A 57,250-nucleotide genomic window follows, 5' to 3' on the forward strand; every position below is an offset into this window, starting at 1 on the left:
ACGTCGACGGCCATCTGCATCACCTGCTCCTGGAACAGCGGCACGCCGAGGGTGCGGTCCAGGCTGCCGGCGAGGAGGGGATGGGCGTGCCCCCAGGGTTCGTCTCCGCGGCGGCGGCGAATGTAGGGGTGCACCGAGCCGCCTTGGATGGGGCCGGGGCGGATTAGGGCGACTTCGACGACGAGGTCGTAAAACTTCCGGGGCCGCAGCCGCGGCAGCGTGGCGAGCTGGGCGGGGGCTCGACCTGGAACACACCGACGGCATCGGCTTCGCAGAGCATGTCGTACACCGCCGGGTCAGCGAGGTCCACGTCACTCAAGTCGATGATCACCATGGACGGACCACCGGCCAAGACCTGGGTCACGGCCTCCTGGAGGTTGGGAGCGGTCGCCAGGTCCACGGCACCAGTCGCAGCGACGACGACGGCGCCCACGACCTGCCGAACCGACACCGACGGGACCGGGTCTTCCGTGAGTCCAGTCTGGTGAGGATCTGAAGGAGCCACCTGAACATGATGCACCCGGCCATGAGCTGCACAGAGCGGCGACCGGAGCCGTCCGGGTTCGCTGGGGCCGCGGTCGTGGGCCGCGGCCACGTCGGCGGCTGCTTGCGATCAGAGCCGTTCGACCCTGGTCGATATCTCGTGTCATCGCCATTCTCAGTGGACGCCGTTCGGCCATGTGGGTAACCCCCCGACCCGCCGCCGGTCGGCCAGGCCTGCCGGGTAGCACGGCGCGCCCGGCAGGCCGCCTTGCCGGTTTCACGCTTCGGATGCCGAGCGTTCGGCCGGCGTAGTCGGTCCGGTGTGGGGGCGACGCCTGGCGGCGTGTGCTGATTCTGCTGAGTGGATGAGTGGGGCGGGTGGCTGGATCACCCGAGATGACCGATTCGGAGGGCGTCGGACGTGAAGGGGTGGCGTGGCTCGTATGCGCGATGGTTCTTCACCGGACGATGTCGTGGCAAACCTGCGGTGGCGACCAGCCAGGAGTAGAGCGTCCACATCGGACACAACGTCGTCGACGTCGAGTTCTTCTTCGGATTTCCTGGCACCGCAGCCGCAGGCGGGCGGTGCTGGGGCAGGCCGACCGGATCCTGATCGACGTGGCGACCGAACTCACCGGAAGACGGTAAGCGGCGCGTCTGTCGGCGGCACATCGCCGGCCGGCCGCGACCCCGCCGACCCAGGTTTTAGAGCCGGCGGGGTCTAGGTCCGCGCGGATCTCGTACGAGTCGATCAGACCTAGCCCACCGTTACCCCCGTCGGGGCGCGTGGAAACCTGCCGCTCTCGTCGAGCAGCGGTGCCGGCGGCTAAGTTGTTTTCGGCGATGGTTGAGCAGGCAGCCGTCCTCCGCGCAACACCAGGGAGAACGGCATGACCGATGAGCAGGATTGGCAGCTCGAGAGACGAGCGTTCACCTCGGATGCCGACCGGACCCAGCCTGGCCCGGGACCGCTGGCCGAGCAGTTCGGCCAGCTGACGGTCACGTTGCTGGCCGCTCCCTCGGTCGAGGACGTGCTTCGGCGCGTGCTCGATGCCGCCACCGTGATGGTCCCGGCTGCAGACCTGGCCAGCTTCACCTTGCTCGACGACGCCGGCGGGTTCCACACCCCCGCGGCAACCGGCGACATCGCCACCGATCTGGACCTACTGCAGTACCGGTTCCGCGAAGGCCCGTGCGTCGAAGCCGCCGTCCCCAGTGGCCCCGCTGTCGCCCTGTGCCCCGACCTGGCCGACGAGCCACGCTGGCCGCGTTGGGCGCCGGCCGCGGTGGACCTTGGTGTCCGGTCCGTTGTCGCGACCGCCCTTATTCCAGGACCGCCTGCCGGACGCTCCATCGGAGCGCTCAACGTTTTCTCCCGGTCCGCCAACGGGCTGGACCGGGCTGATCGTGACGTCCTGCTGCTGCTGGCGACTCAAGCGTCGCTGGCCCTGGCCACGACCCACGCCGTCACGCGTGCCGAACTTCAGGCTGCGCATCTGCGCAAGGCGATCGAGAGCCGGGATGTGATCGGCCAGGCCAAGGGCATCATCATGGCCCGCCGCGGCGTCTCGGCCGAGGAAGCTTTCGACGTGCTACGGCGCACCTCCCAGGACCTGAACGTCAAGCTCGCCGAAGTCGCGTCGACGCTCGCCACCCGGCACACCGAAGTCGACTTGCCGGCCCACTGACGCGGCGTCGCCCGCCGAGGAAGAACATCGCAGCCACGGTCATGACCGCCGTGACCGCCGTGGCCGACCGGCGTAGTCGTACCCTGCCCAGTCGTTCCCGCGAGCGCGGCCACCGGCTGCTGCCTCGGTCGCGTCGGCTGATCAGGATGTGGCGATGGCGACCAGGCCACCGATGCCCGCTGCGTAGAGCACCAGGACGATCAGCGAGTCGACGCCGACGCCTGCGACCCGGCGTCGGGGGCGGAACAGCAGCCCGGCGGCGTAGACGAGGGTCAAGAGCGCGGCCAGGGCGGTGAGGTAAATGTCGGTGCGCTCGGCGTGCGGCAGGATCGCCTGGCCGGAAACCAGGGTCCCGACCAGGAACAGCACGGGCAGGAAGGCGTTGCCGCCGAAGATGTCGCTCACCGCGAGCTGGTAGTCCCGGTTGCGGACCGAGGTGATCCCGGTGGAGACCTCCGGCAATGACGTGGCGGCGGCGAGGACAGTGGCGCCGAACAGGACTCCGGACAGGCCGATGTGGTCGGCGATGGCATCGCCGCTGCGCTCGAGGAACACCCCGGCGACCAGTGTGACCACCGCCGCCACGCCGAAGATCACCGCTGATTTGGCCGTGCTGGTGCCTTTGTGGGTCGCCTGTTGTTCGACGTGGTGACGGCGGTGCCCGCGCGGCCGGTCCTGCCCGTCGGGTGCGTCGCCGTCCTCGTGCCACGGCAGCGACTTCCCGGCCCGCTGCAGGAGCAGCAGACCGACCACCCAGAGCACGGTGATCAGCACCGGCGCCGGTGTCAGCCGCCAGACGATCAGGGAGGCGGGCAGCTGGGTGCCGGCGATGACAACGGCGAGCACCGCCACGACCAGCGCCCCTTCGAGCACCAGCACGAGCGAGGCGGCCCGATAGGTCAGCGGTTTCCCGCCGCGGACCCCGAATCCGTCCAGCACGACCAGCACGACGGTCTGGATGGCGATGCCGCCGAGGATGTTGCCGACGGCGACGCCGACGTTGCCGGCTGCCGACGCGGAGACGACGATCGCGATCTCCGGCAGGTTCGTCGCCACGGCCAGCAGGACCAGGCCACCGAACGCCGAGCCTAGGTGCAGGCGGGTGGCCAGCACGTCGGTCTGGTTGGACAGCGAGATTCCGGCGACCCAAATCGCCGCGGCCGCCGCCACGAAGATCAAAAACAGCACCGCCAGCGGCAAGGACGACACGCACGGACCTCCACCACGTCACCGAGGCGACCCACCCGCTGGCTCGCCCACCCAGCCTCATCGTGCAGCGGGTTACCCGCCGGTCGATGAGGCCAACCGAGAAGTGATCTCGAACCTGCCGCAGCTTGGTGGCCGCCCGCCGTTCGGCGCTGCTCACGAGGCAAGTGGTGCAGCGTTGACTACCGGGCACCATCAAGCCGATGCAGTGCGCTCGGAGTTACACCCATCCGGGCGGTAACGCACGACGAATGCCCCGAGATACCCGAGGAGACAGCTGCGCAGTTCACGACCCGGTGCTCCTCGCCAGGAGACGCATCGAGGATGCTCGGCGGAACAGGACGGGCCCATGAGCACTGTCGCCGATCCCCACGAGCCCGCCCCCGGCGGGTCTCGGCCGGTGCCGGCCACCGGCGTGCTGATCCTGCGCGGCGCCGGGGACCTCACCGACACGCACGCCGCGGAGAAAATCGTGGCGCCGGCCTACACGGCCGATCCCGCCACCGCCCTCGTCGTGAATTTGGCCGCGGTGACCTACCTGACCATGGAAGCCGTTGTCCCGTTCGTCGAGCTGGCCCGCCGCTGCGCCGCAGGCGGAACCTCTTTGCGGGTGGTGGCTTCGGAGCCGGTCCGGCGCAAGCTGACGAGCCTGGGCCTGCACGCGACCTTGGAGCTGGAAACACCCCCCGCGGGTCCTGACCCGAGCTGAGCAACGCACCCATTAGGGCGTCGTCCACGCCCGCGTTTGGACCGATCCATCACCCGCATCGGTCACGCACCGTCACAGCAAGTCAACGCTGACGTGGTCGCGTCGAAAACGATGCGCATCGCGCGGATCCGGCGGGGTCAAGGCGGCGTGACCGCTGTAGAGACCTTGGGTCTTCGCGGTGCCGGGTGATACCAAGTGCTGGAATGAGCGCATGACGTCGTGGAGATCCCCGGACAATCCGGCCGACGAGCTAGCCCAGCTGCGGGACGCCTTGGATACGCAGCCGGTCATCGAGCAAGCCAAAGGGATGCTGATGCTGGTGCGCGGCTGGACCGCCGCGACCGCCTTCGCCGCGTTGCGCGCCATCTCCCAGCGCACCAATATCAAATTGCACGACGTCGCCGCGGTCGTGGTCACGGCCGGCAGCCGCGCCGAAACCGGCACCGTGGATGCGGAGACCTCCGCCGTGGTCCTCGACCAGCTGCGGCAGCACGTGCTCGGGTCGGCTTTCGACACCCCCATCCAGGAAGGTGAGCCCGAGGCCGGTTGAGCGCGTGGCCGGCTGGGCAGTATGGGTCTGGCCCGGTCAGTGCCTTGCGCGCCGTCCGGGTCGTGGCGCTTGGCCGCCGCATCCCGCCTCTGGCCGGGTGTGCGCGGTGCGGCGTCGCGGTTGAGACCACCAGCCGCCACCGAACCGGAGCAAGGTCTGCCCACCGGCAGCCCGGCACGGCGGGGAGGCAAATGTATCCGGCTCCCCGCGTCGACGAGGAGGCCACCACATGCCCGCTACCGCCACACCCCGCAGCCGCCGCGACATCGACGCCGTCCCTCTTGTGCGTACCCGCTTCACCGTGACCACGACGGCCGACGCGGCCACGGTCGCGGTCACCGGCGACCTGGACCTGTCGAGCATGGCTCGGCTGCAGGAACGGCTCGACGAGGAACTGGCCCTGCGGCCTGCCGCGCTGATCATCGACCTCACCGCGGTCGGGTTCTGCTCCTCCGGTGGACTGTCGGTCCTGGTCAACGCCGTGACCAGCGCGCACGCGCGCGGGATCGCCTGCGCGGTCATCGCCAATCAGCGCGCCGTGGTCCGCCCCATCAAACTGCTGTCCCTCGATCGCATCCTGCCGATCCACGCCGACCGGGCCGACGCCCAGGAGTGGTTGTCGCTGGTAGCACGCCTGCGCTGAGCGAAGCACCCCCAACGCAGGCAGCGGTGCGACAGCCTACCCGCTGCGGCGGTTCGATAGCGGCAGAACTCGTGGTTTAACCCGTCCGTAATCCGGGTACACGCGGCAGCGGAGTGGTTGCCGTGCTGGTTGGTGCCCGGAGAAGGGGACGAGCTGATGTCCAGGAGAGCGGGAACGAGCCGGTGAACGACGACGTCGCCGACCCCACCCAGATCGACGACGCCCTGCAGCTGACCGTGCGCGAGGAGACATCCTCGGAGGCGTTGGTGCTGGCCGTGGCAGGCGACGTCGATCTGCTCACCGCCGATCAGCTGCGCGATGCGGTCACCGCCGCCTTCGCTCAGCGACCCGCTGTGCTGGTGATCGACCTGACCGCGGTGACCTTCCTCGACTCCTCCGGCTTGTCGGTGCTGGCCCAAGCCCACGCCACCGGCGGGCAGGACACCACGGTGCGGGTCGTCACGGTTCCCGACAGCCTGGCCCATCGTGCGATCACCGTGACCGGGATGGCCCAGTTGCTCCCGGTCTTCACCAGCAGCGCGGACGCACTCGCCGCAGATCCACCGCGATGACCTGCTCCCCGGACAGCCCCGCCGACGACACCGCCACCGCGCCGGACCTGCTGCACGAGGACGTGCCTGCCGAACCGGCCCAGATCAGCCCGCTGCGCGACCTGCTCGCCGCCTGGGCCACCGGCACCGGACTGATCCCGGAACGAGTGCAAGATCTGCTGCTGGCGGTGTACGAGGCGATGGCCAACGTCGTCCTCCACGCCTATCCCGGTCGGATCGGCACCTTCACCCTGCACGCCCGCCACGTCGGCGACACCGTGACCGTCACCATCCGCGACTCCGGCCAGTGGCAACCGGTTCCCCGCTCCACCCTGCTGGGCGGCCGCGGGTTGCCGCTGATCCACACTCTGGCCGACCAAGCCCTGGTCGAAACGAGCGTCGCCGGCACCACCGTCACCATGACCTGGACGCGCGACGGCCGCTCTGCGGTGCCTGCCGCCGATTCTGTAGGTGGGTGAGCGGGTCGGCCTAGTCGGCGACGATGTGGGCGCGGAGCTGTTCGAGGGTCTTGGCCAGCAACCTGGAGACGTGCATCTGGGACACCCCGATCCGCTCCGCGATCTCGCGCTGGGGGAGTTCGTCGACGAACCGCATCGTGATGATCGCGCGTTCCCGGGCCGGCAACGTCGCCATCGCCGCCTGCAACGCGACGCGGTTGTCGAACCTGCTGAACCCGGATTCTTCGACCGCGAGCTGCTCGGCGACTGTGACCGTGTCTTCCATGCCGCGGACCGGTGCGTCGATCGAATGCGGGCGGTAAGCCTCCGCGGCCAGCAGCCCCTCCCGCACGAAGTCGACGCCCATCCCCAGGTACGCCGCCAGCTCGCTCGGCGTCGGCGCCCGACCCAGGTCGCGCGCGAGCGTGTCGGTCGCTTTGCTGAGCTTCTGCTGCAGATCCTTCAACCCGCGAGGAACGCGCATCGACCAGCCGGTGTCGCGGAAATGGCGCCGAACTTCACCCATGATGGTCGGCACCGCGAAGGACAGAAAATCCGCGGTCCGCTCGGGGTCGTAGCGGTCAACGGCCCGGATCAGACCGGTCCGGGCGACTTGCAGCAAGTCGTCGAACGGTTCGCCGCGGCCGCTGAAACGCCGGGCGATGTGTTCGGCCACCGGAAGGTGCTCGGTGATCAACCGCGCCCGCAGCTCGCTGCGGCGGGCGTCCTCGTCGCCGAGCCGGCTGCGTTCGGCGAACAGCGGAGCACAGTGGGCGTACTCGTCGAAACGGCGCTGGGGCGGCACGGTGGGTGTCGCGGCGGACGCGTTTCGTTCGGGCGCTTGGACAACCATGCGCACTTGGTACCCAATCGCTGACGAAACCACACGATCGGCTACTCCTTCGCGCAGGATTATGGCTCCACAAGGAAAGTTGAGTACGTTTGCCGCCGAGACCAGCTTCTGCATCGGCTGACCGGGAGGCCAGGCCGGGGCGCGATGCCGGCTACTTCAGCGGACCACCGCGGCATTGAGCGGTTTGGGGCGATTCCGGCGTACGAGATCAGACCGTGAGAATGCTGCATCGCGGGCTTGACGGTTGTACGGTCGGGTGCAGCGGTTCAGCCCGGTAGCCGCATTGCATCTCACCGGCCCGGCGACCCGGGTGAGGTGACACCTGAGCTGGCGCAGGCAGTGGGGTCTCACCATCGGTTCGAGGAGGCCATGCTCATGTCGTCGTCCGTGCCCCGGCCGCGAGATCCGCGACGCCTGCCACCGGCGTCGTTCGCGGTAACCCGGACACCACAGGCGAGCGTGGTCACCGCGTCGGGCGAGCTCGACTTGACCGTCACCGGGCAGTTCGCCGCCCTGCTGGCCGAGGAAGTGCACCGGCGGCCACTGGCGCTGATCTGCGACACCTCGGCGATCGAGTTCTGTGCTGCACGGGTGCTGACCATCTTGATCGACACCGTCGCTGATGCGGCCGTCGCGCGGGTGCCGTTCGCCGTGGCCGGCCGTTCACGAGCGCTGCTGCGGCCGATCACCGCGCTCGACTTGGAGCACGTGCTGCCCGTGCACTGCAGCGTCGCCGACGCTCTGAGCTGGGCGGCTCTCTCGGCCGGTCCATCGAGCCTGGATACCCCGCGGTAACACCCGGCCCTGACCCCCGGTCACGGTCCCGAAGTCTCGCAGTCGAGACGCCCCCACACGAGCTTGCCATCATCGTGGCGGCTCACGCCCCACGCGGCGCACACTGCATCAACCAGCAGCAAGCCACGGCCACCTCCGCGATGTGGGACTCGCAGAAGAGGCTCGCCGGTCCCGCGGTCGGCGACAGCCACGGTCACCTCGCACGGGCTGACCTGGTACCCGATTCGCAGCTGGTGCGGTCCACCGGCATGTCGGTAGGCGTTCTCCAGCAACTCGCCCACGACCAGCACCGTGTCGCATCGGGCAGCCTCGCTCAACGTCGGCAGCTGGGCATCAGCCCACCGGCGCGCGGCGGCTAGGCGCGAGACGTCCGCACCCGCCAGCTCTAGCACCCGCCAATGCTCCGGATCGCTGTCGGTCCAGCTCACACGCACGAGGCGACTCCTCCAACCGTGACACTTCGAGCCCACTTCAATTCCAGCCACTTGGTCAGGGCTACCCCGAGCACCCTCACTTACCCGTTCGACTGGTTGCGCAGAAACGGTAGCCGGGAGGAGTCATCGGTCAGGGCCGCCGACTGCCTCCGCGGGACCGTTTGAGCCGACTGCTCAAAGTGGGGGCGTGTCGGTCCGTCGGTCACCTCTCCGATACCGGTCTACTTGAGCGTGCCGGCCCCCGTGGTGCCTCGTGCTGCAGCCGAGGGAACACTCCGAACCTCGGCTCCATCCGAGCATCCGCTCGGTGGTACTTCGGAAGTGGGGAAGGTGAACTGATCTTGGGGTCACACCAGGATCAGGGACGTGATGCACAGAGGAACTGGATTACCGTCACGATCTCCGGAACAGTGACCGTGACGGCAACCCGGCTGGTGACCTTCGTGGTGCTGGTACTTCTAGGCATAGGAAACCTGTACCCGCACTGACCGGTCATCTCGCTGTGCGTTTGGCGGCGGGGTTCGTTCGCTGAAGCGAGCCCCGCCGTGCTCCACACTGACACTTTGCTGTTTTGACTCTTAAGTGTCAAAGGCACTGTAGCCCCGCTCATGATCGACTTCCGGCAAGCCGGCTCCGTCGGCGAGGCGTGCCGCTGCGGCCATGCCGCTGATCCAGTCCGGGCCGATCGTGACGGTTGAGAACCCCGCCCCAGTGGGTAGGTTATGGGCACTCGGGACGGGGTCTCGGGAATCGGGCGGCGGCCTGCCGGGATGACCCGCCTCACCGTCGGGGCGGTGCAGCGCAGTGAGGTCATCCCAGCAGGCCGCCGTCATCACTTCCGCGTTTCCTCACTCGCGCTGCAGCCGAGCGCCGCCACCGCACTGCATGGCGGCCCGAGAAAAGGCGGGTATCGCTGGTCCCTGCCGATGCGCGGGTACGGAGCAGAAGCGGCGCAGCCGATGAAGGCCGCGCCGCAGGCTCAGCCGCGTCGACGACCGAGCAGGCGCGCGGTGAGGCTCTGACTCAGCCCGACACCAACGCCGGTGAGAAGGGCGTAGCCGGCCGCACGCACGGTGTCCGGGCATCGCCGCCGTCGCGGAGGCGGGGCCGGAACGGGCTGGGTGAACACGCCGGTGGCGCTGTCGGGGCGGGCGAGCCGGTGGGTGGCGTGCGCGACGTCGGTCAAGCGGTCGGAGACGGGCTGGCCTTCCCAGGCCAGCACTTCCATCCGGCCGAGTTCGGCCAGTGCCGCAAGGCGGTGGTCGGCGGAGGCGACCAGCCAGCAGCATCGGCCCAGCGAGTCGTGAACGCGGCGCGCGTGCGCGAGCAGCGCGTCCTCGGCCGCGTCCGGGCTGGGCGTGACGGTCAGGGACGCCACGCGGTGCTCGGCGAGGATCGATGCGAGCGGATCGCCGGTCTCGCTGGTGGTGGCGAAGGCAGCAACAGCGTGATGGACCGGCCCGGCCGCGGTCAGCAGGGCCGCCAGGCCAAGAGCAGGGCGACCTCGCTGTCATCGGCGGGATGGGCCTCCAAGATCACTTGGATCCGGGCGAGGCGCTGCGGGCGCCGTGGCGTCGACAGCGCGCGCCGGCAGACCCACGGTCCGGCCCAGCCAAGGACCCGCCGCGGCTGGGAATCATCGACACTGACCGTGGTGGGCGGGTAGGTGAGTTCGCCACGGTCGGTGCAGCGGACGACGTCGCCGACCGGATCGAGCACCCGCACCGGTGTCGGCTCGGGTGGCACCAACGTGGGTGACGGGGCCGGCAGCCGGCCGGGCCACGGCTGGTCTGCGGTCGCCGGGGCGCGGGGTTCGCCCCACGGGACGAGCCGGACCCGCACACCGGGGTCACGACCACCGTCAAGCACTGGTGCGAGGACCGCGTCCGGGCCAAGGAGCCCCTGGATGCGGACCAGGGCACGGCCGGCGCGCTCGGCAGCGTCGGCGTCACGCCCCACCGACCCGAGCTGAAGCTGCAGCGCCTGGCCACCGACGACCTCCTCGGGCACCAGCTGCAGCCGGATGATCCCGGCGGTGGGCCGGGCCTCGCGGCGGGTGGTGAGCCAGCCCTCGCATTGCCACCGCACCCGGTCTGCCGTCGCGCGGGCAGTCAGCGGTTCGGCGCACCGCCACACCCGCACCCGCTCATCTCCGGCCTCGGTCGTTGCGACGATCGCCAGGCGGGTACAGGCCAGGCTGTGGCGGGCGAGGGCGGCGAAGAACCGCTCGCCGAGGTTCTTGGCGACGAACGCGGCCTCGTCGACCCGCTCCAGCGGATGCTCGAACTCCTCGAGGATCGACAACTCCGGCGGCAGAGCACGCCGCAGCGGCGGCCGCTGCGAGAGCCCACGGGCAAGCCGGTGAGCAGCGATCGCATCCTGCGGAAACCGGCCGGCGATGTCACGTTCGGCCAGCGCAGCAAAGGCACCGAGGGTCTTCAAGCCCAGGCGGCGCAGCAGCCCGACCAGCTCACTGCGGTCCTCGCCGGGCTGGTCCAGCTCAGTGATCGACAGCGGCGCCAGGAACGCCGCCGAGCCGCCCGGCGGGACGAGGACGGAGCGGCGGGTGGCGAGCGTCGCGGCGAACAACCCGTCGGCGATACCGACCTGACACTCCACCCCCGCACCCGCAGACACCTCGTCCAGCAGCAGCTCGGCGAGCGCTTCTTCCCCGCCGAAGTAGCCGGCCGCGCCGGTGACCGGGACTGCGACGATGCCGGGCCGGACCACTTCAATCCCGACGGCCTGAGCCTCGACCGCCGCGGCGACCGGCTCGAACAACCGCGCATCCCGCTCCGGATCGTGCTGGTGCACCACCAGCTCCGCACAACGGGACTGAGCGTCGCGGCGGCGCATCCCGCGCCCCACCCCATGCCGGCGGGCGGCAGCCGAGCACGCAACGACCCGGTTGGCCGAGAACACCGCTGCCGGCGTCAGCGGTGGCGTGCCGGCTGCGGCTCCGGCGGCGACGACCGGCCAGTCCGGGCACCACAGCACCAGCAGCCGCGGCGCGTCAGCGCTCATCCCGCGATCCCAGGCGACCATCGCGCGAGCCCCGCTGCCGCCCGTGCCTCCGGCTGGCCATCAGCCTGAGTGGAAGCTGGCCGCGGCGAGTGGTCACGAGGGCCTCGCCCCCGGGCGCCGTCAACTCGACTCAACTCCAGACCACATCGTGCGCGCTCCTGCCGGGGAGCGCGCCACCGAATGCTATCGAACGCTTGTTCGTATGCTGCGTCGGCAAGTCCGCGTTGTCAAGCCGAGGCGGCAACCGTCACCCGGTAGCGCCGGAGTCGTGCGGAGGGCGTTCGAGGTGGCACCGGGTGTCACCGGTTAGGGCGTTGACCAGCGCAGATCCGGCGAAGCTCGGCCGAACGGGTTACCGTCGAGTCAGCGCGATGGTGAATCGGGACGGAGGCTCCGCATGGCTCTGCGCGACTCCCTGTCCCGGATCCCGGAGTGGGTGGAATTGATGCTCGCCAAGGCCGACGGCGGCCGGCTACGGGCGGGCTCGGAGTGGGCGTACGAGTACAAGCTGGACGGCTACCGAGCCTGCATGCAGATCGCCGCGGACGGCACCACAGTCCTCACCAGCCGCAACGGTATCGACTTCACCCACGAGTTCGCCGACCTCGCCGGCGTCCTCGCTCCTGCACTCGAGGGCCGTCCGGCAGTGCTCGACGGGGAGATCGTCACCTACAACCAGAACGGCCAGATCGACTTCGGGCTGCTGCAGGAACGCCGCGGCCGCTACCAAACGCACCGCAGCTCACCCCGCCGCAACGAGCCGTTCGACGACGCCCCGGTCCGCTTCCTCGCCTTCGACCTGCTCCACCTCGGCGAGACCTCCCTGCTGCGCCAGCCCTACGAGCAACGCCGCGCCCAGCTGACGGCGCTACCGAAGCCGGACCCGTACCGAGTGTCGGTAGTGCGCGCATTCCACTTCACCGAGCTGGCCGCAGACCGCCGGACCCCGCAAGACCTGCTCGACCACGTCGCTGCCACCGGCCACGAGGGCCTGGTCGCGAAGCTGCTCAGCGCGCCGTACCTGCCGGGCAAACGCCCCGCTTATTGGCTCAAGCACGCCCTAATCCAGACCACCGAGGTCATCCTCTGCGGATGGCGACCTGGACAGAACCGGCTCTCCGGTTCGCTCGGCGGCCTGCTGTTGGGCGGCCACGACCCGGACACCGGCGAGCTGGTCTACATCGGCGACGTTGGCACTGGTTTCACCGAGGCCGCGCGCGCCCATCTGCTCACCCGGCTGGAAGCTCTCGAGCAGCGCCGGCACCCGTTCGCCGTGACCCCACCACGCGAAGACACCGCCCGCGCCCACTGGGTACAGCCCGAATTGGTCGGAGAGGTCGTCTACCGGCAGTTCACCCGCGGCGCCGGCCGGCTGCGCCACACCGCGTGGCGCGGCTTGCGCGAAGACCGCAAACCTGCCGACGTTCTCGCCCCACGCGCCCGCGAACGCGTTGATGCCGAAGCCGCCCCCGCACCCGGCCAGCGGCCGGCAGCGCGCGCACAAGAGCCAAGATCGGCTGCGGCTGCCTCGACGCCGTTGGGACCGAAAGTCACGGTGCAGGCCGGAAACCGGCGCCTGATCCTGTCCAACCTCAATAAACAGCTGTATCCATCGGGGTTCACCAAGGGCGAGGTGACTGTTGACCGGACTACGGCGCGACACACCGAGACAGCCTGTTCGCTTGGATGAGGCGAGTCGGTAGACCTCACTCACTTTGATCACGAAGGTGGGTGGGCGGTGCACGAGGATGTGCGAGACGTCGACGCGATCCGAGTTCTGGCTTCGGGCAGCGTCGTCGCTGACCGAGGACAGGTTCCGTGGCTGGTGGTTGACGACGACGGCTCGCCGGTTGAGCCGGTTCGCCGGTACCTGAACGACTTCGTAGCTCGTGGCGCGAGCAGTGCATCGGTGCGCAGCTACGCCTACGCGCTGCTGCGCTGGTGGCGCTGGCTACGCGCCGTAGACGTCGCCTGGCACCAGGCAACCCCGGCGGACGTCCGTGACCTGGTGCTTTGGCTCCAGCGAGCGCCCAAACCACGCTCAGCCGAGCGCACCGTGTCGGTGACGACGGCCGGCACGGTCAACCCAGTCACCCGCAAGAAGCACCTCGGCGACGGGTATGAGCCGCGCACGATCCGGCACTCGAACGCGGTTGTGCGGGCGTTCTACACCTACTGGACCGAAGACGTGCGCGACGGCCCGCTGATCAACCCGGTCCAGCTCGACCGCCGGCATCAGGAGCGCCGCCCGCACGCCCACCACGACCCGCTAGAGCCGTTCCGGCCTGAGGGCAAGCTCCGCTACAACCCGAAGGTGCCGAAGCGCCGACCACGGGAAATGCCCGACAGAGCCTGGAGTGACGTGTTTGCCAGGCTGACGTCAAATCGGGACCGCGCGCTGTTGTCGATGGACATCAGCTGCGCGGCCCGCGCCTCGGAGCTACTAGGCCTCTGCATGGACGACCTTGACTGGGGTGACCAGCTGGTGAGAGTGATCCGCAAGGGCACCCGGGCCGAGCAGTGGCTCCCGGCCAGCTCGGAGTCGTTCGTGTGGCTCCGCCTCTATCTGGCCGATCTGGGGCGACCGCTGGCACCGAACGCTCCGCTCTGGTGGACGCTGCGCCGCCGCGATCATGGCGACGGGCTGCGACGCCAGCCGATGAACTATGAGGCCTTGCGTGCGGTGCTGCGCCGGGTCAACGCCGCGCTCGGAACCAACTGGACGATGCACGATCTGCGGCACACCGCCTCGCTGCGGATGTCTCAGGACGAGAACCTGTCACTGAAGGACGTGCAGGTCATCCTCGGCCACGCCCACCTCTCGACCACCGCCGACATCTACACAGTCGAAGACGACCTCCACGTGGTCCGCCGAGTCCACCAACATCTCGCCGAACGCGAGAAGCGGAACCGGCAAACGCCTGCACCGGTCGCCGACGGCTACGACGGAGCCGATCTCGCCGTGCTCTTCGGAGAAGTTTGATGCCGACTTCCACCACCGAACTGGGCCAGCTTCCTCCTACGCGATCCACCCTCTACGGAGCCGCCAAGTACCGCCGGCACGACGACTTGCTCGATGTCCCCGTCGCGGGCGGAGAGCGCGACAGCTGGTCCGTCGATGCGGTCCTGGATCTCCTGCCCACGCTGCCGACCTGGCCTCGGCAAGCGCACCGCTGGTACCGCGATCGGCTACACGACGGGGCACGAGCCATCCTGGAATGGCTGAGTCACCAGCCCTGCGCAGGATGGCAAGATCGATGGCTGCGCTCCGGTGCCGATGAGGGACTGGCCTGGCTCGACCAGCTGGTAGCCACGACCGACGCCAGCGATCCACAGGCCCGGGTGGCAAGTCTGCGCATCGGGCTGAAGAGCCTGATGCTGTGCCGGATCGTCATGCCCAGCCACGAATTCCTCGACGCCTACCATTCCCAGTCGCTGCTGAGACACGCTCGGGAAGTGTTCCGCCCGGACCTGTTCGCCGGGCTCGAGGAACACGCGCACGAGCTGGACGTGGGCGAACGCCGACTCGCCCTGGCACTCAAGGCGATCACCCGGATCGTCTTGCACACTGGCCGTGACCTCGACCAGTTGACCGCCGAGGACGTGCTGGCGCTTCGCGCCTGCACCATCCGGCTGCGAGGCAAAACCGACCCCGGTGTGTCCCTGGCCTGGACGCTGCTGCGCCACGTCACCGACCTGGGGCCCCACCTGACGCTGCGCGAGGCAGTGCGGGTGGGACAGCGGCCCACGGCGGAACTGGTGGACAGCTACCGGATCCAAAGCCGCTCGGTGCGCGAGGTCCTCATCCGGTATCTGGACGAACGACGGGCCACCCTGGACTACAGCAGCCTCCGGGTCCTGATCGGCAAGCTGGTCGGCCGATTCTGGGCCGACGTCGAACACCACCATCCCGGAATCGACAGCCTCGAGCTGTCCGATGAGGTAGCCGAAGCTTGGAAGCAACGGCTCCGGACCGTCGCTGCCGCCGATGGCAGCACCCGTCCCCGTGCCGACTACTACGAGATCCTGACCATCGTCCGCGGATTCTACAAGGACCTCCACGAGTGGTCGCACGAAGATCCGTACTGGGCGACATGGGCCGTGCGCACCCCGATCCACCGGCGGGACACCGCCGGGTCGGTCAAGGCGAGGAAGAAGACCATAGCGACGATGCATCAGCGCACCCGGGAACGCCTACCGCATCTGGACGCCCTGGTCGCGACCGCCGAACGGCACAAGAACGAGCAGGCGGCGCTGCTGGCTGCCACCGACGCCGCGCAGATCGGCGAGACGTTCACCCACGCCGACCGCCGCTACCGCCGCATCGTGCCGCACGTCTACACCGATTCGTCAAACCGCAACCGGACACCACCGTCGCGGGTCCTCGACCTCGACACCGGCGCGACCACCGACGTCGGCAGGAACGAGCACAACGCCTTCATGGCGTGGGCCGTCATCGAAGTTCTGCGCCACACCGGCGTGCGGGTCGAGGAGCTGCTTGAGATCACTCACCTCGGACTGGTGTCCTACACCTTGCCCGACACCGGCGAAACCGTGCCGATGCTGCAGATCGTTCCCTCGAAGGTCAACGAGGAACGGCTGCTGCTGGTCAGCCCGGAACTGGCCAGCGTCCTGGCGCTAATCATCACCCGGCTACGCAGCCAGAACCGTGGCGCCATCCCGCTCACCGCCCGCTACGACCACCACGAACGCACCACGGGGCCGCCACTGCCGCACCTGCTCCAGCACCGCGTCGGCTGGAGCTGGGAGGTCCCCGGCGTCAACATGATCCAGAAGTGGCTCAGCTCCATCCTGACACTCACCGGCATCACCGACGCGGCAGGTGAGCCGCTGCGCTGCACGCCGCACGACTTTCGGCGGATGTTCGCCTCCGAAGCTGTCGGCATCGGTCTGCCGGTGCACATCATCGCGCGGCTGCTCGGCCACACCAACATCAACACCACCCAGGCGTACATGGCGATCTTCGACGAACAGCTCGTGCGCGCCTACCGAGCCTTCCTCGACCAGCGCCGCGCCCAACGCCCGGAGCCCGAATACCGCGAGCCCACCGACGAGGAGTGGCGCGAGTTCCAGCAGCACTTCCAACGCCGCAAACTGGCCCTCGGTGAATGCGGACGCCCCTACGGCACGCCGTGCAAGCACGAACACGCCTGCATCCGCTGCCCCAGCCTGCGTCTGACCCCCTCAGTCCGACCACGGTTGGTCGAGATCATCGCCAACCTCCGCGACCGGGTCCAGGAAGCCCAGCTCAACGGCTGGCTCGGCGAGGTCGCCGGCCTGCAGGCCAGCCTTAACGAAGCTGCCCGGAAGCTGACCAGCCTCGACCGAGCTCAAACACGCGGTCCTGCTGGCCCCGTCGACCTGGGTGTACCGACCATCGCCGACTCGCCGGCGTGAAAGCTGAGCAAGAGAGCCGAGTTCGGCCTCGGCGAGCCGGCACCTCCCCGGACGACAGTCACCCATGAGACCAAAGGTCGGAGCCAAGTCTGTCATGCTGATGAGCTGACGCAACTCGTGTCAAGAGTTGATCAAATGTTGCGTCTCAGTTGCGGGAAACGACTATGGATGGTGAAGGCGGAGTCCACGAAGGGAGCTGAAGTCGGTGGGTATCGAGGTTGTACTTGTCGCGTTGGTTGCGTGGGCAGTCGGCAAGGCCCGCAGAGCGGGGAAGCAACTAGACGGTGTTGTCGACGAGGTGATCGATGCGGGCGCGGCACGAGCGCGCGACAAGGTTCGGGACGTTGTGCTAGGCAAGCTCGAGTCTGACTCGGCAGTGCAAAAATTGAAATCGGAGGTAGTCGAAACAGGACAAGTGTCGGAGCGAACTCGTCGGCGGGTTGTCGACGCAGTAGAGAATGCCGCCGAGGAAGACGAAAGGTTCGCTGCGCAACTCCGTGCAGTGATCGACGAAGCGCAGAAACACCCCACGTTGATGGTCCTCCACAACGAAACTGCCGTCTCCGGGACGGCCACTGCCAGCGGTCAAGGCACTATCGCGATCGGCGCTGTGGGCCGAGACGCAAACGTCCAGCAGCCGCCGGACCCTCAGAGGCCGGGCCGGGTGTAGAGCAGCCCGCCACCGGTTCTACCACCGCTCAGCCCACTGGAGACCGCGAAAGTACCAGATCGAGCGCGACAAGTTCTTCGACTCCTTCTATGATTCGAGGACTCGCCGGTGCAATCGCCGTCGAAAGTGTCGCCGGGGATCTCAACATCAACAATTTTGCTAACCACAACACCACTGCGTCCGAGTTAGAGTCGGCGGCTGTTGTGGAGCGAGTGGATCCTGGGTGGGCCAGCCGATTGTTTGTCGGCCGAGTCGTAGAGGTGGATCGGCTCATAGATTTTCTCGCACCTCCCCGCGGGAGGCAGCAAGGTGCTGACGCCTTGGTCGTGTCAGCAGTTTCAGGAATGGGTGGAATTGGCAAGACCGCCTTGGTTCTCCACTGTGCTTCGATGGCGGCAGAGCGCGGCTGGTTTTCCGGAGGGGTGCTATCTGTCAATTTGCGGGGCTACGATTTAGCTTCCCGGCCGGTACATTCAAATCGGGTCTATTCCTCCATCTTAAGAGCCCTAAGGGTACCCGCCGACGATATACCCGCCACAGTGGATGAGCAAGCTACCGCATATCATTTACATCTTGACCAACTTGCCGAGCAAGGTGAGCGGGTACTCTTAGTTTTAGACAATGCAATCGATGTCGCCCAGTTGCGAGACCTTTTACCTCATAACCATGCACATCGGACTCTGGTTACAACGCGCGATGTCTTGGACCTTCCAGGGGGCAGTCGGATGATCCTCGGGGTTCTTTCGGAACGCGATGCAGTTGAGTTGTTAAATAAAAGTCTGTATACAGTAAACCCACGTGATACTCGACCCATCACTGAGCCGGTGGCTGCGTGGCGACTGATCAACCTATGCGGGCTTTTGCCGTTAGCCGTGAAAATCGCCGCAGCAATTCTTGGTGACGAGCCTGACCGCGAAATCGACAGTCTCTGCGAAGAGCTTGATGATACTAGCGAGCGCTTGCCCGTGCTGGAGTACGGCGGACCCGGCATTGCCGCAGTGATCGAACTTTCTCATGAGCGACTTAGCAAACGAAATAAGGATGCGGCTCTACTACTACCACTGCTGACCGTCAACCCCGGCCCTGATCTGTCTTCCGAAGCGGTGGCTGCACTCGCCGAAGTCACGCTAACTACCGCTGCGATAAGGCTTCGCACGCTAAGGTCTGCATCCCTTGTTCAGCGCACGCCGAGTGGTCGTTGGCAACTACACGATTTGGTAGCGGCCCATGCACGTAAAAAGCTCAACCCTCGCGAAAATGAGGTTGCAATTAGTCGGCTGATATCTTACTACGCCGAATTGACGGAGAGGGCCGATAAGCGACTGCGCGCTTCCGAGGACAGGAAAATTGAACGATCGGCAGATTACAAAGCAGCATCCGATGAGTTCAATGCGGAGCGTCCCAATCTTGTTGCCGTCGCCGAACTTGCGTGCAGTTCTAGATGTCACCAGCAAGCTTATAGTATCGGGATTAACCTTGCTAGATACCTCTCCAGATTTCGACACTTGAACGACTGGGTCGTAACTGCTAAATGTGCCGTTAATTCGTCAAGTGCCCTCGGACGATTCGCCATGGTGGCAAGCGCCAAGAACAATCTCGGGCTCGCGTTGCGCGAGTCGCGGAACTTCGAGGAAGCTATCGAAAATTTTGAACACTGCCTCATCCTCTACGGCATTCTAAATGATCGAGATGGCAAGAGTACTGTTATCTGCAATCTTGGGATCACTCTGTTTGACTTGCGCCGATTCGACAGTGCCATTGTCGTCCACCAGCGCGCGCTTGAACTATGTAGAGAGTTAAATGACCGTGACGGCGAAGCCATGGCATTGCATAACCTCGGCCTTGCCTTGAAAGAGGTTAGACGGTTCGACGAAGCCATCATCGCCCACCAGCAAGCCAAGGAAATCTTTCAAGACCTCGGTAGTCGGCGGGGTACGCGCGCGGCGTTGGGTGGCCTCGGGCTCGCGTTAAGGGAGGCAGGGCGGACCGCTGATGCACTGGCCGCACTCCAGTCCGCGGTCGACCTCTGTCAAGATCTTAATGATCGCCATAGTGAAGCCATGGCAACAGATGACCTCGGTGCGACGCTGCGCATCGCGGGTCGAAACGAGGAGGGCCTCTCTGTCCATCGACGAGCCGTCGACCTCTTCCTGGAGACTGAAGACGCCCACGGCGAGGCCAAGGCACTTGCCAACCTCGGGGTTGCACTGATTGAAAACGGCCAGGAAGACGAGGCTGTCGTTGCACTCGAGCGCGCCTGCATTATCTCCCGGACCATCGGCGACCGGTACAACGAAGCCCTGGCGTTCAACAACCTCGGAGTCGCGTTACGCAAGCTGGATCGAGCGGACGAGGCGGTCGCGGTGCTCGAACAGGCTCGTGATATATCTCAGACTATCGGTGACAAGTACAACGAAGCTTTGGCCTGGACCAACATCGGGTACACGCTGTCAGAGTCGAAACACGAAAATGAACGCATTGTGGCATTTCGAAATGCCTGCAGCCTTTTCGGGAAGTTGGGCGACCGCCGCAGTGAAGGCGCAATCTCGATGGACCTAGGCGAGGCACTTGCAAAAGCTGGGCGGGAATTGGAAGCATGCGCCGCTTTTGAAGTTTCCTGCGACTGCTACCGAGCACTAGGGGATCGCTGCCATGAAGGTGAATCGTTAAACAACATCGGTGTCATATTTTGGCGAATGAGGAGAGTTGACGAGGCTCTTCAAGCGTTTCAAAATGCTTGCGCCTGTTACCAGGAAATAGGTGATCGACATGGTGAAGGTCGCGCGTGGCGGGTCCTCGGACAGGCGCTGTGGGATTCAAATCGGCGCGAGGAGGCAAAGCAAGTTTTACGAATGGCTGTAACTGCATTCGAGGAGTCGAACGATCGCGAGCGCGCGACGGAGGCAAAGGAATTGCTTCAATCTTGAAGCCAGCCATTGAGGATACGCGGTTCTGATAGTGGCTTGCTGCGTGACATGCGCTCCGCATGTCACGCAGCCAAGCGCGCACTCAGGGATGGTGCGACTCGGTGAGATCGGTCGCCACGTGCACTACCGAGCTGGCCTGGCATTTCGATGGCTAGTCCAGTGAATGATCAACTATTACTCTCGCGTCGCCGAGGTGCTGCTGCCGCATCTCGCCGGCCGACCGGTGACCTTCATCCGGTGTCCCGACGGCGTCGGCGAGGGCAAGCAGCAGTTCTTCGAGAAGAACGTTCCGAACGGCGCCCCGGACTGGCTGCCCACCGTCGCCCTGCCCAGCGCCGGCTCCCGCTCCGGACGCGGCGAAGGCATCATTACCTACGCGCTGCTGGAGGAGCTTCCGGCGCTGGTGTGGGCAGCGAACATGGCCGCGCTCGAACTGCACGTCCCTCAGTGGCGGATCGATCCCGCTGGCGGGCGGCGCCCGCCAGACCGGCTGGTGTTCGATCTTGACCCTGGGGCTGGGACCTCGATTGTGGATTGCTGTTGGGTGGCCGAACGACTCCGCGACCTGCTCGACGCCGACGGACTTATTCCGTACGCCAAGACGTCTGGGTCGAAAGGGATGCAGCTATATGCCGCGATCACGACCGACGACCCGGCTGCGCCCTCGGCCTACGCCAAGAAGCTCGCCCAGCAGCTCGCCTGGGACACTCCGGACAAGGTCACTGCGGTCATGGCGAAGAACCAGCGCACCGGACGGGTGTTCATCGACTGGTCCCAGAACAACCCGGCCAAGACCACCATCGCCCCGTACTCCCTACGAGGCCGTGATCAACCCAACCCTTCGACACCGGTCACCTGGGCCGAAGTCGTGGGTTGTTCCCACGTCACCCAACTCGCTTTCACCGCCGATGAGGTCCTTGACCGGATCCAGCAGCACGGTGACCTTCTCGGGTCGCTCGACGACAGCAGGGCGTCGTTGCCCGAGCGCTGAACGCGATGCGCGCGCACTGCAGCCGTCGTAGAGGTAGGGCTCGGCGGCGCATCGGGGGGCGTTGCGCCGCCGAGCCAAACTGCCAGCGATCGGGACGGCCGGGGGGCGTGCCGGACCGATCACCTCAGCATCAGACAAGAGGGGTGGCCGCGGCCGGCATGACGTCCCGGACCGGAGTTCACCGAGTCGAGTGACGCGCCGGTGCCCGGAACTCGGCAGGGCACCGGCCCCCCGACCCTGCCGAGGTGCCGGATACCGACTGGCTGCTTCTAGCGCGTCGAGAGGCCGAATCGGTGTCACCGCCTGGTCACCTCCCCCGAACGAGGCCGGAGAAACCACTCGGCAGGGCCTGTCCGAATGGCTCTGCGCCCCTTGGTCAAGCCGTGCACTTCGCGCTGACGGACTCGGCTTCGGCGGCCTGCTGCCGGGCGGCGGCGCGGGCACGCGCGTGCGCGGCGCGGGCCTTGCTGGCGTACACGCACGTCATGACCAGGGTGCGCATGTCGTCGGCGAGTCCGGGCCACAACTGGTGCGCGGTCTGGATGGCTTCGACGATGGCGGGGTGGTCGGCGCTGGGGTTCTTCAGCAGCGTCCCGCACACGGTGAACACGGCCTTGTGGGCGTGCTGCGTCTGGGCGTTGAGCCACCGCAGGCTGTTAAGCGCGTCGGCGACGCGCGGCGGGGCCTCGCGAAGCATGACCGTCACGTCGTTCACCTCGGTCACGGCGACGGCCCTGCGCGTCTGGCTCGACCAGACGCACCGGTTGAACAGATCGCGCTCGGCGTTGCCGTAGCTGTCCCACTCGGCGTGGACGTTGCGCACGGCGGCGAGGACGTCGCCGCTGATCGCGGCGTCGGTGTTGAGCAGCGTCGCGCACGCGCTGAGGATCGCGGGCGGGTTTTCGCCGCTGTCGGTAAAGATCTTCCGCAACTGGGCGAGCGCGGACCGGTCGCGCGGCGGCTGCGCCTGCAAGTCCTGCACAATGCGCGTGATGCTCTTGCGGTGCTTGGGGTGAATGGTCGAAACCATGATATCCAACTTTCCTGTATCGAATTTGTCGAGGCTCTCGGGTTTGCCCTCCCGATTGCCTTGCAATTCCTATGGTACCGTCCGACTTGACGTATTTCCACTTGAAATGCGAAGCCGGAGAACCTATTTTCCCTTATTTGAAGAGATGAAATTTGAGCTACCTCGAATTTCCTAAGCAAGCTGTTTAAGTGGTTCTGTGTGGCCGACATGGACTAGTGTCCGCCTAGTGCGGCTGGCTGGTGCGGTGAAGGTAACCTTCTGCTGAGTGGGTGGTGGGTGGCCCCGAAGCAACCAGGGTAGGCCCCCGGCCTGCCCTTAACGCCTGACTAAGGGGAGTAGGGGCCCCGAATGCAAGGGTGGGGCCCCAGATTATTTTTGGCCACGCTTTTCGGTCAAAAATAATCTGGGGTGCCCTTGTATTTGGGGGGACGACCGATACAATTTCGGGGCCGCCCACCACCCGCGGACGTAACGAGAACACGGGAAGGTTCCTGTCATCGTTGTGCTCTAGAAGCGGATGACTGGCCGGCTAGGACGGACCTTCGACCCGTCAGTGAAGTCGTCGTTCACCTGCGGGTATGCTGCTGGCAGCGCTCCGTGGGCTCGTATCGGCCTTGTGGCGGAGTGTCAGCGGGCCGCCGCGAGTTTTGCCACTCGCCACTTCGGTGGCGTGGCCCTCCGGGGCTGCTGCGGCGGTACCGCGCCCTTCTCCTTGCTCACCAGCTGGCGGCGTGAACACGGTCGACGCTGCCGGCTCGTCCCGTCGACGGCGTGAACGCCGCGCCGCCAATGCGGCGTGGTGGCGGGTAGGCTGGTGGATAGAACCGCAGCCTTCCCCGCGCGGGAGGTGCCTCATGGTTGAACGTCATACGACAGGCTCTGGTCGGAAGCGCCGGTCGTCGGCGACGCTGGCGAGGCTGGAGGAGGCGCGGCGTCGCCGCGCCGAGCAGCTGGAGCGCGAGCGCGAGAACGAGCGGCGAGTTGATGCGGCACTGGGACCGTTCGCGGAGGCGGTGACCGCGATCGAGGCAGTGGAGCGCTGGCGTGAGGACCGGATCGGCGCGCTGAGTGCGCAGCTGGATCGGAAGCTGGCCGAGCTGGACCGGCAGCGCGCGGCGCGGGTCACGGAGTTCGAGCGATCAGCCGATCAGGTCCGCGCGGATGCGGAGATGGAGATCGGCGAGTGGCGCGCGGTGATGGCGAAGTCGGTCGCGGAGATCCGCGCAGCGGACGTCGGCGCAGCGGCGACGGCGGCGCTGCTGGGGATCTCGGCGAAGGTGGTCACCGCGTTGTCGCGTAGCGCCGTCGCGTCGGACATGAGCGGGAGGCAGAGCGAGGGCGCAGGCGGCGTCTCGGCGTCGGCTGTGGACGAAGCGGACCTGGTGCCGGGACCAGGTGGTCGGCCGTTGCAGGTGCCGTTGGTGGAACCGGAGCCTGAGGCGAGGATCCCAGCGGAGTAGCCGCTGTTCAGTGGGACGCGGCTTGCTGCTGGGCGAGGCGTCGGGCGTGGCGGGCGAGGGTGGCGCGTTTGCGGCGCTGGTAGTAGGTGATTATCGCGGCGATGCCGCAGCAGAACGCGATCCCGAACGCCCACTGGCTGGCGGTGCCGCCGTTCTCGGCGCCGGGGAAGTTCCCGAGGAACAGGTAGCCGGGCAGGGTGATGGCGCCGAGGATGGCGCCGCGGCGGTAGCGGTGCGCGAGTTTCGGCTTGATGCGGTCGCGGCTGAGGTAGGCCACGACGCACCCGAGCAGCGCACCGAACAGGAGCGCGCCGGGCAGCGCGAGCAGGCCGGCGGGGTCGGTGAAGGGGGTGACGAGGAGTCCGATGTAGCCGAAGGGTTGAATGCCGAGGTAGAAGCCGGTGCCTCCGGCGAGGACGAGCCCGGGGATCGTGACGCCGTAACGAATGCTCATGCTTCGAGCGTAAAGCGATTCTCCCACCCCAAAGGGTGATTTCCGGACCAGGGCGCCCAGTTGCCGCTCGCGCTCGCTGCGGCTGTTCGTCTTCGTGCTGAGTGCCGTGGTGGACGTGGTGTTGTGGGTGATGGGCATTGTGGCCTCCGGAACGTCGTGGCGTGACATGAGAAAGGCCGGGGCCAGCCGTCAGGCTGTCCCCGGCCTTGAGGTGGTGTCCGGACGGAGGGGACGGTCCGGCCGGACACCGGGTCTCATCAGAAGGGCGGCTCGTCGCTGAACCCGCCGCCCGCGGTCGCGCCGACCAGCTCCCGCTCGGCGTCCGTCGCGGTCCACGGATCACCGGCCGGGGTCGCGCCGGTGGACGTGCTGGTCACCAGGTCCGGGTTGATCTTCGCCGACCCGTTCTTCGCGTTCTTGGTGACCTGCGCGGTGGCGTAGCGCAGCGACGGGCCGATCTCGTCGACGTCCAGCTCGACGACGGTGCGCTTCTCGCCTTCCTTGGTCTGGAACGAGCGCTGCTTGAGCCGTCCGTGGACGACGACGCGGGCGCCGCGGGTGAGGGATTCGGCGACGTTCTCCGCGGCCTGCTTCCAGATGGTGCAGCGCATGAACAGCGCCTCGCCGTCCTCCCACTCGCCGGTGGCGCGATTGGAGATGCGTGGGGTGGAGGCGACGGTGAAGTTCGCCACGGCGTTTCCGGCCTGGGTGAAGCGAAGCTCAGGGTCGGTGGTGAGGTTGCCGATGATGGTGAGGGTGGTGTCGCCGGCCATGGTGGTCTCCCTGGTGCTCGTTGGGGTGTGGAACGCGGCGCAGCCTGAGCACGCGGCGGCCGGGGGTCGCCTTCAGGCGACGTCCCCGGCCCGGCTCATCCGCCCGGCGTGAACCAGCCCGCTGCTCGACCTGCATCGGAGTTCGACAGTCGAGCGGCTGGTTCACCCGGGCGGATCGGGCCGGGCTTCGGGGACGCACTGCCCCCCGGCCGGGGTGTGCTTACCTTCGGGCGATCCACGACCCGGCGAGCCGGGTGAAGCCACTACCAGCGACACCCAGTCACCGTCGCGCCATCACCCAAGACGATCCCGAGCACGCGCGGCAGCAGCTCGGTCCGCGGGCTGCTGCCGCGCCGAGGGGCACGTCGGCGGGCGGCGCGACCGGCGTGGCGGAGGTGGGCGTCATGCCTGGTCGATCGCGCGTTCGCTGAGCAGGATGCGGCGAGCATCGGCGCTGGCGTTCTGGATCACGTGTCGGACCTCCGAGGGCGGGACAGCGTGGTCAAGCACCATGGACAGCAGCGCCGTCATCGGGTGCTCGGGGTCGGCGTTCTCGAGCGCGATCCGCGCGCCGGTTCCGCTGCCACGCAGGTAGGCGTGCACCGCGATGACGGTGGCGAGCTGACCGGCGACCGGGTCGCAGCTGTGGCGCCACAGATGCAGGACCAGGTTCTCGGCGGCCAAGCGGGTCGCGTCGTCGGGAACTGCGAGCAGGGCGTCACGGAACGACAACGTCGCGAACGTCGCGGCGAGATCGGCGATGGCGGCATTGTCGGCGGGCAGTTCGCCGCGGGCGGCGGCGCGGATCGCGGCGTCGGCGCGAGCCAGACGAATGTATGCGGCGAGATGCCAGCGTTCGTCGATGGCGGCGGATTCGACGGCGTCGGCGATGTGGGGTTGCAGACGTGCGCGGAGGTTCTCGGGTGCGGGGGTGAACCGCGCGGCGAGGTCGTCTCGGCTGGCGGCGATGGTGTGTCCGGCGGCGACGGCGGCCGCCGCGGCCGCGGTGGTCGCAGGGTCGGGCAGGACACCGGCGCGGTCGGCGTCGAGGTAGGAGCGCCAGCGCACGCCCTCGGCGAGGGCCGGTACGAGCACGACGTCGACGTCGGTGAATCCGTATTCGGCCAGCTGCTCGACCACGGTGTCGACGTCGCTGCGCAGCGGCAGCGAGTGGTCGCCGGCGGGGTCCTGGTCGACGGTGTGCACGACGATGCCGGTGACGCAGTGAACGGGCAGGTCGCCGCATTGCCGGTTGAAGTGTCGCGCACAGTCGTTGGCGTGGCCGGTGAGGTGGGCGAGGTCGATTCGGGCGAGCGGGCCGGTGGTGACCGAGCCGTCGTCGTTGGTGAGTGCGGTGATCAGCACCAGGGACTCGTCGGGGACGAAGCCGAGCAGCGCCGGGAGGCTGGCGACGATGGCGGTGGTGCTGGCGATAGTGAGGGACATGAGCGTCCTTCCCGAGAAGCAGGGAGTACGGGCCGTCGGCGGGGACTCGGTTGTGGATCAGCGGCCGAGTTCGGCGCGCCGCGTCTGTGCGGCGGTGTGAGCGATCCAGGGCGGCGACGGTCGCCGGACGTCGCGGCCGGAGGCCGGGATGAATCCGTTGACCGCGACGCTCCAGAAGTCCGGGCAGGGTCCGGTGTCGGTGCGTTCGCTGCGGTAGATGACGATCACGTCCCGCCCGTCGCGGCAGCGGGCGCGGGCGGTGACCCGGATCGCGACCCGCGCCCCGTCGCGGCGCTGCACGGGCTCGTCGTAGAGCAGCGAGACCGGTGTCGCGGTCAGCGCCCGACATAGCTCGACGAGGACACCGCGCGCGACGTTCCAGGCACCGAGGTCGTCGAGGCTGCCGCGGCGAAGGATGTTGCAGGCGACCGACTCGGGTAGCACGTAGGAGCGGCTCCAGTCGTCGTGGGTGAGCCACAGCTGGTTCTCGGGCATCAGTCAGGCCTCCACCGTGTTGTCGCGGTCGGCGAAGTAGGTCGGGCCCACGCACATCGCGGGGTGGCCGCCTGGTTCTGCGGGATCGGCGGTGATGCGGCGGCCGCCGAGTTCGGTTTCGACCAGCCAGCACGCCAGCTCGTAGGCGGAATCGCTGTGGTCGCTGGCGTTGTGAACGGTGGATGCGGTCACGGGGACCTCCGTGTCGGGTGTGGATGACCGCGCCCGACCAGCACACCCGGAGCCCCGGCGCCCGGTCAGCTCGGCGCGGCCGGGCTGACCGAGGTCGGTGCCGGGGTGCCGGGGTGTGCTTTCCTGGCAGCGATCTTCCGCGCCGAACACGAGGTGCTTGACCGGCCGGGGCGTGAGGCCTACTGCGGCCGGGGTTTCGCGGCGGGCTGGCGCGTGTTGTGATCGCGGATGACACGGATGTTGTGGTCGTCCAGGACTTCGGCGTGGCGGCCGTCGTCGGGTACGTACACGAAGGCAGACGGATCGTCGATGTTACTGGTGGTGAAGCAGAGCATGTAGTGGGGGCCTGCGGTGCGGGAGTCGCTGCAGATCTTCTTGGCGTCAGCGACGCTGACGCGCCAGAGCACCCGCTGGCGGGCCGGGGTGGTGTGTTTGCTGACGATGCACACCAGCGCTTCGTCAGATGGCACGGGAGTGTCCTTTCCGGATTGGGCGGATCGTCAGGAGAGGGTCCGCGGCGGCGCGGTGACCGGGCGGATGCGCAGCGGCGGTGTGAGCAGGTAGCAGGCGGCGGGGTGGCCGTGGAGGGTGACGACGTCGTAGCGGGTCAGCCAGACCGCATGCCAGGGCTCGGCGGGGGCGCCGAGGCGCCAGTCGACGTCCGCGCCATGGACGGCGTCGGCGTCGATCTTGTGGGCGCTGGCGCGGTAGTGGCTGCGGCGCCCGGCGACCATCGGGCAGGCCGTGCTCGTGTAGGCGGCGCACAGCGGATGCAGTCCAGGCTCGGTGCTGGCGCTGCGGGCCAGGTCGGACTCGCGCATGAGCAGGACCAGGCGGTCGCCGAGGGCACGGCCGCAGACACCGCAGAGCCGCCTGTGGATGGCCATGTGGGTCTTGGCGGCATCGACCGCGCCGATCAGATACCGGCCATCGGCGGTTCGGGGCGTCACCCAGGGAACGATGAGGCCACCGAGGACAGGCAAGCCGGCCAGAGCAGCGGGAATCGGTGGCGTCGTCTCTGCGGAGTCAGGGCAGGAGGACATGGCGGTCCCTTCCCGCCGGGCGCGGCCGCATGCGTCGCGCCCGGCGAGTTTGTCGAAGAGCGCGTGGATCAGGCGTTGAGGGCGAGGTCCTCGACGGCGCAGACGCAGTCGTCGAGGTCCTCGCCGCAGCGGAAGCAGGAGACTCCGGCGAGCAACCGGTAGCACCAGGAGGAACAGGGCTGGTTGTCGGCGCCGCAGAAGGGACACGCGCCGCACGCGAGGCACATCCCGGTTTCAGGGTCGACGGCGTCGGACACGCCGCAGTAGTGACAGCCGTCGTCCAGGCCCCACCACGCGGCATAGCCGGGGCGACGGTCGAGATAGTCGTGGTTGGAGTACCAGACCTGGTTGTCCCAGTATCCGGCGCGCTCGTTGAACAGGTAGCCGTGGTCGGGGTAGCGCGGGTTGACGGTCAGGATGACCAGCTTGTTGGACGCGCCGAGCCAGGACTCGATGCGCCGCCGGGTCGCCGGGCGATCGAGGGCGAGGAACGGCTTCGAAGAGAAGATGTCGTCGGCTGCGATGCGGGTGTCCGACCGCGGATCACATCGCGACGGGTGAGCTTTCTTCGGCAGGATTCCGTTGTGGGCCAGAACGGTGCGGGGGTCGCCGCCGATCGGGAACGGGTGGATGTTGTCCTCGGTGACGGTGCCGTGGGTGGCGTAGCGGCTGTGGAACAGCGCGGGCTTCTCGGGGTACAGGCCGCGCAGGGCGGCGAACTCGTCGATGACGGCGGCGGCGTTCATGCCGCGGCCGGTGATGATGCGGTCGGCGGCGACGATGGCGTAGCCGTGGCCGTCGTTGTTGTGCACCGCGCCGTTGGCCAGGGCGGTGGTGTCGGGCTCGACGCGCGCGGGAAGGTAGGTCAGCATGCACATGCGAGGTTCTCCAGTTCGTCGGTGAGCGGCGCGTACTGCGGGTGGGTCAGCAGCCACTGGGTGAAGGCGGCCCAGGTCCACCCGCCGGCCTGGGTGATGTCGGGGATGGTGAGGTCGCGGGTGTAGGCGACGGAGGCGTCGGCGAAGGCGAGGGCGGCCTGCACGTGCTGGATGTCAAGGCTGGAGGCGAAGACCCGCAGTTCGAAGGTCTCCTCGGGCTGGGTGTTGATGGCGGAGCCGCGCGGCCAGTAGTACTTGCCCTTGCAGGCGTCTTTGATGTTGTCGCGCTCGGAGTCGCGGAACGCGGCGTAGCCGCTGGAGCGGCGGGCGAGGGTCTGGACGTCGTCGGCGTTGCGGTAGACGAACTTCATCCACCGGAACACGTGACAGGGCCCGGCGAAGGCAGCGCGGCTGATGTGGACGTGCAACCCGTTGCCGTCGCCGCTGCAGCCGGCGAGATCGAGCGTCTCGAGAAGATGCCAGGGAAAGGAGTCCAGCGCCCAGCGGTAGGCCATTGGGTGGGTGACGAGCTCGAACCCGTAGCCGATGCTGCTGTCTTCTTTGAGGTAGCCGAGGCCATCGAGGGTGTCGACGGTGTCGTTGATGCGGTCGGACAGGTGCCCGCGTGGGACGTTGATTTCCAGTTCGAAGCCGAGGTAGCGGGGGCCGATGCCGTGGAAGACCGGTCGCGGCTTGTACCAGTAGTCGTGCAGGTCCTCGTAGTCGTCTTGGTCGACGATGTCGTGGTCGTCGCAGTAGTTTCCGCTGTCGATGAGGGTGGTGCAGTTGCGGCATTCCCAGTAGTCGAGCCGGTGTGCGCACTCGTGGCACATGTCGCGGCCGGACTCGGTGTCGCGCAGGCCGTCGTCGTAGAGGTCGCAGTAGTCGCAGAGGTCGAAAACCTGGGCGCAGGGCGAGCACAGCCGGCGGTCGTCGGTGGCGTAGAGCGGTTCGTGCAGTCGCAGCGGCACAAGACACGTGCAGTGGCCGCACGTATAAGACTCGTCGGTCTCGTCGATGGCGTGCGTCCGGCACAGGTAGCCGTTGCGGATGAGGATGTCGCACTGATCGCAGGTGCGATAGCGGCCGGCGCGCTCACAGAAGTCGCAGATCCGCCCATCGTCGTCGGTGGCCGAGGTGACTTCGGTGATCTGCCCGCATCCGCTGCACTGGTGCAAAGCGAGGACGCAACCCTCGCAGTAGACGATTCCGGGCGTGAGGTGGAATGGCGTCGGGGTTGCGTTGCCGCAGTCGCCGCAGCGGACGATGTCGTCGACAGGTGTGGTCATGGCGGATGGCCTTTCGCTCCGTAGACGTGAAAAGCGCCCCTCCCGGCGGGAAACCGAGAGGGCCGCATGGACGAAGGGAGGGCCGGTAGCGCGGTGTTGGGTGTTCGGCGCGCACCGCGCTACCGGCCCTCGGGGACGGTGTCCCGGTCGGGTAGGGAAGCCCCGGACGGGACACCGAGCGGAGAAGCATCAGCAGGCTGATCCGCGTATTGCGGTTCGTCGCCTGTGGACGGTCGTCGTTGTCGCTTTGGTGGCCTCCTGGGCCTCGTCGGTGTGCGGGACGCGACGCGGTCGAGCGCCCGCGGGCCCGGGGCGTGAAGCCCGGCGGCGCTCGTCCGGCCGGTGTGAACCGGCGGTCACGGACGCGCGTGTGCGCGATGCGGCGGCGCCGGTTCACCCGCGCCGGAGTGGCCGGGCGCCGGGTTCAGGCGCCCCGGGACCGGGGGTGCTGTGCTCTCGATGGCCTGCACGGCCGACGGTGCCGGGGTCGCCCTCGCCCTGCGTGGATTCCGATGTCCTGGCCCAGCGCCGGTGCCGAAACGGGTGCGGCTATCGGCTGCTACGTAATAGTTTCTGTGTAACTATTTCCGCCCTCGCAGGCGGACCGAGAGCGATGTGAGCAGCGTCGGGAGGAAGTACAGCAGGGTGATCGACCCGATCACGATGACGAAGATGCCGACGATGGTGATCGTCAGTTCGAGAAACTGCAGCGGCGCTGCAGACGCGGCGGGCGCGGTGTTCGTGCACGTGGACTCGAGAGCGGACTGCATGCGACGGGCCTTTCGTCCCAGTGGGAGGTGGCGTCCATTCAGGAGCGTCGGATGTGGTTCAGACGTCGGGCGTGGACGTGGTCAGCTCGGTGCGCAATTCCTGGGAGATCTTGAAGAAGTCGGGGTCGACCGTGGCCGGGTCGATCCCGTTGCGGTGCATCGCGCGGATCAGCTGGCTGAGCTAAGTCGGCCGCGGGTCCTTCGCGAAGATCGCGGCGGCGGAAATGCCGTCGTGGCGCAAAAATGCCGTCGTGGCGGCCTGGGTGAGGTGAATACCTCGGAGGCGGAGACTGGAGAGGGCAGCCAGGAGGTCGGCGATCACGTGCTCGTCGGTCGGTATCTGGCCGCTGGCGGCGGCGGTGACGGCATCGTCGAGCCGGTCCAGGCGCTTGCGCAGGCGCGGGCGGTCGTCGGCGAGTTCTTCCTGCTGGACCTCGTCGGTGATCGGCTCGGCGAGGGCGGCGATGCGGCCGCGGGTGTCGGCGGGCGTGGGGAGGAACTGTTGCAGGAACTCGGTGCGGCTGGGGTAAACACGGTTGCCCAGGGCGATGACGTGCGTGGTCATGGGTGAGGTGGTGGGGTCGGTCAGAGTGCCAGTGTGGCTTTCGACTTCGTAGCACGACCATGTGACTCCGGGGGTGAAGCCGGGCAGGTGCAGCAGTTCGGTGTTGGTGAAGCCGTGGTCGTGCAGCCACTGGGTGAAGGTGGCCAGTTCCGTGCGGTAGGGCAGGTAGCCGGTGTCGGTGTTGTCGTGCACGACGGCGCCGATGAGGCGCATGACCGGCTTTTCGGAGAGCGCTTGCTGCAAGTAGGCGACGACGTAGCGGGGATGGCGGACCACGGTGTCGAGGTCGAAGCGGTTGATCGGGCCCATGCGGGCGGTGCCGTCACCGCGGGCGGTGGCCGCGACCAGGACGAGCGAGTCGTCGGGCACGTACCCCAGCGTGGCCGGGATCGCGGCGAGAAGGTCGGCATCGGACAGGAACATGGCTGCAGGCATCGGAAACCTCACGAGGGATCGGCGGGTTGGCGCGTGGCGGGCAGGGACGGCGGCGCGTGTGAGGCGTTGTGCGGCTACCGGGCTACGGCTTCGGCGGCGTCGGCCTGGTGCTGCCTTCCGCCCTTTCGGCGTCGCGCCTGGCTTTCGCGCGCACGCGTTCGATGACTGCTTCGCCCAGCGCGCCGAGGAATCCGATGAGCGTGAGCCCGAGCCAGCAGCCGAGGTAGATGCCGACGAAGGTGAGGCTGAGCTGGACGAGCTGCGAGAACGTGATGGTGAAGAAGGCTTCAGAGGTGAAGGCAGATGAGTTCGGTGTGGGCGTGCAATGATTTGTTCCCTTCACGGGGTTGTACGGTCGCGCCGGGTCGAGCGGGGGTCGGTGTGCTCGGTGACGTACCGGATCAAAGGCGCGACCGGCCGGGGACGGTCCTGCGCCAGCAGCGTCAAGGCCGCGCGGGAGGTGTCGTCCGATCGGTGCGTGGCGGCGTCGGCCTCGTTCCACAACCAGCCGTCGAAGAAGTACCGGCCGCCGGAGTCCGGCCGAATACGGTCGATGTGGGGCGTGCTCGTCGGATCGTCGGGATTGACCGCGGCGTCGTCGATGACGAGCAGGTCAGCGCCGTCCCAGCGGAACCTCAGGTGGTCGGAGGTGGCTTCCACGGTGATGGCGACCCATTCGGCGGCCACTCGCCGAAACCGGGGTCTCACCGTGTAGAACCGTTGGCCCTTATCAGTTTCGGCGATCAGCTGCGGTTCACCGAGCTGTGCGGGGAAGGCGGGCTGGTCATCCCCACTGACGAGCTGTTCGTCTGCGCGGACGTCGGCGTGGCAGTGCTGAAGCACGTCCTCGGACATGGCGATCACCTCGTGTGTCTCATATGGACTGTGGCGTTGAGGAGTACGTCAGTTGTTCCGTTTTGTCTGTGGCCTAGCGGCTCTGCGAGATCGGCGCGTAGTCGCACCTACGCGCGTGCGCGGCCGCGCGGCGGCGCTGGTCGGTCGGTGAGGATGCGCGGGTGTTTCCGTCCCTTGGCGATGCCGTCGCGGATGGTTCTGCTCAGCTCGGCGCGGTCGAAGTCGGCGACACCGAGGTGCCGGCGGGCAGCGTCGGTCAGGTGCTGGGTGATCGCGGCGGCACTGATCCAGTTGTTGCCGAGCAGCTCGCCGCAAGCGGCTGCGGCGGCGAACACCGTGATGTGGCGGTGCCCTTCGGTGGCGGTCGCGACGTTGCGGTACTCGGCGTCGAGGGCCGCCTGGACGTAGGCGGTGACCCGGCGGCTGGTCGCCGGAAGCGGCGAGGGCGGGGCCGCCTCCAGCGGTGGTGGAGGCAGCGGGGTGAGGGCGCTGACCAGCCAGCCAGGAAGGATCGCGACCGGCAGGTCCCCGGTGACGGTGTAGGGCACGGGCACGCCGTGGACGGTGGCGAGTGAGCCGGGCGCGGTGACAAGCGCGCCAGGGCCGCGGGTGTCGACGTGCCAGCCGAGTCCACGGCCACGCTCACCGACGGTGCTGCGCAGCCGCGACTCGGGCGGCCGGGAGAAGTACCGGTGCTCGCCGCCGCGCGGGGTCACGACGGTGAACGTGTCCACAGGGTCGGGCTCGCCGGCCAGCTGGGCCAGCAGCGCCAGGACGTCGCGGCCGTGGGCGACGCCGCGGCGCGCCCACGGCTCGGGGACCCGCCCGTGCGCCGCGTCGAGGTCCAGCACCAGCAGGCCCGCGGGCTCGCAGCTGATCCCGACATTGCATCTCGGGTGGCGGGTCCACCAGCGGCGGATGCGGCGGGGATCGCAGGTGGCCCGCTGTTGCCAGCGCTCGATGGCGGGCTTCTTCCCGCGGGGGACGAGTGGGAACACCGGCCACCCGCGCTCGGCGGCCTCCAGCGCGGCGTGGAGGAGTTTGCCGGCGAAGGGCCGGGGACGGGCGATCGTGGCAGAGGTGACGATCGTGGTCATGGCATCAGCTCGGCAGTTGCCAGGGCAGGACCAGGGGTGTCGTGGCGGTGCCGGCCGATGTCAGTGCGGGTGCGGTGGATGTGCTGGAAATTCGGTGGAAGATGTGGGTGCATTGGTGAAACTCCGTTCTGCGCCGCGAGAACGCTGAGCGGGCGTCGAGGAGGACAGCGACGGCAGGGGCGGGCCTGGCACGAGGTGTGCGGGCCCGCCCCTGTCCGGTGACATCGGGTGGTGTCGGCCGGCTAGCTCGCGGCTCCGGCCAGCTCCGCGGCGGCCGCGTCCGGATCGGCCGGAGCGCCGGTGCCCTCGGAGAGTTCCATCGCGACGTTGTTTCCCGGACCGCCCGCGCTCTCGCTTTGGCAGTCGTGGGTCGCGTCGTTGATCCCGGCGCTGAGGTGCGACCCGTCGTCGCCCGGCTCAGCCGGGCCGGAGTCATCGGTGGTACCGGCATCGAGCACGTCGCCGTGCTGCTCAGCGGCGGTGTCGTTGGCCGCGTCGCTGGGGGTGGTCTCGCCGAGCGCCGCGGCGATGACGTCGCGCTCGCTCTGCGGTGTGATGATCAGCCGCTCGACGTCGGAGGCGGGATAGCCGGCTCCGACGAGCGCGGTCATGTATTCCTGCGCCGCCTGCAGGGCGTATCGCCATGCGTTGCGCGAGAGTGCGTCCTCCATCGCGCAGAAGGTGAGGAACATGTCGTACACGGTCGCCTTTGCCGGCGTGGGTGCTGTGGCGATCTTGTCGGACAGGTCGGTCACGGTGCTGCCGACGGGCAGGTCGAGCAGCTGTCGGGCGAGGGCGTGGTTCTGGTTGAATGCGCGGCGCAGCTCGTAGCCGCCGTGGGCCTTCTGCCGGGCGAGGAACAGCTGCGCGCCCTTGGGCGCGGTCTTGCGGAGCACGAATTCGGCCAGCCACGCACGTCGCGGCTTTTCAGAGGCGTCGATCAGCTCGTTGTTCTTGCGCACCCACCGGCGGATGATCCGCGCCTCGGTGCGGGCGCGATCGTCGGCGGCCAGCGCGGCCGGCGCGGCGGCGAGGTCGCTCTCCTCGCCCGCAGCGTCCGCACTACCGCTGTCACCGGTGTCGGGCGTGCTGGCGGTGCGCGGGGTGAGATCAACACGGCCGTCCGGGGCGTGGCTGAGCGCGTGGCCGTGGGCGCGGAAGTCGGCGCAGCCGTAGACGGCCACCGGGATGGGGTCGCCGTTGTCGTCGTGGTGGTCGTCCTCGATCCAGGCGCCGTGGCCGGGGCAGGACGCGTGCTCCTCCGCGGTCAGCGCGGTGTGAGGCGCGTCCTCGGGGCTGGGGCGGAGCCGGTCGAGCGAGCGGGCGTCACCGTCGTAGGCCGACAGGGTGTCACCGAAGATCGCGACCTTGGCGGCGGTCAGCTCCCGGAAGAGCGTCGTGACCAGGATGGCGAGCCGCTGTGCAGCGGCGCGTTCGTCGCGCTTGGCCTGGGCGAACACTGGAAGTTGTTCGGCTCGGTGCGCGCGATGCGGATCAGTTCCTTGGCGGTCTCGCGGTCACCGGCCTTGTCGAACTCGGCGACCACCCCGGTCTGGACGAGGTCGAGGTCGAAGCGTTCGGCGGCCTTGAGAGCCAGCTCGCTCTTCCCGGCCTGCAGCACCTGCGTGACGTAGGCGGTGCCGTTCTTGCCGCGGGCGAGCTTGCGGGCGATCCCTGCGGGGGTGAGGTTGAATGCGGCCAGCTGATGGATGGCCCGGGCGGTGTCGGCGAGAGTCAGGGGTTCCCGGATGTCGTTCTCGTCCAGCTGGCGGACGATCCGCTGGATGGTGGCTTTGCGCTCGTCAGTCGGCGGTGGGGTCTTTATCCAGACTGGCAGCGTGACGCCTGCTTCGCGGGCGTTGTTGAACCGACGCTGGCCCTCGGTGATCATGACGATGCCGGTCTCGTAGTTGCGGTAGCCGTTGGCCGCGGTGTTGATGCCGTTGTTCTTAAAGTTCGCCGTGGTCGCCGGATCCGCGTCGGCGTTCTCGATGCGAACGTTGTCGGCCAGCAGCGCCTCGTCCGGGTTGATGTGGATGATGGTGTCGATCTCGGCGTCCCACCGCGCGTGCAACGCCGCCAGTTCTTCCTCCGACAGCCCGACGAGCGGGTTGCCGCCGGGCGCCGCCTTCTCGATGTCGGCGGGTTCGGTGACGGCGCTGTCGAGGTCGGACGGTGCGAGTTCGACGACCGGTGTGGTGGTGTCGGTCTCGTCGGCGCGCTGGGTCGGCAGATCCATCGTGCTGGTCACGCGGGCTCCTTCACACGGGCCGGCCGGTCACCGGCAACCCCGGCGACCGGCCATGAATCCCACGCGCCGGGCCGTCCTCGATTCCCGTCTGGCGGTGGAGGAGGGGCGGTGTGCGGGTGTCCCGGTCGGGACGCACTCGCCCGAGCGGGGCCGCCCGCGTCGGCGGCAAGCCCGCCGGCCTGCTCAACCGCGGCTGATGCTGTGAGTGGGCGAGCTTCCGCCGACGCCAGGCTCCGCTAGAGTGCGTCGGCCCGACCGGGAACGCCGCACGCGCTTCTCTCAGCGCAGCAACACTTTCCTCGTTCCTCTGCCTGATCCACGGCAGCGGCTCATCGCCGAAGGTGCTTCTCCTGTCAAGTTCTTGCTTCAGCTCACCTTGGGGCCGGATTCCGGAGCAGGTTGAGCATTCCGCCGCGGTGGGAGAGCGTCAGCCAGACGTCGGCGATGTCCGGGCGATCGACACGCGCGTCGTGGTCAACACGAAGCAGGGCCCGCAGCTGCTGGCCGCGGTGGCCGATCAGAAGGTCATGCGGCTGCCGCGGGGCGCGAGCGAGCCGGTGATCGTGGAGCGGCGCTCGTCCGGGCCGCGGCTGGTCGCGTGCTTCGCCACGATGTACTACTCGGCCCTGCGGCACGAGGAAGTAGTGATGCTGCCTGACGTCGACCTGAAGCTGCCGCGGAAGGGCTGGGGCGAGTTGCTGGTGTCGGAGACGGCCCCGATCGCCGGCGCGGCCTGGACCGACAGCGGGCAGCGGCGCGACCGGCGTCAGCTCAAGCAGCGCGCGAAAGGGGAGGTACGGCCGGTGCCGTGCCCGCCACCGCTGACCGCCCTGCTGCAGCACTACCTCGAGCAGTACGGCGTCGCCGACGATGGCCGGCTGTTCCGGAGCATGGACGGCGGCGACGTGGCCGAGTCGACGCTGGCGCGGGTATGGGACAAGGCTCGCAAGGCCGCTGACGCCGGAAGAGTACCGGTCGCCGCTGGCTCGCCGGCCGTATGACCTGCGGCACGCGTGCGTGTCGACGTGGCTCGCCCGTGGCGTGATCTCGGCCCAGGTGGCGCTGTGGGCGGGGCACTCGGTGGCGGTGCTGCACGAGGTGTACGCCAAAGTCCTGGCCGGGCTGGAAGAAGAATCGCTGGGCAAGATCGCGCGGATTCTGGGCCTGCCCGCCGACGACGAGAACGAGAGCGACGGCAACAATTAGGATGATCCGGACGAGGTGGATCAGGAGTAGCCCGGGTAGGGCCGATCCAGGGGCTCCGCGTTGCCTGGCCATCCAGCGTTCAGCCACGCCCCACCCGGGGTCGGCGGAGCAGTTGCCAGCGGCCGACCGACAGGATGGGCGTGGCCGGTGCTGGGAAATCGGATCGGTTCAGGTCACGCAGTGCCTGGATCAGGTCGGCGCACACCGCGAGTTTTGCCCGCAGGAGGGCGTGCTGCCGGTTGAGGAGGACGATGCCCTCGCGCGCCGCCCTGACCCCCAGCCCGGCCAGCAGGGCGTGCCACAGGACGAGCACCACAGCCAAGACGATCGCGCCAGCCGGATTCGGATGAAGCACCATGTCGGTCAGTGCAACGACGGTGCCGGACGCGAGCAGCGCGAGTCCCAGCGGGAGAACGAGAACAGCCTTCAAACCGCGCCAGAGCCAGCGCCAGGCCGCGTACGGTTCGAGGTCGGCACGGACGCGCCGGGCCCATGCCATCGGATCGTGGTCTCCAGCCGGCGGCCACTCGTCCTCGGCGATAGGTGATCGCATTCCAGGCAAGACACGTCCGTCCGGGGTTATTAGTCGTCGAATGATGAGCTTGCGGTCGAGTTCAGCAAGAATTTGGCTGAATTCCTCAAGAACTTCGTCCGGTGCCGATCCTGATTGCAGTTGCTTCCGCAGGGTTGCCTCGAGCACGGACGGGTTCGTGATCCACTTGCGCAGGGGGCGCGAGGCCCAGTATCCGATGACGAAGCCACCGCCTTCGACCAGCACCAGCGTGATGCCGAGAAGGAAAACCGGTGCGATCGACCAGGTGAACTGGACCCTGCTGTTCACGACGTACATCGACGCGCCGAGGCCCGCGGCCGCTCCGGCCACGGTGTTGACCATGCCCATCAGAGAGAGCTGGGCAAACAGGCTCACCCGGTTCCGTACATCTTCGGCATGGTCAGCCACCGCCCATCGCAGGCGCCGGTTGGCCAGGCGTGGGTGCACGACGGCCGTGACCACAACCGCTACCAGCCACAGGTCGAACATGACCAGGGCGGAAGCGGAGATCAGCAAAGCGACGATCATGACTGGTCAGGGTATCGAGTCCGCTGGCGCTCGCAGCGGGCTTAAGTGGAGTCCCCGACATTCGGCGACGCGGGCGCGCCAGCACTTGCCGGGTCACGCTCGCGCCGGGTCAGTTCCCGATAGCCCTTCGCGGCCCCGAGGCTAGTCCGACTCGCTTGCCGTCCGGGCGTTGAGGATGAGGTCGGTGGTCAAGCGGATGTGGTCGGTCAATGCGGCTACCGCCCGGTCGGCGTCGGCGGCGAGCGCGTGGTCGGTGATGGCGGCGTGTTCGGCGGCCGGGTCGCGTTCGTGGTCCCGCTCGTCGAGGGCCTCGGACCACCGCCGGTAGAGCTTGGCGCTGTCGCGCAAGGCGCAAGCGATGCCGTACAGGCGTTCGCTGCCGCAGCCGGCGAGCAGGGTGTCGTGGAACGCGGCGTGCGCGCTTTCCCACTCCGGGGTGACGCGGCCGGGATCGGCCGGGTCGCGCCGGCGCGTGTTGGCCAGGGTGTAGTGCGCCGCGACGAGCCGGGACCGCCAGGTGAGGTCGCCGCGTTCGACGGAGCGCCGCAGGGCCAAGCCTTCGATGTCGACCCGGGTCGCGGTCAGGTCCAGCAGGTCCGCCTCGGAGATCGGGGTCACCTGGAACCTGACTTGCGGACTGGCGCGGACGAGTCCCTGCTCGGCGAGCCGGCTCAGCACTTCGCGGACGAGGCTGACGCTCGCGTCGTACCGCGCGCACAGCGGCCGGAACTTTAGGCGCTCGCCGGGAGCCAGCACGCCACCGAGGATGTCCGCGCGCAACCCCTCGTAGACATCGTCGGTGCGGGTCCTCGAGACAGCGGATGTCGCCATGGGCTCAGCATACACATTCTCGATCTCAAACTGGATGTTCGAACATCCATTGACCTTTCGATGGTCGCCGGCTCAGACTGAGGTGACCCCGCGGCTCGCCAGTTCGTCTTGCTCGACGAGATCGGCGACCTGTCCGCTTCCCCTGCTCCCGGGCCCATCGATCCACATAGGAATTGCCATGCCTGGTAAGAAGCCTCGGAACGTCGTCGTCACCGGTGGCGGCACCGGCATCGGCGGCGCCGCCGCCGCCCTCTTCGCGGCCGCCGGCGATGCCGTACTCATCACCGGACGCCGCGAAGACGTCCTGGCCGAAACCGCCGCGAAGCTCGACGTGCGCTATGCGGTCTTCGAGGCCGCCGATCCCGCGTCGGTCCGCACCGCGCTCGACCACCTACCCGCCACCGTCGACGTGCTCGTCAACAACGCCGGCGGGAACACCGACCGGCGGCGGCCCGCCGTCGACGCCGGTGAACTCGACGGGACCGCGGCCGCGTGGCGCGCGAACTTCGACGCGAACGTCCTCACCGCCGTGCTCGTCACGGAAGCGCTGACGCCGCGGCTGACCGACGGCGCGCGTATCGTCACTGCCGGCTCGATCGGGGCGAAGTAGGGCTCCGGCTCCTACGGCGCGGCCAAGGCGGCCATCGAGGGGTGGAACGTCGACCTCGCCAAGAAGCTGGACGGCCGCGGCATCAGCGCCAACGTCGTCGCTCCCGGGGGCACCCCGGACACCGAGTTCTTCCAGGGCACGGTGACCGAAGAATGGGTCCGGGCCCGGGTTTCCGTCGCCTTCGACAAGCGAGCCGGAACGCCCGCCGAAGTCGCCGACACCGTCTTCTTCCTCTCCGGTGAGGGAGCCGGACACATCACCGGCCAGGTCGTCCACGTCAACGGCGGCGCCTACACTGCTCGCTGAGCGGTCGCCGACGCGACACACGAATCGACAGGCGGGTGCTGGTGATCCAGTTCACGACACTGGGCGCGATCACCGCATCGCGCGCCGGCGAAGACGTCGATCTGGGGTCGCCGCAGCAACGCTCAGTCCTGGCGTTGCTGCTCCTGCGCGCCGACCACGCCACCTCCCTGGAACAGCTCGTGGATGCCCTCTGGGAGGAGGAAGCTCCGCCGGGAGCGCGCGAGACGGTCCGAACCTACGTCTACCGGCTGCGCCGGATCCTGGGAGCCGACGCGCCGATCGAGTCGGTCGCCGGCGGGTACCGGTTGCGGACGGCGCCCGGAACGGTCGATCTGGCCCGATGCGAGCGCGCGATCGCCGATGCCCGCGCCGCCGAGAAGCGAGGCGACCCGGGCGCGGCCGCGCAAAAACTGCGCGAGGTACTGGGGTGCTGGACGGGGCCGCCCTTCATGGGCGCCCGTGGCCCGTACCTGGAGCGGGAACGGGCGGAGCTCGAGCGGCTTCGCCTCACCGTCTGGGAAGAACGCCTGTCCCGCGAGATCGGGCTGGACGAGCTCGACGCGGCGGAGGAAGTGCTCGGCTCCCTGGTCGCCGAGTACCCGATGCGGGAGCGTCTGCGTGAGCTCCAAATGCTGACCCTGGCCCGCCGCGGCCGGCCGGGCGAGGCGCTGGCGGTGTTCGCCGAGGTGCAGCACCTGTTGCGGGAGAAGCTGGGCGCGGATCCGGGCGAGCGGCTTCGGCGCCTGCACCACCGGTTGCTCCGCGCCGACCCGGCGCTCGCCGCGCCTGCGTCCGCAGCCGTGGCCGTACCCGCGCAGATGTCGGCCGGGCAGCCGCTTGCGGGCCGAGCCGGAGACCGCCCGCCGGCTCCTCGACGCATGTTCCCACCAGCCGCTGTCGGTCCACGTCGCGGCCGCGCGCCTGCTCGCTCGTCCGCACTGGACGCTGACCCGGATCGCCGAACAGCTCGACGACGATCTCCGGCAGTCGACTTTCCGAGGTGAAGTGGACGGCCCCGAAGAGCGTGCGGGCAATTGATAAGCGCGTGGTCATCAACCCGCAGCAGGCGAGGAGCCTGCTGTCCGCAGTGGAGGCACAGCGGATCGAGGGGCAGCCTCGCCGGTCGTCCGGGCCAATGCTGGTCGCGTTCTTTGCCGTCATGTATTACGCGGCTCTCCGGCCGGAGGAGGCGGCCATGCTGCGTAAGTCGGACTTGCAACTCCCCGAGGAGAGCTGGGGAGAGCTGTTGTTGTCGGAGACGGCGCCGATCACCGGCGCGGCCTGGACGGACAGCGGAGAACGTCGGGACCGCCGACAGCTCAAGCAACGGGGAAAGGGAGAAGTCCGCACAGTGCCGTCACCGCCGCCGCTGACAGCGATTGTGCACAGGCACTTGACCACACTCGGCACGGCGGCCGACGGACGGCTGTTCCGGAACCTGACCGGGGGAGACCTCGCCGAGTCCACGATTGGCCGCGTGTGGGACAGGGCGCGGAAGGGTGCGCTCTCAGAGGACGAGTACGCCTCGCCGCTTGCTAAGCGTCCCTACGACCTCCGACACGCCTGCGTGTCGACCTGGCTGGCCGCGGGGGTGCCGTCCACGCAGTGCGCGGAGTGGGCCGGCCACTCGGTGGCCGTCCTGCACCAGATCTACGCCAAGGTCATCGCCGGCCTGGAGTCAGCGGCTCACGACTGCATTGAGCGGGCCCTCGGCTGGGAGAGTGGACGGCCGGTAGCTGGAGGCGCATGGGGGGGTGGAGTGCCGTAGACGGCCGGACAGCCCCGGACACCGCCGGACCAAACAAGAGCGGCCCCTGCCCAGGTTCTGCCTGGTCAGAGGCCGTTCTGTGCTGGTGGGCCACTGTGCCCCCGGGAGATTCCGGCGGGAATCACACCAATCGCGCTGCCCGACGGGTTGCTGATCCGGGTCGACGTGCGGCTGGTGATGGAGCGTCGGCGCGGGGGAGCGCGCGGTGAACAACATGCGCAGGTTCGAGCCCTCGGCAGGACCGCCAAAGGATGGGAACGGTCTGACCAGGGGATTTACGTCGATACATTGGTGGTCGAGACGAGCTTCGCGCTTCCGGATCTCGGCGTTCGCCCGTGCTGAGCGCCACTCGCCCGGCTTCGCCGCCCTGTTGACGACGACCGCATAACGCAACAGGGTCGCAGGTCGGTGGCGACAACCCGCCATCGCATTGCCCGGTTTCTCGGCCTCTCGCTAACGTCGAATTCGTCGCCGAGAGGTGGCATTTCCTGGATCACTGAACGAAAGGGAGAGTGTCATGCTGGAGGACGCCAACCGCGTGGAGAACGGCGAAGAGATCCTGGCCCCGGGGCACCACACCACGATGTTCTCGACCTTCTCATGGGACGAGGCCGAAGAGGACTGATTCACCGTTCTCGGGTGATTTTCCTTCCCGGGTCGGCGGGTGTCGGCCCGGGAAGGGCCTGTCCGGAGGAGGAAACCGCAGTGAGTTCGTGGCAGGATTTCGCCGAGGGCTCGCCGGAAGCGGCGGCCTGGGGCAAGAAGATACTTTCAAAATATGGCATCGCCTATTTGGCCACTGTCCGAGAAGACGGCGCGCCGCGGGTTCATCCGGTTTGCCCGGCCTTTCTCGGTGCGGAAATCTACATCGGCGTAATGGGCTCGTCGCCGAAACTGCACGACTTGCGCCGCGACCCCCGGTTCGTCCTGCACGCCCTGCCCGGGCCGCAGGACGCCGAGTTCACGCTTCGCGGCCGCGTTCGACTGTTTCCCGAGGAGCTGGCCGCCGAGCTGCTCCGGAAGCGCGCGGCCAGTGGTGACGACGTCGTCACCACAACCTTCTTCTTCCTCGACATCGAGCGCGCGGACTACGCCGCTTACGAGACCGCGAAAGGGCTGCGGCCGGTGCCGACGCGGACCGCCTGGCACGCGCCGGAGGTGCAGTCGTGAAATCGGATGACTGCCCTCGACTTGCACAGGCGGAACTTTTTCGCCATCCCGGTGGCGGGGTGCTCGTCGGTGCTCCGGACGGCGGCCTGTTCCGGCTGCGTCACGACGACGCCGACGTCCGCGGACTGCTCGAAGCCTGCGACGGCAGCAGTACCGTCCACCAGCTCGCCGAGCGATGGCCCTTTGGTGGTCGCCTCCTCGAGTTGCTGGAAGCGTTGGCGCAACACGGCTGCCTTCGGAAACCCTCGTCGCGCTCCATACGACTACTGCTGGAAGGGGATGAAGAGCTGTTCGCGCACGTACCGAACGCCGGATTTCCCGTTGTGCAACCATCGGCCGACGTTGACGGAACGGACATCGCCGCCGGCGAAACGGTTCTTTTGCTCCTGTCCGCCAAGCTCGACCGGAATCTCCTCACGCTGGCTGAACGCCGGTGCCGCGAACTCGGGCTCCGCTGGACGCATCTCCATCTCGAACGTGGCCGCGGCTGGTTCGGGCCGCACGTGCGTCACGGCGGAAGTCCCACAGTGGACGACCTGCTGGCGAGGCGTCGTTGCGCCACCGCGGACCCCGGCCTGCTGTCCGCACTGGACGACCCGATCCCGGTGGCGGGCCTGGAGCCGCCTGATGAAGCGAACCTGCGCTGGATGATCGGGACAGCGCTGGCCGACTTCCGGCGCTGGCTCGACGGCGAGCGCGCCTGGGCTGAGTGGCACGAGGTCGAACTCGATCCGGTGCAGGTTGCGGTCACCGCGCATCCGGTCCTGCCGTTCGCCGAAGTCGAGCGGCCCGCGGTGTTGCCGGCCGATCCGCACGCTCTCCTCGTCGACGACCGCACCGGGATCGTCCGCGGCCTCACCGACGTCGGGCATCACGCGTCGATCCCGCGGACGCTCACGACCGTGCGGGCCAATGTCTGCGACATCAGCCGGGTCAGCCCCTGGCGAAACGACCCGGTAGCGGGTGGCAGCACCTTCGGTGACCGGGAGGCCGCCGCCCGGGCCGCGGTCGGCGAGGCCGTCGAGCGCTACTGCGGCAATGTGGTCCAGCGTGAGCTGCTCACCAAGGCGACCTATTCCGAGCTGGCCGCGGCGGGCGAGCACGCCGTCGATCCCGACACCCTCGTCCTGTTCTCGGAACGCCAGTACGACACCCCGGGGTTCCCGTTCGTCCGCTTCACCCGTGACCTGCCCGTGCACTGGGTCCGCGGACACTCGGTCACGCGCGACGAGCCCGCCTGGGTACCGGCGAGCCTGGTTTACGCCAACTGGTTCACGCCGAGTTTCGCGGACGACCCGCCCACCAACGGGACGTTCTTCCCCGGCATCGCCGCCGGGCCCGACGTGGCCGCGGCGACCGCCGCCGGCCTGCAGGAGGTCGTCGAGCGGCACGCCACGATGACGTGGTGGCTCAACGCCGCCCGCCTGCCCGGCGCGCACCTGACGGCCGAGCTGCGAGCGGTGTGGCCGTCCAGTTACCGGCAGCGGCGCTGGCTCGTCCCGCTCGACAACGAGTTCGGGTTCCCGGTGCTCGCCGGCTGCGTCGAAGACCTCGACGACGGCCTCCTCACCGTCGGGTTCGCCGCCCGTCCCGACCCCGTCCAGGCCGGCCTGAAAGCCTGGACCGAGGCGCTCACCTTGCAGGACATCGGCCGCGACCTGATTGAGGAGCACGGCGGGTACCGGAAGGCCGCAGGCGCGGGCCGGATCGACGGCACCGGGCTCAAGCCGTGGCGCGCCGACCGGGGTTACCTCGACGACTTCCGCCGGGACTTCCGGGACGTCGTCGACCTCACCGCGCAGGTGCAGCTGCACCTCGACCCCCGGGCGCAGGACCTCATCCGGCCGTGGCTCGACGTCCCCGCCGAACGCCCGCTGCCGCCGCCGGCCGAAGAAGATCTGCGAGCCCTCGTCGAGCGGCGAGGCTATGAGGTGTTCCGGGCCGACATCACGACCCCGGACGTGCGCGCGGCGGGACTGCGGGTGGTGCGGACCCTCGTGCCCGGTCTGGTGCCGAACACCCCGGCCGCGTTCCCCGCCTTGGGACGTGGAGTGGTTGCGAACACCGCGGTCGAGCTGGGGTGGCGCGCCGAGCCGCTCGACGAGGCCGCGGTGAACCTGGTGCCGATGCCCCATGCCTGAGGTCGTCGGCCGAGCGGTGCGGCGAGTGGACATCGCGGACAAGGTGACCGGCCGGCAGCGTTTCCTGACCGACCGATCCTGGCCCGGGGACGTCTGGGCCCGGGTCGTCCGGTCGCCGCACCCGAAAGCCAAGCTGATCGAGCTGAAGATCGACGCACCCGGGGTGCTGGGCGTGTTCCTGCCCGAGGACGTTCCGGCGGGCCGGTTCAACCCGGCGCTCGCGCCGGACACACCGCAGCTGCGCGCGGCGTCGGACAAGAAGCTCCTGACGCGGGTGGCTCAGCACGTCGGTGACGGCGTCGCTTTGGTGCTGGCCGAGGACGCCGTCTCGGCGGAACGCGCGGTCGCCGCCGCCGAGGCGTCCTGGGAGGTCCGCGAAGCGCTGATGACGATCGACGCGGCGCTCGCCGGTGGCGCGGTCCTGGGACGCATGGGGTTCGGGGACGACGTCGAGCGGCCCCTGCGGGAGGCCGCGGTCGTGGTCGACGAGCGGTTCGAGGTCGCCGGGGCCCACCACGTCTGTCTCGAGACGCACAGCTGCCGGGCGGTCCCGACTCCGCATGGCGTCGAGATCTGGTCGAACACGCAGTCGCCAGGAGAGCTGCGGCACCTGGTGGCGCTCGTGCTCAGCCTGGCCGAGGCCGACGTCCGGGTACGAAAGGTCGACGAAGGCGGCGGATTCGGCCTGCGTCAGGACATGTACGAAGAGGCGCTGGTCGCCTGGGCCGCGCGTGAGCTCGGGCGTCCGGTGCGGCTTATTTACGACCGCGCCGAAGAATTCCGCGCGACTCGGCGGCGCCACGGCATGCGCGCCGACGTGAAGCTCGGCGCCGACGCGACCGGTCTGGTGACGGCCCTCGACGTCCGTGCCGTCGTCGACTCCGGTGCCTACGGCTCGCACGCGCCCTACGTGGCCAACGCGATTGCATTGGCCGGCCGGACGATGTATCCGCGCGCGGCTCACCACTTCTCCGGCGAGGTGGTCCGGACGAACACGTTGCCTGGTGGTGCGTACCGCGGCTACGGGGTCGCCCAGCTCGGGTTCGCCGTGGAGACCGCGGTCACCGGAGCCGCGCGCCGCCTGGGGATCGACCAGGTCGAGCTGCGGTGCCGCAACGCGCATCCTCGCCTGCGCGAGTGCCTCGAACGAGGCCGGGAGGCGTTCGGGTGGCCCCGCCGGGCCGAGCGCTCAGCAGACGTCCTGCGTGGTCACGGCGTCGCGATCGCCGTCAAGTCGACGGTGACCGGGGAGGACTCCGAGTTCAGCCAAGCCCGCGTCGAGTTCCGCAAGGACGGCGGCGCGACGTTGATCACCGGGACCTGCGACAGCGGCACTGGCTCCTCGACCGTCCTGGCCCAAGTGGTCGCCCAGGAACTCGGCATCCCCGTGGAGGCGGTCCGGGTCGTCGAGGGGGACACGGCCGTGACACCGGCCGACGTCGGGAGCGCGGCCCAGCGAAGCGTCTTCCTCGGTGCCGGAGCAGCCCGGAAGGCAGCTCGTGCTGTGCGTGCCGGTTTTCGGGACCCGGTCGTTTTCCGCGCGGATCGGGCGCCGGCCAGCTATTGTGCCTGCTTCGTCGGTGTCGCCGTCGATCTCGCGATCGGCACCGTCACCGTGGAAGACTGCCTGATGGTCACCGACTGTGGTCGCGTGTTGAATCCCGCCGGCGCGGCCGGGCAGGTCCAGGGCGGTGTGGCGCAGGGCATCGGTCTCGCCCTGGTTGACCACTGCCCACCGGAAGGAGTCACGACCATTCACGCCCATGGCGTGCCGACCAGCCTCGACGTACCGGATGTCCAGGCGTTGTTCGTCGACCGGCCGGTCGACGCTGCGCCGTACGGGGGCCTCGGCCTGGGTGAGTTGCCCATCGTGCCGGTCCCGGCGGCCGTGGCGGGGGCGATCGCGGACGCGACCGGCGTGCTCCCGACCTCGATCCCCCTGCGTCCGGACGTCGTTTGGGGCCTGCTCGCGGGAGCCGGCCGATGATCCGGGTGGACGCTCCGCGGCGGCTGCTCCAACCGCGGTCAGTCGACGAGGCGATGGAGATGTTGGCTGAGCACCCGGACGCCGTGATCGTGGCCGGCGGAACGCTCGCTGTGCCGGCTTGGCGAGCGGGACCCGTGCCGGAGACCGCGCTCTGCCTCGGCGCCATCCGGGAACTCGCCTACACGGCCGAGGCCGGCTGCGGTGCACTGTGCAGCCTGCGCGAAATCGCGGCGCGGCATCCGGACGCGGCGTGGGGAAGTGCGGCCGCGTCGATCGGCGGGCCGGCCCTGCGCGAACTCGCCACCGTAGGGGGCAATGTGGTGGCGGCGTCACCGGGCTGTGTCGCCGTCGCGTTGCTGGTGGCCGAGGCGCACGGAGACGCTTTCGACCTCCGATCGCGCCGCCGGATCCACCGCGTTCCCCTGGTCGAGTTATTTATCAACCGTAATCTTCTGCTATTGTCCCTGAACTGGGCGCCGGGTGGTCATACGGCATTCGCGAAAGCAGCCGTTCGTGCCGCCGGGGGACCGAACATCGCGAGCGTGGCGGTGCGCCGCACGGCGGCGCGCGCGGCTGTCGCCGTAGGCATGCCCGGCCGGCTGCCGGCGAGACTGCCGTCGGCGGAAAAGTGCTGGCTGGCTGGCGAAGGCCCGGCTGAGGTGGCCGCGCAGGCCGCCGCGGAACTGACCTTGAACGACGACGCCCCGGACACCCGCCACGGGCGAGCCGTGGCCGCGACGCTGGTGCGCCGCCTGATCGTCCGGTGCGAAGGGAGAACTGCCGATGTCACAGGCGGACGTCAACGGAGTGCCACGTGAACTGCCGGACGACGGCCGCAGCCTGGTCACGTGGCTGCGGGAACTGGGTTTGACGGGAACGAAGTCACCCTGCGGGAGTGGCCATTGCGGAGGGTGCACCGTCCTGCTCGACGAGAGGCCCGTGCTGTCGTGCATCGTCCTCGCGGCCACGACCCGGGGACGCCGGATCACGACGATCGAAGGTCTGGCGGAAAGGGAAGACGAGCTGCTGGAACAGTTCGCCGAACACAGTGCGGCGCAATGCGGCTTCTGCACCCCCGGAATGATCGTCGCCGCGCGGGCTCACCTGTCGCAACCTCATGAGCCGAGTGACGAGCGGCAAGCCGCTCGCCGGGCGTTGGCCGGGAATGTCTGCCGCTGTACCGGTTACACCCGCATCGTCGACGCGGTCTTGTCCTGTGAGTCCGCCGAGGAGGGAGCACCGTGCGCAAAGTGATCCACGACTTGGCGGTGGTCCGCCGGAACCCGGCCTTCCGCTGGTTCTGGCTGGGCATGCTGATCTCCCGCGCCGGCGACGCGTTCACCACCGTGGCTCTGTCCTGGCTCGTGCTCACCACCGCCGGCCCGGCCGAGCTCGGTGTCGTGCTGTTGTGCTTCGGCCTTCCCCGGATCTTCAGCGCGCCGATCGCCGGCCGGCTGCTGGATCGGTTCCAGCCGCGGGTGCTTCTCGGCTGGGACAACGCGTTGCGCGGCGTACTCGTCGCCTTGCTGCCCCTGTTGGCGGCCGTTGGGCTGCTGAACGTTCCGGCCATCTGCGTGATCGCGGCTGCCTGCGCCGCGCTGTCGGCAGTCACCGAGGTCGCCGAAGGCGCGCTGGTACCGCGGTTGGTCGAGGACTCCGACCTGGAGCCGGCGAACGCCTTGCTGGGGGCCAACTGGGAGCTCGCCTACATCGTCGGGCCACCGGTGTCCGGCCTGATCGTCGCCTTGACCGGGGCGTCACCCGCCCTGATCGTGGACGCGCTCTCATTCGGCTTGATGAGCCTGATCTGCTTCAAGCTCCCGCACGTTCGGATGACGTCGACCGAGCCGCCCGTCGGGTTCGTCGAGAAGTGGCTGGGCACCGGCGCGCTGTTCCGCCTCCCCGCTGTCCTCACGCTCACCCTGGCCACCGTCGGGTTCCTCTTCCTCAACGGCATGGTGGAGGTCTTTTACCCGGTCTTCAGCCGGGACGGGCTGCGCGCCGGCTCGAGCGCGTACGGACTGCTCGTCGGCGTGACGGGCGGGGGAGCGCTGCTCGGCGTCGTCTTCGGCCAGGCGTTGTCCCGCAACCTCCGTCCGACGGTCAAGATCGCGCTGGCCATCGGGGGTGGCGCGCCCTTCTTCGGTCTCCTGGCCCTTGCACACAACGTCGTGATCGCCGTCGTCCTGGTCGGCGTGGCGTCCTTCCTGTGGGGCCCCTACTACGTCGTCGAACGGTCACTGGTCCAGCGACTGATCCCGCCGGACTTGCGCGGGCAAGTGATGGGCGCGCGCACCGCGATCTCTTCACTGGGCTTCCCCCTGGGCAGTGCCGCCGCGGGCGCGATCATGGCCGGCGCAAGTATCGACGTCGTCATCCTCGCCATGACTCTGGCCTACGCCGCGCTCGCCCTCGTGCCGCTGCTGTCGAGCCCGGTCCGGAAAGCCGTGGCAGCGCAGCGGGCAGCTCAGAACTCGGCTGTTTCCCGGTAAGCGGCCGCTTGGATCTCGTACAGCTCGCTGTACAGTCCGCCGGCCGCTTGCAGCTGGTCGTGCGTACCTTGCTCGACGATGCGGCCGCCCTCGAGCACGACAATGCGGTCGGCGGAGCGAACGTTGGCGAGGCGGTGGGTGACGAGGATCGTCGTCCGGGTGCCTTCACCGGTCAGGCTCGCACTGCGCAGACCATCGAAGACCCGGGCTTCGGCGCGGGCGTCGAGGGCCGCGGTCGGCTCGTCCGCCACCAGCAGGGCGGCGTCCCGGTAGATACCACGTGCGACGCCGATCCGTTGCCACTGCCCGCCGGAGAGATCCTGACCTTCCTGGAACCGGCGAGACAGAAGCGTCTTTTCCTTGTACGGCAGGCCGTCGATCACCTCGTCGGCGCCCGACAGGGAGATGGCCTGCCGCCAGCCGAAGCCATCTCTGTCGTCTCGCGACAGTCGGCCGACCCGGATGTTGTTCTCCGCCGTCATCGGCCACTCGGCGGGGTTCTGCGCGATCACGGCGACCTGCTCGTGCGCGCTGAGCGGGTCGGCGGCGGCCAGGTCGACGTCGTCCCAGGTGACGGTTCCGCTGGTGGCGGGGAAGAGGCCGGTCAGCACCTTGCCGAGCGTCGTCTTCCCGGACCCGTTCTCTCCGACGAGGGCCACGACCTCCCCGCGCCGGATGGTGAGGTCCAGTTCGTGCAGCGCGGGCCGATCTTGCCCGGGGTAGGTGAACGACACGTTCGTCAAGCGGATGATTCGCGGGTCTTCCGGCGCCTTCAGCGCACGACGGGGCTGACGGCGGCGAACCGCTTCGTCGACCAGTTCACGGTACATCTCCAGGTGGAACGCGCCCTCGTGTAACTGGTTGATCTCGCGCAGACTGTTCGTCAACGCCGTTGCCGCGGTGCGCATCGCGAGCAGTGCGGTGCCGGCGACGGCCAGCGGCATCGCAGCGGTCCACAGGAGCAGCAGCAGGACTCCGTAGGCGGCCCCAGTGCCGACGCCGGCGATCGCGCGGCCCGCCAGTCGGATGCCGGTGCTGCGTCGGGCAAGACGGATCTCGTCGTACATCAACCCGTCGGCGATGCGGTCGTACTCGCTCTGCAGGCGATCCTGCAGGGTCAGGGCGTGGCGTTCGAGGGCAAAGTCCCGAGAGGTGGCGGCGGTGCCGACGACCGACTTGCGCATTTCGCGGGTGACGTTGTCGAGAAAGTGCCGTCGGTTGAGCCGGACGACCCGGCCGGACGCCCAGGCGTCGGCGGATGCTCCGAGCAGCAGCACGAGGGGTAGCCAGGGGTTGAGCAGGCCGGCCGTAACAAGGGCGGCGAGCATCGACACCGCGGCGCCGAACAGCCGCGCGACCTGCTGCACGCCCAAGCCGATGTATTCGACGCCGTCCTGGGAGCCGCGTCGGGCCAGCTCCTGGAAGTCCGCGTCTTCGAGGTCGAGCAGGCCGACGCGCAGTACGGCGGCCGTGACCGCGCCGTCGGCGGCGCGGATCACCCGCGGTCGCAGCGTCCCTTCGACCGCGCTCGCGGCCGACTCCATGACGGCTCGAGTCGCATAGGTCGCGATGACCAGGACCATCGCGGGCAGCGAAGCAGCCAGCTTGTCCAGGGTGGGCCCGTCCCGGAGCAAGGCCGAGAACACGTCGGCAGTCATCAGCAGCCCGTAGGCCGCGGCCACTCCCGACGCCGCGTGGGTCAGCGCGACGAACACGGCCAAGCGCCGGGAGGTCTTCCAGGCCAACCCGGCAATCATCGAAAACGCCGACGGTAAGGTCCGCACAGACCGCCATACCCCTGCCGAAGCGACATCCTCTCCGACCCGCGCCCATTTCGGCGTCGCCAGATTTTCGGCGCCGATGAGGGCCACGTGAGTTGGGCTGTTGTCGTCGTCGGGTCCTGCGCTGTCGCCCGCCACGAATCCCCCTTCGTCGCCGGTTCACGTCGGTTCGCAGATCACCAGCTTAGCTGGCAATCGCCTGGCACGAATGGCGGCCGGACTCCTTCTTCGGACATTTTCGAGACCGGTCGGCAAGCCCGGGTGCACGGGCGAAGGCAGGCTGAGGAGCTTGTTGGCGTCGGACGCGGAACCAAACAGGAGATCAATCAACTTGGCGAGTACTGGTCACCGGACGCGCAGATCGGAGGACAGGTGTCACAGAGCAGGCTCATCAGTGCAGGTCAAGGGGCTGGGTCGGCCGATCGGGTGAGGATGGTTCCGTGGGTGGCCGACATGACTGCTTCCTACTAGGTTGAGAGATGTCGACCTCGGTCGTGCCGGTTCGATGACCAGCGCTGCCAGGCCGTCGACTTGGGGAGGATGGGGATGAATCGCGTGCTTGCCGCGCCGTCCGGATGCGGTCGACCTGCTCGATAAGAGCCTGAATTGCCGCGGTTTCCGGGTTGATCGTGACTTCACCGCCTCTCCGGGTCACACGGCAACCGTGGCTGCTCGAAGGCGAAACGGAGAGAGCCTTGTGCTACTCGGACAAGCGTGACCTTCAAGGTGTGGATATCGAGATCGGACCCTTCGGCCCGATCGGTGACGCGCTGCGCAACGTGCTCGCGTCGATACAGCACAGCCGGCACCTGGACCGGCTGCCGGCTTCGGCGGAAGGGTGGACGACGGTTTCGTCGTTGGTGAGGCGGACGCCGATCACAGCTTTGTCGATGGGGCCGCCGACCGTGCGAGAAGTGCTTCCGCTTCCCGCACTCATCCCCGTGGGCCGGGGTGATCTGGTCACCGTCCCGGCCGAGCTCCGCCGCCGTACCGTCGTCTTCGCCGGCCGTCGGCGAGCCGGGGAAAGTCCGGCGTCGCCGAACCTGCATACGCGTGCGGTTCCGCTCGAGTTTCCGTGCGGCGTCCTGACGATCGAAGACACCCTGGCGGTGTTGTGGCAGCCCAAAGATCCCGCCCTGAAGGTGCTTTCGGGCGACCGCGAGCTGATCGGCACGTTCGCCTCACTGCACGACGCGTTGTGGTTGCTGCTGGGCCGAGAAGCGGAGGGAGTCCCGACGGCGGTCGCGCCACCCCGGCACCTGCGTCCGGTGCTCGACTCCCTGGCCGACGGGGTGACCGACCAGGCGGCTCAGCGAGTCCTGGCCCTGTCGTCGCGGACGTTCACCAGACGTGCGTCAGAACTTCTCGACCTCCTCGGCGCGCGGAGCCGGTTCCAAGCCGGTGCGGAGGCGTCGCGCCGTCGGTGGGTCTGATGTCCGGGTGGCCGGCCCGGCAGCTCCGGCCACCCGGCCGTTCAGCGGGCGACCAGGGGGATGTCCCAGGTGAGGCGGACCTCGCACCCGACCGGCAGTTCGGCCCACGTCCGGGCGGCTTCGGTCATCAGGCGGTCCAGTTCGGCGAGGTCCAGTCCGGCCGCCGGCGTCTCTGCGAGCTCGGGATGCTCCTCGATGATCTTAGCCCGCGCCTGCTCCGGTGACCGGCCCGCTTCGAGCGGGAGCACGCCTTCGACCGCGCCGACGAGGTCTTCGGCCACCTGGATCCGGGCCATCACGGATTGCTTGAGCGAAGCCGATCGTTTTGCCGCCGCAGCTTCGTCGCCGTCGAGCACACTCATGCCGCGAAAAAGTGCGCCACGGGCGATCGAGCCCCAATAGCCCCAATCGAGGCCGAGCTGTCGCTCGATCAGGAAATGGGAGAACTCGTGGGGTACCCGATGCGGGTGATCGCTGCCGAAAGCCAGGACGCGAGTGCCGTCGGATAGCTGTGCGGTCGATCGGTGACCGCCGGTTTCGGTTTTCTGCAACGAGATCTGCACGGGTACCTCCTGCTCAAAGACTTCGGATCGCTGCGAGCGTAACGGGGCTCTGGTGGCGTGTACGCCGCTTTGGCGGCTATTCGCCACCCGCTTGTGAAGTCATTGCCGATGGCGTCGAATGGCTGAATCATCGACGACCGGGAGGGGCTCCATGACGAATCCGGATATTACGAGAATGCGCCGCTCCGCACTGATGGCGGTGGTGAGCCGGGATCGACGTCGCCTCGCGGCCATGTTCGGTTTTATCCTTTTCCTGCACCTGCTGGGCTTCGGACTGATGCTGCTGGTAGCCCGTGGCGGCCCGGTGAACGCCGCCCACGGGTTCGGTGTCGGCGTCGGCCTCACCGCGTACGTGCTGGGCATGCGGCACGCCTTCGACGCCGATCACATCGTCGCCATCGACAACACCACCCGGAAACTGCTCGGAGAGGGCAGGCGACCGGTCTCGGTGGGCTTCTGGTTCTCCCTCGGCCATTCGACGGTCGTGCTTCTGCTTTGCCTGGCGCTCGGCCTGGGTGTCCGGGCGATCGCGGGTGGCGTGGTCGACGAGTCGTCCAGCCTGCACCAGGCCACCGGGATCTGGGGGTCGCTGGTCTCGGGCCTGTTCCTCTTGCTGATCGGCATCCTCAACGCGCGAGCGTTCGCCGGGATCTTCAAGGTTGCCCGCCGTGCCCGCAACGGTGACTACGACAGCGACGAGCTGGACCACCAGCTGCGGTCGCGCGGGTTTCTGGCCCGGATACTCGGCAAACTGACCAAGTCGGTGCGCAAGGAATGGCACATGCACCCGATCGGTCTCCTTTTCGGCCTCGGCTTCGATACCGCCACCGAAATCTCGCTCCTGATCCTGTCCAGCAGTGCCGCGGCCTTCGACCTGCCCTGGTACGCCTACCTCGCGCTGCCATTCCTCTTCGCTGCGGGCATGAGCCTGCTCGACACCATCGACGGCACCGTCATGATGGCAGCGTACGAGTGGGCGTTGCTCAGCCCTGCTCGCAGGATCTACTACAACCTGGTCATCACCGGGATTTCGGTCGCCACCGCTCTCATCGTCGGTGGCGTCGGACTGGGCCGCCTCCTCGGTGAGCAACTCGGCGTAACCTCGGGACCACTCGCGTGGGCCGGGCAGATCGACTTCGAGTACGTCGGTTACGGCATCGTCGCCCTGTTCCTGACGACGTGGATCGTGAGTGCGGCGGTGTGGCGGTTCGGCCGCATCGAAGAGCGCTTGCAGCCACGTCACGTCACCTCGAAGCCGGCTCGAGCTGTTGCGGGCTCCTGACCCGGTCTATTTGAGCGGTGGTGACCCAGTACCTCGTGAGCCGCCACCACCAATATCCTCGAGGTACTCCCACCGAACCGCCCGCGGCGGCCCCCGCTGATCGACATAGTGCGGTCATCGCGGCGGCCTACCAGCGAGACCAGGGACGCGCCGACCTTGAGCTGGTACCAGGTGGTCGACCGCGGCGTCCGGCGCGGCCGCCTCCCGGCGCCGTACCCGGCGGTGGCGGACAAGGGCTGCGCCAGCCTGCTGAAGAAGACGCTGGTGGGCTCGGACGGCCTGCCGAACATCACGGACATCGATGAGGGTGTCGATGTCGGCAAAGGTCGCGGTGCTCTCCAGCGAGAGTAGAAGTCCGCGCGGACGCCGATGACAATCTCGGCAGTGCCGAAGGGGCCCGGGGGACAGTGTCTCGGGAAAGGCTGTCCGCCTGTCTTCTGACCACTGTGCCGATGACTCGTGAATGACACTGGTCCGGAAGCAGGTGCTTCCCCCTCGTGACCGCATCTCACGCACTCACGAGGAGATGTCGCCGATCTCGATCCTGCATGGCCGACCATCCGGCAGCTGCATACTCTCGCGCGCACCGGCTGCAAGAATGGCTCGTTCGGCCCGAATGGCTGGCGCAGGACAGCAGCGTGTGGCCGCACGGTCGCCAAGATATGAACGCAGCGCCGAGCGGGTGCGTGGGGTGTGCGAAGCTGGTCCAGGATCGAAGGATCAGCCCCCTCCCCATCCGGAGAGCTGTGGCCTCGGACAGCGTCCGCTGCGTATGGTTACTCGCGGCATGGGCGGCCTGGTAGTCAAGGGAATGCTGCTGCATGCCGCTTGTGGTCGCGTCGGCTGTGGCGAGATCGCCATCGCCACCCTCGGTGTGGTGGTCCTGTCACCTGGTGTACACCTATGAATCACCGTGACGCCACTAGGCGGCTTTTCGTCCGACGGCAAGAATATGCGTGGATGAGCTGATGTTCTCTGCCATTGAACCGATATGGTAGGCGACTTCCCCCCATTGGCTGACCACGTCGCGCGGTGCCTTGGCAAGGTTGAGCTGACCCATGCTCGGAGCGGGGCCATCCATTCCGAATATACGGGCATCGCCGATTCCGCTGAGTTTCAATTCTTCTGCAGCCTGCTCTGGCGTTGAATAGTAGTGAACTCGCATCGCGTCCGGTATATGTTCGTCGGTGAAAACTCCGGTGGACAGAAAAGATTTCCAGTCGAAGATTCGTGCAATTACTGGTGCGGCTTCGAGCACCCAGCGCAACCCTCCAACTCGGGTGAAAAACTGGGCAACTACTGGTGCTCCTGGTTTTAGGGCGCGCAGTGTCTCGCGCAGAGTGGTCAATCGATCCGCCTGTTCTTTCAGGCAGTAGAGCGGGCCCATGATCAGAGCTGCGTCGGCAGTTGAATCTGTCCATGGCAATTGTCTGGCGTCGGCTACGGCAATAGAGTTCAGTGGAAATCTTGCTGTCGAGTTTCGTTGCTGTGCGTCGGCAACAAGTTCGGGAGTGATGTCACAGAGATCCACCCGATAGCCTGATTCGGCAAGTTGAAAAGCGTGCCGACCATTGCCGCCGCCAACGTCGATGACTTGGGCGGGTTGGCGCGGGAAGTACCTTGATAGAACTTTGGAGAGGACGTAGTCTTCAAGTCGAGCCGATTTGTCAAACCTGGACCATTGCTCGGCACTATTCCTTGTGTAAAAGTCGACTAGCTCGGTGTTGTCGGCAGTCATCTTGATCTCCTGACTTTTGAGCAAGCGTGATGCCATGATCGACTCGACAAGTCGAGGCTAAAATCATGCAAGCTTGCCGTCAACCTTGTGGCGAAGGATCGCCACAAGGTTGACGTTTGAGGGACTGCATGATCTCATTTTACCGTGATTTGGCGCTGACGCTCGTGTCGTGATGCGATAATCTTCCTGGATCCAAGGTGAATTCGGTCGCGTGAGTCGCGCGCAGGTTGGCGGATGGCCGATCGCGACAAGGACATGGAAATCCCGCTCTTCGGCGCCGACTCGCGGTAGGCGCCGAAGGCCGAACAGGTGAGGCGATCGTCGCCGGGGGCGCCGGTACCGCGACCGCGCTGATGAGCCTGGTCCGCCGCTGCCACGCCGAGGACCGGTCGCGGCGGATCGCCGTCTCGGCGCCCGCCCGGCGGAAG

At 68.0% G+C, this 57,250-nt stretch carries 52 protein-coding genes and 5 pseudogenes; 28 read left to right on the forward strand and 29 right to left on the reverse strand.

What is annotated here, in order from left to right; all coding sequences use genetic code 11:
- Window positions 1-595: pseudogene (locus C2L59_RS12645) on the reverse strand (STAS domain-containing protein); the annotation flags it as partial.
- 778 nt (window positions 596-1,373) lie between these two features.
- Between C2L59_RS12645 and C2L59_RS12650 the strand changes: the two are divergent.
- Window positions 1,374-2,171 (forward strand): GAF and ANTAR domain-containing protein, encoded by a 798-nt coding sequence (locus C2L59_RS12650; RefSeq protein ID WP_103349717.1) that lies wholly within the window; start codon window positions 1,374-1,376, stop codon window positions 2,169-2,171.
- 141 nt (window positions 2,172-2,312) lie between these two features.
- On the opposite strand, the gene C2L59_RS12655 is transcribed toward C2L59_RS12650, so the two are convergent.
- Window positions 2,313-3,380 (reverse strand): sodium:calcium antiporter, encoded by a 1,068-nt coding sequence (locus tag C2L59_RS12655; RefSeq protein ID WP_103349718.1) that lies wholly within the window; start codon window positions 3,378-3,380, stop codon window positions 2,313-2,315.
- Between the two features lie 346 nt (window positions 3,381-3,726).
- Between C2L59_RS12655 and C2L59_RS12660 the strand changes: the two genes are divergently transcribed.
- From C2L59_RS12660 to C2L59_RS12680, 5 genes are all read left to right on the forward strand, one after another.
- A complete protein-coding gene (locus C2L59_RS12660; RefSeq protein ID WP_146060341.1) occupies window positions 3,727-4,086 on the forward strand; it encodes an anti-sigma factor antagonist in 360 nt (119 codons plus the stop codon).
- Window positions 4,087-4,297: 211 nt separating this feature from the next.
- On the forward strand, window positions 4,298-4,636 hold the full coding sequence (locus tag C2L59_RS12665; RefSeq protein WP_103349720.1) for an ANTAR domain-containing protein: 339 nt from the start codon (window positions 4,298-4,300) through the stop codon (window positions 4,634-4,636).
- Window positions 4,637-4,865: 229 nt separating this feature from the next.
- A complete protein-coding gene (locus C2L59_RS12670) occupies window positions 4,866-5,279 on the forward strand; it encodes an STAS domain-containing protein (RefSeq protein ID WP_103349721.1) in 414 nt (137 codons plus the stop codon).
- A 182-nt stretch (window positions 5,280-5,461) separates the two neighbouring features.
- Window positions 5,462-5,851 (forward strand): STAS domain-containing protein, encoded by a 390-nt coding sequence (locus C2L59_RS12675; protein WP_158263060.1) that lies wholly within the window; start codon window positions 5,462-5,464, stop codon window positions 5,849-5,851.
- Window positions 5,848-6,309 carry an ATP-binding protein gene (locus C2L59_RS12680; protein WP_103349723.1) on the forward strand — a complete coding sequence of 154 codons (462 nt, stop codon included), beginning with the start codon at window positions 5,848-5,850 and terminating at the stop codon, window positions 6,307-6,309. The genes C2L59_RS12675 and C2L59_RS12680 overlap by 4 nt, the downstream gene beginning before the upstream one ends.
- A gap of 10 nt (window positions 6,310-6,319) precedes the next feature.
- Here C2L59_RS12680 and C2L59_RS12685 read toward each other — a convergent pair whose 3' ends face one another.
- On the reverse strand, window positions 6,320-7,141 hold the full coding sequence (locus tag C2L59_RS12685; RefSeq protein ID WP_103349724.1) for a SigB/SigF/SigG family RNA polymerase sigma factor: 822 nt from the start codon (window positions 7,139-7,141) through the stop codon (window positions 6,320-6,322).
- Between the two features lie 375 nt (window positions 7,142-7,516).
- On the opposite strand from C2L59_RS12685, the gene C2L59_RS12690 reads away from it, so the two are divergent.
- A complete protein-coding gene (locus tag C2L59_RS12690) occupies window positions 7,517-7,936 on the forward strand; it encodes an STAS domain-containing protein (protein WP_146060342.1) in 420 nt (139 codons plus the stop codon).
- A 20-nt stretch (window positions 7,937-7,956) separates the two neighbouring features.
- Here C2L59_RS12690 and C2L59_RS12695 read toward each other — a convergent pair whose 3' ends face one another.
- From C2L59_RS12695 to C2L59_RS12705, 3 genes are all read right to left on the reverse strand, one after another.
- A complete protein-coding gene (locus C2L59_RS12695; protein WP_370444734.1) occupies window positions 7,957-8,421 on the reverse strand; it encodes an ATP-binding protein in 465 nt (154 codons plus the stop codon).
- Between the two features lie 928 nt (window positions 8,422-9,349).
- Window positions 9,350-9,748 carry a hypothetical protein gene (locus C2L59_RS12700; protein WP_103349727.1) on the reverse strand — a complete coding sequence of 133 codons (399 nt, stop codon included), beginning with the start codon at window positions 9,746-9,748 and terminating at the stop codon, window positions 9,350-9,352.
- A gap of 92 nt (window positions 9,749-9,840) precedes the next feature.
- Complete coding sequence (locus tag C2L59_RS12705; protein WP_103349903.1) at window positions 9,841-11,394, reverse strand: DNA polymerase Y family protein; 1,554 nt, start codon at window positions 11,392-11,394, stop codon at window positions 9,841-9,843.
- 397 nt (window positions 11,395-11,791) lie between these two features.
- On the opposite strand from C2L59_RS12705, the pseudogene ligD (C2L59_RS12710) reads away from it, so the two are divergent.
- The 6 genes and pseudogenes from ligD (C2L59_RS12710) to ligD (C2L59_RS12750) form a co-directional block, all read left to right on the forward strand.
- Window positions 11,792-13,030 (forward strand): annotated as a pseudogene (ligD, locus tag C2L59_RS12710) (non-homologous end-joining DNA ligase); the annotation flags it as partial.
- 102 nt (window positions 13,031-13,132) lie between these two features.
- Complete coding sequence (locus C2L59_RS12715) at window positions 13,133-14,377, forward strand: site-specific integrase (protein ID WP_103349729.1); 1,245 nt, start codon at window positions 13,133-13,135, stop codon at window positions 14,375-14,377.
- On the forward strand, window positions 14,377-16,812 hold the full coding sequence (locus C2L59_RS12720; RefSeq protein ID WP_103349730.1) for a site-specific integrase: 2,436 nt from the start codon (window positions 14,377-14,379) through the stop codon (window positions 16,810-16,812). The genes C2L59_RS12715 and C2L59_RS12720 overlap by 1 nt, the downstream gene beginning before the upstream one ends.
- A gap of 205 nt (window positions 16,813-17,017) precedes the next feature.
- The gene (locus C2L59_RS47025) at window positions 17,018-17,482 is read left to right on the forward strand and encodes a chromosome partitioning protein (protein ID WP_146060343.1); all 465 of its coding nucleotides are present in this window, start codon (window positions 17,018-17,020) and stop codon (window positions 17,480-17,482) included.
- An 89-nt stretch (window positions 17,483-17,571) separates the two neighbouring features.
- On the forward strand, window positions 17,572-20,409 hold the full coding sequence (locus tag C2L59_RS47030; RefSeq protein WP_146060344.1) for a tetratricopeptide repeat protein: 2,838 nt from the start codon (window positions 17,572-17,574) through the stop codon (window positions 20,407-20,409).
- Window positions 20,410-20,572: 163 nt separating this feature from the next.
- Window positions 20,573-21,400, forward strand: a complete 828-nt coding sequence (gene ligD / locus C2L59_RS12750) for a non-homologous end-joining DNA ligase (protein ID WP_103349731.1) — start codon at window positions 20,573-20,575, stop codon at window positions 21,398-21,400.
- A gap of 376 nt (window positions 21,401-21,776) precedes the next feature.
- Here ligD (C2L59_RS12750) and C2L59_RS12755 read toward each other — a convergent pair whose 3' ends face one another.
- Window positions 21,777-22,430, reverse strand: coding sequence for a hypothetical protein (locus tag C2L59_RS12755; protein WP_103349732.1), 654 nt, complete (start codon window positions 22,428-22,430; stop codon window positions 21,777-21,779).
- A 731-nt stretch (window positions 22,431-23,161) separates the two neighbouring features.
- On the opposite strand from C2L59_RS12755, the gene C2L59_RS12760 reads away from it, so the two are divergent.
- Window positions 23,162-23,890 (forward strand): hypothetical protein, encoded by a 729-nt coding sequence (locus C2L59_RS12760; protein WP_146060345.1) that lies wholly within the window; start codon window positions 23,162-23,164, stop codon window positions 23,888-23,890.
- A gap of 7 nt (window positions 23,891-23,897) precedes the next feature.
- Here the strand turns inward: C2L59_RS12760 and C2L59_RS12765 are convergent, their stop codons facing one another.
- The 16 genes from C2L59_RS12765 to C2L59_RS12840 form a co-directional block, all read right to left on the reverse strand.
- Complete coding sequence (locus C2L59_RS12765) at window positions 23,898-24,344, reverse strand: hypothetical protein (RefSeq protein ID WP_103349734.1); 447 nt, start codon at window positions 24,342-24,344, stop codon at window positions 23,898-23,900.
- A 257-nt stretch (window positions 24,345-24,601) separates the two neighbouring features.
- Window positions 24,602-25,117, reverse strand: coding sequence for a single-stranded DNA-binding protein (locus C2L59_RS12770; protein ID WP_103349735.1), 516 nt, complete (start codon window positions 25,115-25,117; stop codon window positions 24,602-24,604).
- Window positions 25,118-25,519: 402 nt separating this feature from the next.
- On the reverse strand, window positions 25,520-26,563 hold the full coding sequence (locus C2L59_RS12775; protein WP_103349736.1) for a DUF4192 domain-containing protein: 1,044 nt from the start codon (window positions 26,561-26,563) through the stop codon (window positions 25,520-25,522).
- A gap of 57 nt (window positions 26,564-26,620) precedes the next feature.
- On the reverse strand, window positions 26,621-27,058 hold the full coding sequence (locus tag C2L59_RS12780) for a hypothetical protein (protein WP_103349737.1): 438 nt from the start codon (window positions 27,056-27,058) through the stop codon (window positions 26,621-26,623).
- A gap of 3 nt (window positions 27,059-27,061) precedes the next feature.
- The gene (locus C2L59_RS12785; RefSeq protein ID WP_103349738.1) at window positions 27,062-27,250 is read right to left on the reverse strand and encodes a hypothetical protein; all 189 of its coding nucleotides are present in this window, start codon (window positions 27,248-27,250) and stop codon (window positions 27,062-27,064) included.
- 179 nt (window positions 27,251-27,429) lie between these two features.
- Complete coding sequence (locus tag C2L59_RS12790) at window positions 27,430-27,720, reverse strand: hypothetical protein (RefSeq protein WP_146060346.1); 291 nt, start codon at window positions 27,718-27,720, stop codon at window positions 27,430-27,432.
- Window positions 27,721-27,750: 30 nt separating this feature from the next.
- On the reverse strand, window positions 27,751-28,200 hold the full coding sequence (locus tag C2L59_RS12795; RefSeq protein ID WP_233223446.1) for a hypothetical protein: 450 nt from the start codon (window positions 28,198-28,200) through the stop codon (window positions 27,751-27,753).
- Between the two features lie 161 nt (window positions 28,201-28,361).
- Window positions 28,362-29,165, reverse strand: coding sequence for a hypothetical protein (locus C2L59_RS12800; protein ID WP_103349741.1), 804 nt, complete (start codon window positions 29,163-29,165; stop codon window positions 28,362-28,364).
- Window positions 29,159-30,460 carry an amidoligase family protein gene (locus tag C2L59_RS12805; RefSeq protein WP_233223447.1) on the reverse strand — a complete coding sequence of 434 codons (1,302 nt, stop codon included), beginning with the start codon at window positions 30,458-30,460 and terminating at the stop codon, window positions 29,159-29,161. Before C2L59_RS12805 ends, C2L59_RS12800 begins: the two co-directional genes overlap by 7 nt.
- Window positions 30,461-31,041: 581 nt before the next feature.
- Entirely contained in the window at window positions 31,042-31,230 is a 189-nt protein-coding gene (locus C2L59_RS12810) for a hypothetical protein (protein ID WP_103349742.1), read from the reverse strand.
- Window positions 31,231-31,411: 181 nt separating this feature from the next.
- Window positions 31,412-32,230: a DUF4192 domain-containing protein gene (locus tag C2L59_RS12815; protein ID WP_103349743.1), complete on the reverse strand. Its 819-nt coding sequence runs from the start codon at window positions 32,228-32,230 to the stop codon at window positions 31,412-31,414.
- Between the two features lie 82 nt (window positions 32,231-32,312).
- A complete protein-coding gene (locus tag C2L59_RS12820) occupies window positions 32,313-32,573 on the reverse strand; it encodes a hypothetical protein (RefSeq protein WP_103349744.1) in 261 nt (86 codons plus the stop codon).
- A complete protein-coding gene (locus C2L59_RS12825) occupies window positions 32,570-33,085 on the reverse strand; it encodes a hypothetical protein (protein ID WP_146060348.1) in 516 nt (171 codons plus the stop codon). Before C2L59_RS12825 ends, C2L59_RS12820 begins: the two co-directional genes overlap by 4 nt.
- Before the next feature lie 107 nt (window positions 33,086-33,192).
- Window positions 33,193-34,182, reverse strand: coding sequence for a bifunctional DNA primase/polymerase (locus C2L59_RS12830; protein WP_103349746.1), 990 nt, complete (start codon window positions 34,180-34,182; stop codon window positions 33,193-33,195).
- Window positions 34,183-34,424: 242 nt separating this feature from the next.
- Window positions 34,425-35,642, reverse strand: coding sequence for a hypothetical protein (locus tag C2L59_RS12835; protein WP_103349747.1), 1,218 nt, complete (start codon window positions 35,640-35,642; stop codon window positions 34,425-34,427).
- Window positions 35,561-36,433: a hypothetical protein gene (locus C2L59_RS12840; RefSeq protein ID WP_103349748.1), complete on the reverse strand. Its 873-nt coding sequence runs from the start codon at window positions 36,431-36,433 to the stop codon at window positions 35,561-35,563. The genes C2L59_RS12835 and C2L59_RS12840 overlap by 82 nt, the downstream gene beginning before the upstream one ends.
- A gap of 416 nt (window positions 36,434-36,849) precedes the next feature.
- Between C2L59_RS12840 and C2L59_RS48860 the strand changes: the two genes are divergently transcribed.
- Together C2L59_RS48860 and C2L59_RS50310 are read left to right on the forward strand one after the other, a co-directional pair.
- Window positions 36,850-37,434, forward strand: a complete 585-nt coding sequence (locus C2L59_RS48860; RefSeq protein ID WP_370444735.1) for a hypothetical protein — start codon at window positions 36,850-36,852, stop codon at window positions 37,432-37,434.
- A gap of 16 nt (window positions 37,435-37,450) precedes the next feature.
- Window positions 37,451-37,639: a hypothetical protein gene (locus tag C2L59_RS50310; protein WP_370444736.1), complete on the forward strand. Its 189-nt coding sequence runs from the start codon at window positions 37,451-37,453 to the stop codon at window positions 37,637-37,639.
- Between the two features lie 79 nt (window positions 37,640-37,718).
- On the opposite strand, the gene C2L59_RS12855 is transcribed toward C2L59_RS50310, so the two are convergent.
- A complete protein-coding gene (locus C2L59_RS12855; protein ID WP_103349749.1) occupies window positions 37,719-38,720 on the reverse strand; it encodes a hypothetical protein in 1,002 nt (333 codons plus the stop codon).
- A 141-nt stretch (window positions 38,721-38,861) separates the two neighbouring features.
- Window positions 38,862-39,551 (reverse strand): GntR family transcriptional regulator, encoded by a 690-nt coding sequence (locus C2L59_RS12860; protein WP_103349750.1) that lies wholly within the window; start codon window positions 39,549-39,551, stop codon window positions 38,862-38,864.
- 178 nt (window positions 39,552-39,729) lie between these two features.
- Between C2L59_RS12860 and C2L59_RS12865 the strand changes: the two are divergent.
- The 4 genes and pseudogenes from C2L59_RS12865 to C2L59_RS12880 all read left to right on the forward strand — a co-directional run bounded on the left by C2L59_RS12865 (window position 39,730) and on the right by C2L59_RS12880 (window position 43,405).
- A pseudogene (locus tag C2L59_RS12865) lies at window positions 39,730-40,467 on the forward strand (SDR family oxidoreductase).
- A 41-nt stretch (window positions 40,468-40,508) separates the two neighbouring features.
- Window positions 40,509-40,763: pseudogene (locus tag C2L59_RS50315) on the forward strand (winged helix-turn-helix domain-containing protein); the annotation flags it as partial.
- A 9-nt stretch (window positions 40,764-40,772) separates the two neighbouring features.
- Window positions 40,773-42,235, forward strand: a pseudogene (locus C2L59_RS50320) (BTAD domain-containing putative transcriptional regulator).
- A gap of 705 nt (window positions 42,236-42,940) precedes the next feature.
- Window positions 42,941-43,405 carry a pyridoxamine 5'-phosphate oxidase family protein gene (locus tag C2L59_RS12880; protein ID WP_158263061.1) on the forward strand — a complete coding sequence of 155 codons (465 nt, stop codon included), beginning with the start codon at window positions 42,941-42,943 and terminating at the stop codon, window positions 43,403-43,405.
- Window positions 43,406-43,668: 263 nt separating this feature from the next.
- On the opposite strand, the gene C2L59_RS12885 is transcribed toward C2L59_RS12880, so the two are convergent.
- Window positions 43,669-43,917 (reverse strand): hypothetical protein, encoded by a 249-nt coding sequence (locus tag C2L59_RS12885; protein WP_103349753.1) that lies wholly within the window; start codon window positions 43,915-43,917, stop codon window positions 43,669-43,671.
- Window positions 43,918-43,932: 15 nt separating this feature from the next.
- Here C2L59_RS12885 and C2L59_RS12890 point away from each other — a divergent pair, with 15 nt between their 5' ends.
- Genes C2L59_RS12890 through C2L59_RS12910 form a run of 5 tightly spaced genes read left to right on the forward strand, consistent with a single transcriptional unit; the run spans window position 43,933 to window position 50,025 of the window.
- The gene (locus C2L59_RS12890; RefSeq protein WP_103349754.1) at window positions 43,933-45,546 is read left to right on the forward strand and encodes a YcaO-like family protein; all 1,614 of its coding nucleotides are present in this window, start codon (window positions 43,933-43,935) and stop codon (window positions 45,544-45,546) included.
- Complete coding sequence (locus C2L59_RS12895; protein WP_103349755.1) at window positions 45,539-47,533, forward strand: xanthine dehydrogenase family protein molybdopterin-binding subunit; 1,995 nt, start codon at window positions 45,539-45,541, stop codon at window positions 47,531-47,533. Before C2L59_RS12890 ends, C2L59_RS12895 begins: the two co-directional genes overlap by 8 nt.
- Window positions 47,530-48,351, forward strand: coding sequence for an FAD binding domain-containing protein (locus tag C2L59_RS12900; RefSeq protein WP_103349756.1), 822 nt, complete (start codon window positions 47,530-47,532; stop codon window positions 48,349-48,351). The genes C2L59_RS12895 and C2L59_RS12900 overlap by 4 nt, the downstream gene beginning before the upstream one ends.
- A complete protein-coding gene (locus C2L59_RS12905; protein WP_103349757.1) occupies window positions 48,317-48,787 on the forward strand; it encodes a (2Fe-2S)-binding protein in 471 nt (156 codons plus the stop codon). The genes C2L59_RS12900 and C2L59_RS12905 overlap by 35 nt, the downstream gene beginning before the upstream one ends.
- Window positions 48,775-50,025: an MFS transporter gene (locus C2L59_RS12910; RefSeq protein ID WP_146060349.1), complete on the forward strand. Its 1,251-nt coding sequence runs from the start codon at window positions 48,775-48,777 to the stop codon at window positions 50,023-50,025. Before C2L59_RS12905 ends, C2L59_RS12910 begins: the two co-directional genes overlap by 13 nt.
- Here C2L59_RS12910 and C2L59_RS12915 read toward each other — a convergent pair.
- The gene (locus tag C2L59_RS12915) at window positions 50,001-51,944 is read right to left on the reverse strand and encodes an ABC transporter ATP-binding protein (RefSeq protein ID WP_233223448.1); all 1,944 of its coding nucleotides are present in this window, start codon (window positions 51,942-51,944) and stop codon (window positions 50,001-50,003) included. The genes C2L59_RS12910 and C2L59_RS12915 overlap by 25 nt on opposite strands.
- An 803-nt stretch (window positions 51,945-52,747) precedes the next feature.
- On the opposite strand from C2L59_RS12915, the gene C2L59_RS12920 reads away from it, so the two are divergent.
- Window positions 52,748-53,239: a hypothetical protein gene (locus tag C2L59_RS12920; RefSeq protein ID WP_146060350.1), complete on the forward strand. Its 492-nt coding sequence runs from the start codon at window positions 52,748-52,750 to the stop codon at window positions 53,237-53,239.
- A 41-nt stretch (window positions 53,240-53,280) separates the two neighbouring features.
- Here the strand turns inward: C2L59_RS12920 and C2L59_RS47035 are convergent, their stop codons facing one another.
- Entirely contained in the window at window positions 53,281-53,802 is a 522-nt protein-coding gene (locus C2L59_RS47035) for a hypothetical protein (protein ID WP_146060351.1), read from the reverse strand.
- Window positions 53,803-53,953: 151 nt separating this feature from the next.
- Here C2L59_RS47035 and C2L59_RS12930 point away from each other — a divergent pair, with 151 nt between their 5' ends.
- Both C2L59_RS12930 and C2L59_RS12935 read left to right on the forward strand, forming a co-directional pair.
- Window positions 53,954-55,084, forward strand: a complete 1,131-nt coding sequence (locus C2L59_RS12930; protein WP_233223449.1) for a HoxN/HupN/NixA family nickel/cobalt transporter — start codon at window positions 53,954-53,956, stop codon at window positions 55,082-55,084.
- Between the two features lie 156 nt (window positions 55,085-55,240).
- Window positions 55,241-55,435, forward strand: a complete 195-nt coding sequence (locus C2L59_RS12935; RefSeq protein ID WP_146060352.1) for a hypothetical protein — start codon at window positions 55,241-55,243, stop codon at window positions 55,433-55,435.
- A 571-nt stretch (window positions 55,436-56,006) separates the two neighbouring features.
- Here C2L59_RS12935 and C2L59_RS12940 read toward each other — a convergent pair.
- On the reverse strand, window positions 56,007-56,822 hold the full coding sequence (locus C2L59_RS12940; RefSeq protein WP_158263062.1) for a class I SAM-dependent methyltransferase: 816 nt from the start codon (window positions 56,820-56,822) through the stop codon (window positions 56,007-56,009).
- Window positions 56,823-57,250 lie beyond the last annotated feature (428 nt).

This window comes from Amycolatopsis sp. CA-128772 (assembly GCF_002904295.1).
Classification (GTDB): Bacteria; Actinomycetota; Actinomycetes; order Mycobacteriales; family Pseudonocardiaceae; genus Amycolatopsis.

Bases quoted from the DNA above. Each gene is read 5' to 3' on its own strand.
- C2L59_RS12775 (WP_103349736.1), bottom strand. From the start codon at position 26,563: ATGTCCCTCACTATCGCCAGCACCACCGCCATCGTCGCCAGCCTCCCG.
- C2L59_RS12905 (WP_103349757.1), top strand. From the start codon at position 48,317: ATGTCACAGGCGGACGTCAACGGAGTGCCACGTGAACTGCCGGACGAC.
- C2L59_RS12900 (WP_103349756.1), top strand. From the start codon at position 47,530: ATGATCCGGGTGGACGCTCCGCGGCGGCTGCTCCAACCGCGGTCAGTC.
- C2L59_RS12650 (WP_103349717.1), top strand. From the start codon at position 1,374: ATGACCGATGAGCAGGATTGGCAGCTCGAGAGACGAGCGTTCACCTCG.
- C2L59_RS12860 (WP_103349750.1), bottom strand. From the start codon at position 39,551: ATGGCGACATCCGCTGTCTCGAGGACCCGCACCGACGATGTCTACGAG.
- C2L59_RS12815 (WP_103349743.1), bottom strand. From the start codon at position 32,230: ATGCCTGCAGCCATGTTCCTGTCCGATGCCGACCTTCTCGCCGCGATC.
- C2L59_RS12755 (WP_103349732.1), bottom strand. From the start codon at position 22,430: ATGGTTTCGACCATTCACCCCAAGCACCGCAAGAGCATCACGCGCATT.
- C2L59_RS12660 (WP_146060341.1), top strand. From the start codon at position 3,727: ATGAGCACTGTCGCCGATCCCCACGAGCCCGCCCCCGGCGGGTCTCGG.
- C2L59_RS12895 (WP_103349755.1), top strand. From the start codon at position 45,539: ATGCCTGAGGTCGTCGGCCGAGCGGTGCGGCGAGTGGACATCGCGGAC.
- C2L59_RS12830 (WP_103349746.1), bottom strand. From the start codon at position 34,182: ATGACCACGATCGTCACCTCTGCCACGATCGCCCGTCCCCGGCCCTTC.
- C2L59_RS12805 (WP_233223447.1), bottom strand. From the start codon at position 30,460: ATGACCACACCTGTCGACGACATCGTCCGCTGCGGCGACTGCGGCAAC.
- C2L59_RS12930 (WP_233223449.1), top strand. From the start codon at position 53,954: ATGACGAATCCGGATATTACGAGAATGCGCCGCTCCGCACTGATGGCG.
- C2L59_RS47030 (WP_146060344.1), top strand. From the start codon at position 17,572: ATGATTCGAGGACTCGCCGGTGCAATCGCCGTCGAAAGTGTCGCCGGG.
- C2L59_RS12810 (WP_103349742.1), bottom strand. From the start codon at position 31,230: ATGCAGTCCGCTCTCGAGTCCACGTGCACGAACACCGCGCCCGCCGCG.
- C2L59_RS12765 (WP_103349734.1), bottom strand. From the start codon at position 24,344: ATGAGCATTCGTTACGGCGTCACGATCCCCGGGCTCGTCCTCGCCGGA.
- C2L59_RS12670 (WP_103349721.1), top strand. From the start codon at position 4,866: ATGCCCGCTACCGCCACACCCCGCAGCCGCCGCGACATCGACGCCGTC.
- C2L59_RS12720 (WP_103349730.1), top strand. From the start codon at position 14,377: ATGCCGACTTCCACCACCGAACTGGGCCAGCTTCCTCCTACGCGATCC.
- C2L59_RS12770 (WP_103349735.1), bottom strand. From the start codon at position 25,117: ATGGCCGGCGACACCACCCTCACCATCATCGGCAACCTCACCACCGAC.
- C2L59_RS12690 (WP_146060342.1), top strand. From the start codon at position 7,517: ATGTCGTCGTCCGTGCCCCGGCCGCGAGATCCGCGACGCCTGCCACCG.
- C2L59_RS12800 (WP_103349741.1), bottom strand. From the start codon at position 29,165: ATGCTGACCTACCTTCCCGCGCGCGTCGAGCCCGACACCACCGCCCTG.
- C2L59_RS12825 (WP_146060348.1), bottom strand. From the start codon at position 33,085: ATGTCCGAGGACGTGCTTCAGCACTGCCACGCCGACGTCCGCGCAGAC.
- C2L59_RS12855 (WP_103349749.1), bottom strand. From the start codon at position 38,720: ATGATCGTCGCTTTGCTGATCTCCGCTTCCGCCCTGGTCATGTTCGAC.
- C2L59_RS12685 (WP_103349724.1), bottom strand. From the start codon at position 7,141: ATGGTTGTCCAAGCGCCCGAACGAAACGCGTCCGCCGCGACACCCACC.
- C2L59_RS12780 (WP_103349737.1), bottom strand. From the start codon at position 27,058: ATGCCCGAGAACCAGCTGTGGCTCACCCACGACGACTGGAGCCGCTCC.
- ligD (WP_103349731.1), top strand. From the start codon at position 20,573: ATGATCAACTATTACTCTCGCGTCGCCGAGGTGCTGCTGCCGCATCTC.
- C2L59_RS12665 (WP_103349720.1), top strand. From the start codon at position 4,298: ATGACGTCGTGGAGATCCCCGGACAATCCGGCCGACGAGCTAGCCCAG.
- C2L59_RS12680 (WP_103349723.1), top strand. From the start codon at position 5,848: ATGACCTGCTCCCCGGACAGCCCCGCCGACGACACCGCCACCGCGCCG.
- C2L59_RS12940 (WP_158263062.1), bottom strand. From the start codon at position 56,822: ATGACTGCCGACAACACCGAGCTAGTCGACTTTTACACAAGGAATAGT.
- C2L59_RS12705 (WP_103349903.1), bottom strand. From the start codon at position 11,394: ATGAGCGCTGACGCGCCGCGGCTGCTGGTGCTGTGGTGCCCGGACTGG.